Annotated in this window: 55 protein-coding genes and 1 pseudogene (2 of these 56 only partly in view); 20 read left to right on the top strand and 36 right to left on the bottom strand. The window is 65.4% G+C overall.

The window, feature by feature from the left end; all coding sequences use genetic code 11:
- The 3 genes in view from QA645_RS03625 to QA645_RS03615 are tightly spaced (at most 60 nt apart) and all read left to right on the top strand, a layout consistent with a single transcriptional unit that may run on beyond the window.
- Positions 1-192, top strand: the 3' portion of a protein-coding gene (locus tag QA645_RS03625) for a F0F1 ATP synthase subunit C (RefSeq protein ID WP_018643436.1). Its footprint begins 36 nt before the window's first position; 192 of the gene's 228 nt are visible here — the last part of the coding sequence; its start codon lies off the left edge, out of view; the stop codon is at positions 190-192.
- Between the two features lie 60 nt (positions 193-252).
- On the top strand, positions 253-819 hold the full coding sequence (locus QA645_RS03620) for a F0F1 ATP synthase subunit B (RefSeq protein WP_254134860.1): 567 nt from the start codon (positions 253-255) through the stop codon (positions 817-819).
- 5 nt (positions 820-824) lie between these two features.
- Complete coding sequence (locus QA645_RS03615) at positions 825-1,310, top strand: ATP F0F1 synthase subunit B (protein ID WP_254134861.1); 486 nt, start codon at positions 825-827, stop codon at positions 1,308-1,310.
- Between the two features lie 238 nt (positions 1,311-1,548).
- Here QA645_RS03615 and QA645_RS03610 read toward each other — a convergent pair whose 3' ends face one another.
- From QA645_RS03610 to QA645_RS03590, 5 genes are all read right to left on the bottom strand, one after another.
- Positions 1,549-2,196 (bottom strand): hypothetical protein, encoded by a 648-nt coding sequence (locus tag QA645_RS03610; protein WP_254195909.1) that lies wholly within the window; start codon positions 2,194-2,196, stop codon positions 1,549-1,551.
- A 105-nt stretch (positions 2,197-2,301) separates the two neighbouring features.
- Positions 2,302-2,889 (bottom strand): GNAT family protein, encoded by a 588-nt coding sequence (locus tag QA645_RS03605; RefSeq protein ID WP_018316343.1) that lies wholly within the window; start codon positions 2,887-2,889, stop codon positions 2,302-2,304.
- 37 nt (positions 2,890-2,926) lie between these two features.
- Entirely contained in the window at positions 2,927-4,216 is a 1,290-nt protein-coding gene (locus QA645_RS03600) for a pitrilysin family protein (protein WP_283048243.1), read from the bottom strand.
- A complete protein-coding gene (thrC, locus tag QA645_RS03595; RefSeq protein WP_283048240.1) occupies positions 4,213-5,631 on the bottom strand; it encodes a threonine synthase in 1,419 nt (472 codons plus the stop codon). The genes QA645_RS03600 and thrC overlap by 4 nt, the downstream gene beginning before the upstream one ends.
- Before the next feature lie 526 nt (positions 5,632-6,157).
- Complete coding sequence (locus tag QA645_RS03590; RefSeq protein ID WP_254134864.1) at positions 6,158-6,802, bottom strand: response regulator transcription factor; 645 nt, start codon at positions 6,800-6,802, stop codon at positions 6,158-6,160.
- A gap of 86 nt (positions 6,803-6,888) precedes the next feature.
- Between QA645_RS03590 and QA645_RS03585 the strand changes: the two genes are divergently transcribed.
- Positions 6,889-8,220: a histidine kinase gene (locus QA645_RS03585; RefSeq protein ID WP_283048237.1), complete on the top strand. Its 1,332-nt coding sequence runs from the start codon at positions 6,889-6,891 to the stop codon at positions 8,218-8,220.
- On the opposite strand, the gene QA645_RS03580 is transcribed toward QA645_RS03585, so the two are convergent.
- The 9 genes from QA645_RS03580 to coxB form a co-directional block, all read right to left on the bottom strand.
- Complete coding sequence (locus QA645_RS03580) at positions 8,217-8,582, bottom strand: nuclear transport factor 2 family protein (protein WP_254134866.1); 366 nt, start codon at positions 8,580-8,582, stop codon at positions 8,217-8,219. The genes QA645_RS03585 and QA645_RS03580 overlap by 4 nt on opposite strands.
- Positions 8,583-8,689: 107 nt before the next feature.
- Positions 8,690-9,454 (bottom strand): SURF1 family cytochrome oxidase biogenesis protein, encoded by a 765-nt coding sequence (locus QA645_RS03575; RefSeq protein ID WP_283048234.1) that lies wholly within the window; start codon positions 9,452-9,454, stop codon positions 8,690-8,692.
- Entirely contained in the window at positions 9,451-9,852 is a 402-nt protein-coding gene (locus QA645_RS03570; protein WP_254134868.1) for a DUF983 domain-containing protein, read from the bottom strand. The genes QA645_RS03575 and QA645_RS03570 overlap by 4 nt, the downstream gene beginning before the upstream one ends.
- A 96-nt stretch (positions 9,853-9,948) precedes the next feature.
- On the bottom strand, positions 9,949-10,845 hold the full coding sequence (locus QA645_RS03565; protein WP_254134869.1) for a cytochrome c oxidase subunit 3: 897 nt from the start codon (positions 10,843-10,845) through the stop codon (positions 9,949-9,951).
- Between the two features lie 63 nt (positions 10,846-10,908).
- Positions 10,909-11,565: a cytochrome c oxidase assembly protein gene (locus QA645_RS03560; RefSeq protein WP_254134870.1), complete on the bottom strand. Its 657-nt coding sequence runs from the start codon at positions 11,563-11,565 to the stop codon at positions 10,909-10,911.
- Positions 11,566-11,570: 5 nt separating this feature from the next.
- The gene (locus QA645_RS03555) at positions 11,571-11,747 is read right to left on the bottom strand and encodes a CoxF protein (RefSeq protein ID WP_254195916.1); all 177 of its coding nucleotides are present in this window, start codon (positions 11,745-11,747) and stop codon (positions 11,571-11,573) included.
- Positions 11,744-12,688, bottom strand: a complete 945-nt coding sequence (locus QA645_RS03550; RefSeq protein WP_283048231.1) for a heme o synthase — start codon at positions 12,686-12,688, stop codon at positions 11,744-11,746. Before QA645_RS03550 ends, QA645_RS03555 begins: the two co-directional genes overlap by 4 nt.
- Before the next feature lie 60 nt (positions 12,689-12,748).
- On the bottom strand, positions 12,749-14,365 hold the full coding sequence (gene ctaD / locus QA645_RS03545) for a cytochrome c oxidase subunit I (RefSeq protein WP_254134873.1): 1,617 nt from the start codon (positions 14,363-14,365) through the stop codon (positions 12,749-12,751).
- 87 nt (positions 14,366-14,452) lie between these two features.
- Positions 14,453-15,307 (bottom strand): cytochrome c oxidase subunit II, encoded by an 855-nt coding sequence (gene coxB / locus QA645_RS03540; RefSeq protein WP_254134874.1) that lies wholly within the window; start codon positions 15,305-15,307, stop codon positions 14,453-14,455.
- A 439-nt stretch (positions 15,308-15,746) separates the two neighbouring features.
- On the opposite strand from coxB, the gene QA645_RS03535 reads away from it, so the two are divergent.
- Entirely contained in the window at positions 15,747-16,280 is a 534-nt protein-coding gene (locus tag QA645_RS03535) for an invasion associated locus B family protein (protein WP_283048229.1), read from the top strand.
- Between the two features lie 7 nt (positions 16,281-16,287).
- Here QA645_RS03535 and QA645_RS03530 read toward each other — a convergent pair whose 3' ends face one another.
- The gene (locus QA645_RS03530; RefSeq protein ID WP_283048227.1) at positions 16,288-16,575 is read right to left on the bottom strand and encodes a hypothetical protein; all 288 of its coding nucleotides are present in this window, start codon (positions 16,573-16,575) and stop codon (positions 16,288-16,290) included.
- A gap of 172 nt (positions 16,576-16,747) precedes the next feature.
- On the opposite strand from QA645_RS03530, the gene tldD reads away from it, so the two are divergent.
- From tldD to QA645_RS03510, 4 genes are read left to right on the top strand one after another with little or no spacing between them, the layout of a single operon-like run.
- Entirely contained in the window at positions 16,748-18,175 is a 1,428-nt protein-coding gene (gene tldD / locus QA645_RS03525; protein WP_254134877.1) for a metalloprotease TldD, read from the top strand.
- On the top strand, positions 18,172-18,948 hold the full coding sequence (lepB, locus tag QA645_RS03520; RefSeq protein WP_283048223.1) for a signal peptidase I: 777 nt from the start codon (positions 18,172-18,174) through the stop codon (positions 18,946-18,948). Before tldD ends, lepB begins: the two co-directional genes overlap by 4 nt.
- A gap of 9 nt (positions 18,949-18,957) precedes the next feature.
- Entirely contained in the window at positions 18,958-19,305 is a 348-nt protein-coding gene (locus QA645_RS03515) for an MmcQ/YjbR family DNA-binding protein (protein ID WP_283048222.1), read from the top strand.
- An 8-nt stretch (positions 19,306-19,313) separates the two neighbouring features.
- Complete coding sequence (locus QA645_RS03510) at positions 19,314-19,880, top strand: nucleotidyltransferase family protein (protein WP_283048221.1); 567 nt, start codon at positions 19,314-19,316, stop codon at positions 19,878-19,880.
- Between the two features lie 138 nt (positions 19,881-20,018).
- On the opposite strand, the gene QA645_RS03505 is transcribed toward QA645_RS03510, so the two are convergent.
- From QA645_RS03505 to QA645_RS03495, 3 genes are all read right to left on the bottom strand, one after another.
- On the bottom strand, positions 20,019-20,594 hold the full coding sequence (locus QA645_RS03505; RefSeq protein WP_254134880.1) for a PAN domain-containing protein: 576 nt from the start codon (positions 20,592-20,594) through the stop codon (positions 20,019-20,021).
- Between the two features lie 134 nt (positions 20,595-20,728).
- Entirely contained in the window at positions 20,729-22,099 is a 1,371-nt protein-coding gene (locus tag QA645_RS03500; protein ID WP_283048220.1) for a glutamate--cysteine ligase, read from the bottom strand.
- Positions 22,100-22,200: 101 nt separating this feature from the next.
- Complete coding sequence (locus QA645_RS03495) at positions 22,201-22,698, bottom strand: MarR family winged helix-turn-helix transcriptional regulator (RefSeq protein WP_254195918.1); 498 nt, start codon at positions 22,696-22,698, stop codon at positions 22,201-22,203.
- A gap of 126 nt (positions 22,699-22,824) precedes the next feature.
- On the opposite strand from QA645_RS03495, the gene gstA reads away from it, so the two are divergent.
- Together gstA and QA645_RS03485 are read left to right on the top strand one after the other, a co-directional pair.
- Positions 22,825-23,439: a glutathione transferase GstA gene (gene gstA, locus QA645_RS03490; RefSeq protein WP_283048218.1), complete on the top strand. Its 615-nt coding sequence runs from the start codon at positions 22,825-22,827 to the stop codon at positions 23,437-23,439.
- 228 nt (positions 23,440-23,667) lie between these two features.
- On the top strand, positions 23,668-23,976 hold the full coding sequence (locus tag QA645_RS03485; protein ID WP_283048217.1) for a hypothetical protein: 309 nt from the start codon (positions 23,668-23,670) through the stop codon (positions 23,974-23,976).
- 451 nt (positions 23,977-24,427) lie between these two features.
- Here QA645_RS03485 and QA645_RS03480 read toward each other — a convergent pair whose 3' ends face one another.
- Genes QA645_RS03480 through QA645_RS03465 form a run of 4 tightly spaced genes read right to left on the bottom strand, consistent with a single transcriptional unit; the run spans position 24,428 to position 30,129 of the window.
- Complete coding sequence (locus QA645_RS03480) at positions 24,428-26,641, bottom strand: FAD-dependent oxidoreductase (protein ID WP_283048216.1); 2,214 nt, start codon at positions 26,639-26,641, stop codon at positions 24,428-24,430.
- Between the two features lie 20 nt (positions 26,642-26,661).
- Positions 26,662-27,870 carry an acetyl-CoA C-acetyltransferase gene (locus QA645_RS03475; protein WP_283048215.1) on the bottom strand — a complete coding sequence of 403 codons (1,209 nt, stop codon included), beginning with the start codon at positions 27,868-27,870 and terminating at the stop codon, positions 26,662-26,664.
- A 48-nt stretch (positions 27,871-27,918) separates the two neighbouring features.
- Positions 27,919-29,709, bottom strand: a complete 1,791-nt coding sequence (locus tag QA645_RS03470; RefSeq protein WP_283048214.1) for an acyl-CoA dehydrogenase C-terminal domain-containing protein — start codon at positions 29,707-29,709, stop codon at positions 27,919-27,921.
- 33 nt (positions 29,710-29,742) lie between these two features.
- Positions 29,743-30,129 (bottom strand): nuclear transport factor 2 family protein, encoded by a 387-nt coding sequence (locus QA645_RS03465; RefSeq protein ID WP_283048213.1) that lies wholly within the window; start codon positions 30,127-30,129, stop codon positions 29,743-29,745.
- Positions 30,130-30,303: 174 nt separating this feature from the next.
- Between QA645_RS03465 and QA645_RS03460 the strand changes: the two genes are divergently transcribed.
- Positions 30,304-30,906: a PadR family transcriptional regulator gene (locus QA645_RS03460; RefSeq protein WP_283048212.1), complete on the top strand. Its 603-nt coding sequence runs from the start codon at positions 30,304-30,306 to the stop codon at positions 30,904-30,906.
- 5 nt (positions 30,907-30,911) lie between these two features.
- Here QA645_RS03460 and QA645_RS03455 read toward each other — a convergent pair whose 3' ends face one another.
- Positions 30,912-31,088 (bottom strand): DUF2934 domain-containing protein, encoded by a 177-nt coding sequence (locus QA645_RS03455; protein ID WP_254195922.1) that lies wholly within the window; start codon positions 31,086-31,088, stop codon positions 30,912-30,914.
- A gap of 276 nt (positions 31,089-31,364) precedes the next feature.
- Between QA645_RS03455 and QA645_RS03450 the strand changes: the two genes are divergently transcribed.
- The 3 genes from QA645_RS03450 to QA645_RS03440 all read left to right on the top strand — a co-directional run bounded on the left by QA645_RS03450 (position 31,365) and on the right by QA645_RS03440 (position 36,893).
- Complete coding sequence (locus QA645_RS03450) at positions 31,365-34,865, top strand: hypothetical protein (RefSeq protein ID WP_283048210.1); 3,501 nt, start codon at positions 31,365-31,367, stop codon at positions 34,863-34,865.
- Between the two features lie 343 nt (positions 34,866-35,208).
- The gene (locus QA645_RS03445; RefSeq protein WP_254134891.1) at positions 35,209-36,126 is read left to right on the top strand and encodes a sulfite exporter TauE/SafE family protein; all 918 of its coding nucleotides are present in this window, start codon (positions 35,209-35,211) and stop codon (positions 36,124-36,126) included.
- Positions 36,123-36,893, top strand: coding sequence for a TIGR02186 family protein (locus tag QA645_RS03440; protein WP_254195924.1), 771 nt, complete (start codon positions 36,123-36,125; stop codon positions 36,891-36,893). The genes QA645_RS03445 and QA645_RS03440 overlap by 4 nt, the downstream gene beginning before the upstream one ends.
- A gap of 167 nt (positions 36,894-37,060) precedes the next feature.
- On the opposite strand, the gene QA645_RS03435 is transcribed toward QA645_RS03440, so the two are convergent.
- Complete coding sequence (locus QA645_RS03435) at positions 37,061-37,834, bottom strand: MBL fold metallo-hydrolase (protein ID WP_254134893.1); 774 nt, start codon at positions 37,832-37,834, stop codon at positions 37,061-37,063.
- Positions 37,835-37,848: 14 nt separating this feature from the next.
- Complete coding sequence (locus QA645_RS03430; RefSeq protein ID WP_283048207.1) at positions 37,849-38,757, bottom strand: DMT family transporter; 909 nt, start codon at positions 38,755-38,757, stop codon at positions 37,849-37,851.
- 95 nt (positions 38,758-38,852) lie between these two features.
- On the opposite strand from QA645_RS03430, the gene QA645_RS03425 reads away from it, so the two are divergent.
- Together QA645_RS03425 and QA645_RS03420 are read left to right on the top strand one after the other, a co-directional pair.
- Positions 38,853-39,713: a LysR substrate-binding domain-containing protein gene (locus QA645_RS03425; RefSeq protein WP_283048205.1), complete on the top strand. Its 861-nt coding sequence runs from the start codon at positions 38,853-38,855 to the stop codon at positions 39,711-39,713.
- A 243-nt stretch (positions 39,714-39,956) separates the two neighbouring features.
- On the top strand, positions 39,957-41,144 hold the full coding sequence (locus tag QA645_RS03420) for an IS481 family transposase (protein WP_283048203.1): 1,188 nt from the start codon (positions 39,957-39,959) through the stop codon (positions 41,142-41,144).
- 27 nt (positions 41,145-41,171) lie between these two features.
- Here QA645_RS03420 and QA645_RS03415 read toward each other — a convergent pair whose 3' ends face one another.
- The 6 genes and pseudogenes from QA645_RS03415 to cobS all read right to left on the bottom strand — a co-directional run bounded on the left by QA645_RS03415 (position 41,172) and on the right by cobS (position 48,049).
- Entirely contained in the window at positions 41,172-41,579 is a 408-nt protein-coding gene (locus tag QA645_RS03415) for a hypothetical protein (protein WP_254191423.1), read from the bottom strand.
- A gap of 131 nt (positions 41,580-41,710) precedes the next feature.
- Positions 41,711-42,823: an NADH:flavin oxidoreductase/NADH oxidase gene (locus tag QA645_RS03410; protein WP_283048201.1), complete on the bottom strand. Its 1,113-nt coding sequence runs from the start codon at positions 42,821-42,823 to the stop codon at positions 41,711-41,713.
- Positions 42,824-43,137: 314 nt separating this feature from the next.
- On the bottom strand, positions 43,138-43,833 hold the full coding sequence (locus QA645_RS03405; protein WP_283048199.1) for a hypothetical protein: 696 nt from the start codon (positions 43,831-43,833) through the stop codon (positions 43,138-43,140).
- 103 nt (positions 43,834-43,936) lie between these two features.
- A pseudogene (locus tag QA645_RS03400) lies at positions 43,937-45,006 on the bottom strand (esterase-like activity of phytase family protein).
- Positions 45,003-46,907, bottom strand: coding sequence for a cobaltochelatase subunit CobT (gene cobT, locus QA645_RS03395; protein WP_254191419.1), 1,905 nt, complete (start codon positions 46,905-46,907; stop codon positions 45,003-45,005). The pseudogene QA645_RS03400 and the gene cobT overlap by 4 nt, the downstream one beginning before the upstream one ends.
- Before the next feature lie 143 nt (positions 46,908-47,050).
- A complete protein-coding gene (gene cobS / locus QA645_RS03390) occupies positions 47,051-48,049 on the bottom strand; it encodes a cobaltochelatase subunit CobS (protein ID WP_254127856.1) in 999 nt (332 codons plus the stop codon).
- 297 nt (positions 48,050-48,346) lie between these two features.
- Between cobS and QA645_RS03385 the strand changes: the two genes are divergently transcribed.
- Complete coding sequence (locus tag QA645_RS03385) at positions 48,347-49,006, top strand: DedA family protein (protein ID WP_283048196.1); 660 nt, start codon at positions 48,347-48,349, stop codon at positions 49,004-49,006.
- A 221-nt stretch (positions 49,007-49,227) separates the two neighbouring features.
- On the opposite strand, the gene QA645_RS03380 is transcribed toward QA645_RS03385, so the two are convergent.
- Complete coding sequence (locus tag QA645_RS03380; protein ID WP_283048194.1) at positions 49,228-50,442, bottom strand: citrate synthase family protein; 1,215 nt, start codon at positions 50,440-50,442, stop codon at positions 49,228-49,230.
- Positions 50,443-50,522: 80 nt separating this feature from the next.
- Here QA645_RS03380 and QA645_RS03375 point away from each other — a divergent pair, with 80 nt between their 5' ends.
- Positions 50,523-51,617, top strand: a complete 1,095-nt coding sequence (locus QA645_RS03375) for a citrate synthase/methylcitrate synthase (RefSeq protein WP_283048192.1) — start codon at positions 50,523-50,525, stop codon at positions 51,615-51,617.
- A gap of 243 nt (positions 51,618-51,860) precedes the next feature.
- On the opposite strand, the gene QA645_RS03370 is transcribed toward QA645_RS03375, so the two are convergent.
- A complete protein-coding gene (locus QA645_RS03370) occupies positions 51,861-52,499 on the bottom strand; it encodes a DnaJ domain-containing protein (protein WP_254127852.1) in 639 nt (212 codons plus the stop codon).
- Positions 52,500-52,604: 105 nt separating this feature from the next.
- Between QA645_RS03370 and QA645_RS03365 the strand changes: the two genes are divergently transcribed.
- Complete coding sequence (locus QA645_RS03365; RefSeq protein WP_234684900.1) at positions 52,605-52,874, top strand: BolA family protein; 270 nt, start codon at positions 52,605-52,607, stop codon at positions 52,872-52,874.
- Positions 52,875-52,913: 39 nt separating this feature from the next.
- Here the strand turns inward: QA645_RS03365 and QA645_RS03360 are convergent, their stop codons facing one another.
- The 3 genes in view from QA645_RS03360 to QA645_RS03350 are tightly spaced (at most 42 nt apart) and all read right to left on the bottom strand, a layout consistent with a single transcriptional unit that may run on beyond the window.
- Positions 52,914-54,218 (bottom strand): HlyC/CorC family transporter, encoded by a 1,305-nt coding sequence (locus QA645_RS03360; protein ID WP_283048189.1) that lies wholly within the window; start codon positions 54,216-54,218, stop codon positions 52,914-52,916.
- A gap of 42 nt (positions 54,219-54,260) precedes the next feature.
- Positions 54,261-55,409 carry a 3-dehydroquinate synthase gene (gene aroB, locus QA645_RS03355; protein WP_283048187.1) on the bottom strand — a complete coding sequence of 383 codons (1,149 nt, stop codon included), beginning with the start codon at positions 55,407-55,409 and terminating at the stop codon, positions 54,261-54,263.
- On the bottom strand, positions 55,406-55,881 hold the 3' portion of the coding sequence (locus QA645_RS03350) for a shikimate kinase (protein WP_283053650.1). 136 nt of this gene lie beyond the right edge of the window; the window shows 476 of its 612 coding nt (coding positions 137-612); the start codon falls outside the window, past its right edge; the stop codon is at positions 55,406-55,408. Before QA645_RS03350 ends, aroB begins: the two co-directional genes overlap by 4 nt.

The raw sequence follows: 55,881 nt of genomic DNA, 5'->3' as shown, positions 1-55,881 counted from the left end.
ATCGCGTGCATCGGCATGGGCGGTGCGGGCGTCGGCGTGGGCGTGATCTTCGGCAACTACCTCGCCGCAGCCGTTCGCAACCCGTCGGCCGCTCAGGGCCAGTTCGGCAACCTGATCTTCGGCTTCGCCGTGACCGAAGCGCTCGGCATCTTCTCGCTGCTGATCGCGCTGCTTCTGCTGTTCGTTTTCTAAGAACGACTTCTTTCGCGCCGCTTCATCCGAAGCGGCGCGTGACAGCAACAGGAGTACTCCATGGCCGAGAGTCATGGCGGGGCAAAAGAACCGGCGGCGGGCGCCCACACCGAAGCCGATGGCGGTCATCACGGCGGCGGCTTTCCGCCGTTCGAGAGCAGCACTTTTGCTTCACAGCTGGTGTCGCTCGCGATCTTCTTCGTCCTGCTTTACGTGATCGTGTCCAAGCTCGCTCTGCCGAAGGTCGGCGGCGCGATCGAAGCGCGTCAGAACAAGATCGAGGGTGACCTCGCCGAAGCGCAGAAGCTGAAGGATCAGTCCGAGGCGGCGCTGAAGGCCTATGAAGGCGAGCTCGCTTCGGCGCGTTCGCGGGCACAGGCGATCGGCAACGAATCCCGCGACAAGGCGAATGCGCAGGCGGACGCCGAGCGCAAGGCCCTGGAAGAGCAGCTGGCGGCCAAGCTCGCCGAGGCGGAGAAGACCATCGCCTCGACCCGCGCGACCGCCATGAGCAACGTCCGCGGCATCGCGGCCGATGCGGCAGGCACCATCGTCCAGCAGCTCACCGGCGTCGTTCCGGATGCGGCCTCGGTCAGTGCTGCCGTTGACGCGTCCTTGAAGGGTTAGTCGAGATGTTCTTCGATCCTGAAACCTGGGTCGCCGTCGCCTTCGTGATCCTGATGGTCGTGTTCGGCTATCTCGGGGTCTTCAAGTCGGCGATGACCGCGCTCGACCATCGCGCCGAGCGCATCAAGGCCGAGCTCGACGACGCGACGCGCCTCAAGCAGGAAGCCGCAAAGGTGCTCGCCGACTACAAGGCGCGCAGTGCCTCGGCCGAGCGCGAGGCCGCCGACATCATCGCCAACGCCAAGTCCGAAGCCGAGCGCATCGCGACCGAGGCCAAGGCGAAGATGGAAGACTTCGTCGCCCGCCGCACCAAGACCGCGGAGAGCAAGATCGCGCTCGCCGAGGCGCAGGCGCTGGCCGATGTTCGCGCCGCAGCCGCGGAAGCCGCCGTCCAGGCCGCCTCCACGATCCTGTCGCAGTCGGTCAAGGGCCAGGTCGCCGACGACCTGCTTGCCAAGGGTATCACCGAGGTTCGCCAGAAGCTGAACTGAGGGCAGACGCCTCACCCATCAGAAAGCCGGCGCGATGAGCGCCGGCTTTTTTGTTGGTGCGAGACCTCGACCACAACACAGGTGTCATGCCCCGCGAAGGCGGGGCATCCAGTACGCCGCGGCCTCTCGGTGAACGACTGACGTCTCTGGAATACTGGATCACCCGCCCCAGTGCGCAATTGCGCACAAGGCGGGTGATGACAGCGGAAATTGCGGCGACAGCTGAGCGTGTGGCGACTTACTTCTTCTTCCGCGCCTTCGGCTCGGGCGTCAGCGCCTGCGGGTCGAAGCCGACATAGAAGATGTAGTTGTCGGCGACTGCGGCTGACGGCACCGGGTAGGACAGGTCCTCGGCAATGAACGTAAACGGCACGCTGCCGCCTTCCGACATCGCGACCGTGGTCCGGTAGGCTTTCGAGGCGATCACCTTCTCGCCGACACCGCCCAGCACCACGGCGACGCGCAGCGGAACCTCGACCGTGTTCGGCGCGCCGGCTGGCCCGGCGATGACGCGGCCCTGGATGCCGATGCGCGCGGTGATCTCGCCGCCGTTGCGGACGCATTCGCGCGCCATCTTGGTGATCGAGGCCTGGAAGCGCACGTCGTTGCCGACGGCCGGCTTGCCTGTCGCCCCGACCCCATAGGTGGAGGCTCCGGCGCGCACCGTGACCTGCGGGCAATCGATGTCGTCATCGGCCGCCGGCTGGCCCGGCGCCGGCGCCGGCTTGGCCGCATCGTCGGATTTGCCACCGAACAGATTCTTGAAGCGGTCGGTCAGAGACTGTGCCGCGACCGGCGAGACGGATGCGAACGACACCGACAGCGCCAGTGCGATCACCGGACCCCGCCGCAGCGCATTCCGCAATGAGCGAAGCTCGTTCATCAACGCCTGTACTCCATGACAACATTCCGGCCGATCGCCGGTGTGATGCGGTTTATATCGCCAAAATCGGCGATCCCAAGGCAGGAAAAAGCTGACTTTGGCGCGCGTTCAGCCGCGGAAATCCTCGTGCAGCAGGCCGAACAGCAGATGGTCCTGCCAGACCCCGTTGATGCAGAGATAGCGGCGGGCAAGGCCCTCGCGGGAGAAGCCGCACTTCTCCAGCACCCGGATCGACGGCGCATTGGTGGGGATGCAGGCGGCCTCGACCCGATGCAGATTGAGCTCGCCGAACAGAGTCGGCAGCAGCACCCGCAGCGCCGCGGTCATGTAGCCGCGATGGGCGTGGGGCTGGCCGACCCAATAGCCGATGGTGCCGGCCTGGACGATGCCGCGCCGCACGTTGGCGAGCGTGATGCCGCCGACCATGGCGCCGTCGAGCTCGCGGAAGATCAGGAAGGGGTAGGAGCGGTCCGCGGCGATATCCTCGGAATAGCGGCGCAGGCGGCGGCGAAAGCCGGACCGGGTCAAATCGTCCGACGGCCAGATCGGCTCCCACGGGGTCAGGTAATCGCGGCTGGTCTCGCGCAGATGCGCCCACTGCAGGAAATCCGACATCTGCGGCGCGCGCAGCAACAATCCGTTGCCGCGGGGGGCGAGAGCAGCAGGTCCACTGGATGGCAGGCGAAACAGGGCCATGGTGATGCTTCCCGGGACGGCGCGGTTCGCGCGGCTCCTAATGCAGCCGCGCCTTGGCCCGCGCCTTCGTCAATCCTTCCGCAAAAGACACCGCCGTGTCCAGACCCCTGCCGCTGCCCAATGCAACCACCGCAGGGCGGCTACGCGAAAGCAGTGCACGCGCCGCATCGCGGGTCGATTCGACGCTGACCGCGTCGATCCGGGCCACCAGCTCCTGCACCGTCTGCGGCCGACCATAGGCCAGCACGTGCCGGGCCAGCTGCTCGGCGCGCGAAGAGCAGCTCTCCAGCGCCATCAGCAGGCCCGCTTTCATCTGCGCCTTGGCCCGCGCAATCTCGGCTTCGGTCAGGGTCTCGACCGAATCGTTCATGATGTCGACCACGACCTCCATCATCTCCGGCGCGTCGGCGGGATCGGTGCCGGTGTAGAGGCCGAAGAAGCCGGTGTCGGTATAGGGCGCGTGAAACGAGTAGATCGAATAGCAGAGGCCGCGCTTCTCGCGGACTTCCTGGAACAGCCGCGACGACATTCCGCCGCCGAGGATGTTGGTGAAGACCTGGAGCGAGAACAGCGACAAATCGGTCTGCGGCACGCCTTCCAGCGCCAGCGTCAGATGCGCCTGCTCCAGCTCGCGATGCACGACCTTGGCGCCGCCCTTGCCGAACTGAGCCGCCTGCGGCTTCGGCCCGGGCGCCGCGTCAAAACTCGCAAAGCGCTTCTCGACCTCGGCGACGACCTGCTTGTGATCGACCGCACCTGCCGCCGCGACCACCATGTCGGGCCCGCGGTAATGCGTCGAGAGATAATCGCGCAGCGAGTCGCGGTTGAAGGCGCGCAGGGTCTTGGCGGTGCCGAGCAGCGAGCGGCCCATCGGCTGGTCGGGATAGCAGAGCTCATTGAGATGCTCGAACACGACGTCGTCGGGCGTGTCCTGGGCCGCGCCGATCTCCTGCACGATAACGTTCTTCTCGCGCTCGAGCTCGTCGGGCTCGAAGGCGGGATTGGCCAGGATGTCGGCGAGCACGTCGAGCGCCAGCGGCACGTCGGCCTTCATCACCCGGGCATAATAGGACGTCGTCTCGGTCGAGGTGCCGGCATTGAGGTCGCCGCCGACCGCCTCGATTTCCTCGACGATCTCGCGCGAGGAGCGCCCCGTGGTGCCCTTGAACGCCATGTGCTCGAGCAGGTGCGAGATGCCATGCTCGTTCGGCTTCTCGTCGCGGCCGCCGACGCCGGCCCAGACGCCGAGCGCGGCGGTCTCGAGATGCGGCATGTTGTCGGTGACGACGGTCAGACCGGACGCAAGCTTGGAGATCTCGACGCTCATCCAGCAACTCCCTGTTTTGCGGCACGGCTGACCGACAGCACGAACCGCTCGACCTCGGCCTGATCGTTCTTCATCACCTTCATATGTTCGGATTTGGTCATGAGACCGTCGAGCCAGGCCGGCAGCTGCGGCCGCTGGCCACAGGCCGCATCCACGGCATCAGGGAATTTGGCGGGATGGGCGGTCGAGAGCACGATGTTGGGCACGGTCGTATCGGTGGTGTCGCGATCGGCGACGGCGAGCGCCACGGCCGTATGGGGATCGACGAGCTCGCCGGCCTCGCGCCAGGCGGCACGGATCGCAGCCGCCGTTTCGGTCTCGTCGGCACGGCCGGCGTCGAATTCCTCGCGGATCGCGGCCAGCGTCGCATCCGGCAGCACGAAGCGGCCCGATTGTTTCAGCGAGTCCATCAGCCGGCGCACGCTCGCCGCGTCGCGCTTGCTCGCTTCGAACAGCAGGCGCTCGAAATTCGAGGAGATCTGGATGTCCATCGAGGGTGAGGCGGTCGCATGCACCTCGCGCACCTCGTAGATGCCGGTCTTGAGCGTGCGGGCGAGGATGTCATTGACGTTGGCGGCGATGCGCAGGGTGCGCACGGGAAGGCCCATGCGCTTGGCGACGTAGCCTGCAAAAATATCGCCGAAATTGCCGGTCGGCACGATGAAGTCCACCGCGCGCGCCGGTGCGCCGGCGGCGACCGCGGAGGTGAAATAATAGACCACCTGCGCGACGATGCGGGCCCAGTTGATGGAATTGACACCGGACAGCGAGGTCGCATCGCGGAAGCGATGGTTGTTGAACATCGCCTTCACGAGTGCCTGGCAATCGTCGAAATTGCCCTCGATGGCGAGCGCGTGGACGTTGGCGGCGCCCGTCGTCGTCATCATCCGCTGCTGCACCTCGGAGATGCGCTTGTGCGGAAACAGCACGATGAGGTCGACATTATCGAGCCCCGCGAAGGCCTCGACCGCGGCACCTCCGGTATCGCCGGAGGTCGCGACCACGATGGTGGTGCGCTGGCCGCGCTTGGCAAGCACATGGTCCATCAGCCGCGAGATCAGCTGCATCGCCACGTCCTTGAAGGCGAGCGTCGGACCGTGGAACAGCTCCAGCACGAATTGATGCGGCGACATCTGGCGCAGCGGCACCACGGCCGGATGACGGAAGGTGGCGTAGGCCTCGTTCGCCATGCGGCCGAGCTCGGCATCCGAAATCTCGCCGCCGACGAAGGGACGGATAACGTCGACCGCGACCTCCCAATAGGGGCGGCCAAAGAAGCCGGCGATGGTCTCGACGGAGAGCTGCGGCCAGGTCACCGGCACATACAGGCCGCCGTCGCGGGCGAGCCCGGTCAGCATCACGTCGCAGAAGCCAAGCTCAGGGGCCTCGCCCCGGGTCGAGATATAACGAGTCAAACTGCCCTCCAAAGGCCGGCCCGAGCTGAATTCGGGCCTTAAGCCTTTGATTTCACGATGTTCCTAGTTCACAGCCAGAGGCTTTGCGGCACCATAGAGTGTTTTCCGGGGCCGCACCATGCCCAACGAAAAAGGGCTGCGGCGATGCCGCAGCCCTTCTCTTGGAAGGTCTGTCGTTGTGTGTGCAGACCCGGTTTCCGTGCCGGGGCGTCAGCCCCAAAAATCGTTCCCGCGAGCTTTCGTCGCCTGTCACGAAATCGTCAAGCACAAAAACGGCGCGCGACGCCAAAAGTTCCTGTTTTTCCCGATACGCCGCGTCGAGGCCGACGACCAGACGGCCGGACGTCCGGCCTGACTGCCGTTTTTTCCCGATAGAGGTGCCAGATAAGGAACGAAGGCCTCAGCCGCCCATTGTGTCGGCGGATGGTATCCACCGTCGTCCACGCATTGCCCGGATGCGCGGCGGTGCCGATCCGCCGACTGAGCCGGCTGCATCCTGGAGCAGCCGGCCCAGTCCCTGACGGCGTCAGGTCATTCCGATTTCAACCGCGATCCGGATCAGGTCGGAGTGGTTCTTGGCCCCCAGCTTCTGCTTGAGCAGGGACGTGGTGTTGGCAACGGTCTTGTACGAGATGCCGAGCGCCTCGGCGACCTCGACGATCTTGTTGCCGCGCCCGAGCAGGCGGAGAATTTCGAGCTCCCGCGGCGTCATCTGCGAGGCCGGATTGGCCTTGATCGCAGCGCCCGAGAAGGTCACGGCCTCCGCGAGTTGCGGCGAAATGTAGTTATCGCCCGCGACCACCTTGCGCACGGCCTTGAGCAGGATCCTGGGATCGTCGCCCTTGGAGACATAGCCCTGCGCCCCGAGCTCTACGGCACGCACCACGAAGGCCGGATCATCGTTCATGCTGAACATGATGATCTTGGCGTCCGGATCGTCCTTGCGGATCCGGCGCATCAGCTCGAAGCCCGAGACATCAGGCAGGCTGATGTCGATCACGGTCACGTCGGGCCGCTTGCTGACATAGGCGCGATGGCCCGATTTCGCGTCGGTCGCCTCGTCGATCCGGATCGAATGATCGGATGCGAAAAGGGTGCGGCAACCGGACAGCACCACGGGATGGTCGTCGACGATCAGGACCCTGGTCGCCAGCTTGGCGGTATCTTGCATCGCACGCTCTCTTGTTATCTCACTCATAAACCGGCGGGAACAAATGGAAAGAGAAAATCCCGCCGATGCGCGTTAGAATTGACCTAATGTGGCAACGACTCTCGTTCAGGACCCAGCTGTTTCTTCCGCTCGGCGTGATGTTCATCGCGGCTCTGCTGATGGGCGGCATTCTCCTGCACGTTTTCACAACCGGCCAGCTCGCCGAAGAGAACGAACCGGCACAGCGATCGACCCGGGCGGTCGCCGAGGCCCTGAACAGCGCCCTGCGGTCGTCCGAGAACCCGCGCAGGACCCTCGACGATTTCGTCGGGAGGCTCGACGCGTCGTCTGACATCCAATTCCATTCCGCGGAGGCTGGTTCTCCCCCGTTTGCGCCGAGGCCCCTGCAGGGCCCGCATAGCCCGCCGGGATGGTTCGTCGATCTCCTCGCCGTCCCCGACCTGCATATCGCATTTCCCGTTACCATCGGCAGCCAGCGCGTCGGCGACATCGTGTTCTCGCCCGATCTGTCGGCCGCGCTGTTTGAGACATGGGCCGGCTTTCTCGCGCTCGCCGGCGTCCTCGTCGTACTGGCCGGACTGACCGCAGTCATCGCCTACGTGCTCGCAGGCTCGGCACTGCGTCCGCTGCAAGATCTCGGTGCGGGCCTCACCCGCATCCGGCGCGGTGATTATGCGACGCCGATCCCGGTGGTCGGACCGCCTGAAATCCGGCAGAGCTGCAAGGAAGCCAACGCGCTGGCAGCGACACTCGCGCAATTGAGCCAGGACAATCGCGAGCTGCTCCACCGGATGGTGTCGCTGCAGGACGATGAGCGCCGCGATCTCGCGCGCGAGCTGCATGACGAGCTTGGCCCGCTGCTGTTCAGCATCCGTGCCGGCACGATCGCGCTGAGCGAGGCGTCGCCGCAGACGGGAAATCTCGGCAACTCCATGCAGGAGGTGATGCGATCGGTCGAGGCGCTGCAGCACACCAACCGCCGCATCCTGGACCGGCTGCGGCCACTCTACATCGAGGAATTGGGACTCGAGGCCAGCGTGCAGACGCTGCTCAACAATTTCCGCAGACAGGCGCCCCATATCGGCCTGACGGCTGCGCTCGATCCTGGTCTGAACGGGATTGACGGGCCGCTGGCCCAGACTGTCTATCGGCTGATCCAGGAGGCGTTGACCAACGTGCTGCGCCATGCCGCTGCACGCAATGCCCATGTGCAGGCGAGCATCGCCGGCGGGGCGCTCGCCATCGATATCTCTGACGACGGCGCCGGCTTTCCCACCGATAATGTCTTCGGCCGAGGTCTCACCGGCATGCATGAGCGCGTGCGCGCGCTCAGCGGATCGCTGTCACTGCTGCGCGCGGACGATCGAACCTATGTGCGCTGCCGCCTTCCGCTCGCGGACGTCTCGATTTCCCCCTAGCACGCACCGCAATGATGCGGACCCTGCTGCGCCGGTTCGCACAGCGTGCTGTGGATCTTGCCTTCCGCACTGAAGCGAAACGAGGCGCGGATGCGCAGCGCGCCCGCGACGGAGTATTCGAGATCGACGCCGTTCTGCGCGGGATGGATCTCTTCGAGGCCGAAGCCCGCCGACGAGAACGCGTTGAGCTTCGGACCCCAATAGGTCTCGAGCTCACGCCGGCCGCGATAAAGCTGCATGCCGTTGCACGTGCATTCGACCTCGCCATCGTCGGCATAGAGGTCGAGCAGCGTCGCGAGGTCGCCCTTGCGGCAGGCATCTACCCAATCGACAACAAGTCCCATCTGATCGAAATCGCGCACGCCAGCAATCCTGTTTGCCGCGGAATATCCAGAGGCGGCTTAAGGTCACCCTCGTGAATATGCGCTGAATAATAAAGTCCGGGCGATACCGGGTTCCCTCCGGGAACTTACGGATTCGCTGCGCTCTTTCGTCGTCCCCGCACCCACGCCGCGAATGCGATCAGCACCGCGCCCGCAAGCGCGAACCAGGTGATCGCGTATTGCAGATGGTCGTCTTTCAGATTCACGTCGAGCGGCCCCGGGCGTGGAATGTTGTTCTCGGGCGCCGGCTGCTCGAGGTCGACGTAGAACGGCGCGGTCGTCCCCCAGCCGAGCGCGCTTGCGATCGCCAGATGATCGCGCACGAACCACAGCCGCTTCTCGCGGTTTTCCGCCGGCGTGAGCCATCCCGGCGCTTCGGGAAATCGCAGATAGCCGGTGAGCGCGACCGGCGTGCCGGTGACGAGCTTCTTCACCGCGCGATCCTCGACACTGCGCTCCTGCATCGTGTTCTCGACGAAGCCCGCATCGATCACGACGATCTCGCCGCTCGGCAGCTGTGCCGGCAGGAAGGCCCAGGTGCCGGGGCCGGAGGCATCCTTGCGGACGGCGGAGCCGGACGAATAGACCATCGCATCCGGCGCGGCCGCATAGGTTGCGGTGAAAGTGACACGACGGAATTCATCGCGCGCGGGATTCAGCGCGGCCCATTGTGCCGGCGGCGGCAGCGCGATCGGTGCTGCCGCGAGGCGCTCGGTGAGTGCGGCGATCAGTTCGTGCTTGGCGGTACGGCGCTGCAATTGCCAGACACCGAGCGCGACAAAGGCCGCGGTGAGCAGAAGCGTGAACAGCATGAAGCCGGCCACGCCCGGCTTGCGCGCAAGCTCGCTCATTTCGCGCGGTCGATCAGCCGGCCAGGTGCTGCCTTGTGGTGGAATTGCAGCGCGATCAGCAGCGATTTCATGGAGCGCAATGGCAGCAGCGTGGTTGCGAGGATCAGCGGAAACCACAACACCGCGTGCAGCCAGAACGGCGGCTGATATTTGACCTCGACGACGAGCGCACAGCCGACCACGATCGCGCCGGCCAGCATGATGATGAAGATCGCCGGTCCGTCGCCGGCATCGATGAAGGCGTAGTCGAGGCCGCAACGGTTGCAGGACGGCGCGAGCGTCAGGAAGCCCGCATAGAGCTTGCCCTCACCGCAACGCGGGCATTTGCACGCGAGCCCGCGCAGTGCGCTCTGCAGGACGGTGGGCTGGGACTCGGGAGTGCCGGCAGGTTCGCTCATGACGCGCAAGCCTATCACAGTTTCAGTTTGGCCTCGGCCACTGGAAAGCAAAAGGGCGGCCCTGCGGCCGCCCTTTCCGGATCGATTCGCGGCGGCTCAGTGCGCGCCGTGGGCCATGGCCTCGGCGCCGTGTCCCCAGACGTAGATGCACAGGAACAGGAACAGCCACACCACGTCGACGAAGTGCCAGTACCAGGCGGCGAACTCGAAGCCGAGATGCTGCGTCGGCGTGAAGTGGCCGGCATAGGCGCGGAGCAGGCAGACCAGCAGGAAGATGGTGCCGACCAGCACGTGGAAACCGTGGAAGCCGGTCGCCATGAAGAAGGTCGCGCCGTAGACGTTGCCGCCGAACGAGAACGCCGCGTGGCTGTACTCATAGGCCTGCACGCAGGTGAAGGCCGCGCCCAGCAGGACGGTGAGGATCAGGCCGTACTTCAGGCCCTGGCGATCGTTCTCGAGCAGCGCGTGGTGCGCCCAGGTGACCGTGGTGCCGGAGGTGAGCAGGATCAGCGTGTTCAGCAGCGGCAGATGCCAGGGATCGAAGGTCTCGATGCCATGCGGCGGCCAGGTGCCGGGCACGGTGCACGCACCAGCCGCAGTGCCGAGGCCGCAGCCGAACACGGCGTCGCGGGTGGCGTGGACGGCGTCGGCCGGGAACAGCGCGGCGTTGAAATAGGCCCAGAACCAGGCAACGAAGAACATCACCTCGGAGGCGATGAACAGGATCATTCCGTAGCGATGGCTGATCTGGACAACCCGGGTGTGGTCGCCCTTGTACTGGGCTTCCTTGATCACGTCGCCCCACCAGCTCGCCATGGTGTAGAGCACGCCGACGGTGCCGATACCGAAGATGATCGGCGCGGCCGAGACCATGTGATGCATCCAGGTGATCGCGCCGACCGCCATGATGAAGGCCGAGATCGAGCCGACCGCCGGCCACGGAGAGGGATCGACCAGATGGTAGTCGTGATGCTTGCCTTGCGCGGTAGCCATTGCGGTCTGTCTCCTCAATCCCGTGCCTGTCCGGCACTTATCCCCTTATTCCAACCCTGAGCGTCAACCCGGCGGCTGGAGATTTCCCTTGCGTTTGTCGTCGTCACCGGATGCGAGCGGCTTCACCACCGGATCCTTCACCGGATAGAACGTGTAGGACAGCGTGATGGTGCCGAGCCCGTCATTGTCGTGGTCGTCGACGATCGACGGATCGACGTAGAACACCACGGGCATCTCCCGCTTCTCGCCGGGCGCCATGGTCTGCTCGGTGAAACAGAAGCAGTTGATCTTCTGGAAATAGGACCCGACCGTCAGCGGTGCGACGTTGTAGGCGGCTTGCCCGGAGGTGGTGCGCGCGGCCTGGTTGGTCACGGTGTAGTAGATCGTGGTGACCTGGCCGATGTTGACTTCGACCTCGGTCTGCTCAGGCTCGAACTTCCAGGGCAGGCCCGGCGCGACGTTGGAATCGAAGCGCACCGCGATCTTGCGTGCGATCGGGCCGGTGGCCGGCGCCGAGGTCGCGACCTGGGTCGTGCCATTGAAGCCGGTGGCGCGGCAGAACCAGTTGTAGAACGGCACCGCCGCATAGGACGCGCCGACCATCAGCGCGACCACGCCGCCGCAGATCGAAGCGACCAGCGCATCGCGACCCAAGCCCCCTGAACGACCCTTCCTGGCCGTTCGGCTCTGATCCTGCGATATGGTCTGCTTCTGATCCATCTCTGTCACATCGGGCGAACTAGAACGCCGGGTCCCTTGACCATGGTAACGGCGAAGAAAAGGATGACGAGCACACCGAGCGCCAAAGCAATCGCAATGGAGCGCTGACGACGGCTCTTCTTCTGCGCCTCGGTGAGGACGATTCCATCTGGCTCGGGTTTGTCAGCCATCGCCGTGATCATGCGCCCCCAACCATCGGAGCAAGCGCCCGGAAGACGACCTCGGCCAGCAAGGTCGCGAACAGCGCGAACAGATACAGGATCGAGAAGGCAAACAGTTTGCGTGTCGCGCGCAAGGACTGGCTGCGCCCGCGGCGGACATAGACGTTGATCGCGAGCACCAGCATGCCGGCGCCGAGCACCAGCGAGGTGACGCCGTAGATGGCGTCGAAATAGCCGAGCGCCCAGGGCGCCGCAGCCACGGCGATCAGCACGATGGTGTAGAGCAGGATCTGCAGACGGGTCGCGTCGGGGCCGGCGACGTTGGGCAGCATCGGAATGCCGGCGCGGGCATAGTCGTCGGAGCGGAACAGCGCCAGCGCCCAGAAGTGCGGCGGGGTCCAGAAGAAGATAATGGCGAACAGCAGCAGCGGCTCGACGTCGACCTTGCCGGTCACGGCGGCCCAGGCCACCACCGGCGGCAGCGCACCGGCGGCGCCGCCGATCACGATGTTCTGCGCGGTCCAGCGCTTCAGGCCCATCGTGTAGATCACGACATAGAAGAAGATGGTGAAGGCGAGCAGCGCGCCCGCGATCCAGTTGACGAGGATGCCGAGCGTCATCACCGAGAAGAAGGCGAGCGTCATGCCGAACGCCATCGCCTCGGGCCGGGTGATGCGGCCGCGCGGGATCGGGCGGTTCGCGGTGCGCGACATCTTGGCGTCGATGTCACCCTCGAGCGCCATGTTGAGCGCGCCGGACGCACCGGCACCGACGGCGATGCAGAGCAGCGAGGTGATGGCGAGCACCCAGTGGAAGTGTCCCGGCGCCATCGCCATTCCGACCAGCGCGGTGAAGATCACGAGCGACATCACCCGCGGCTTCAGCAGCGCGAGGTAGTCGCCGACCTCCGCCTCGGAGATGCGGGGATTGATGTCGATGGCGTTCTGGTCGAGGACGGACACTAGTTTAACTCGCTTCGTTATAGAGCCGCGGCGCCCGTCTCGGGCGCCGCGGAAGTTGGCTTACTGCACGCGGGGCAGCACTTCGAACTGGTGGAAGGGCGGCGGCGAGGACAGCGTCCACTCCAGCGTGGTCGCGCCCGCACCCCAGGGATTGTCGCCCGCCGGGACCTTCTTCATGAAGGCGTCGAGCACGCAGTAGAGGAAGATCAGCACGCCGAAGCCGGAGATGTAGGAGCCGATCGACGAGATCAGGTTCCAGCCGGCGAACGCATCCGGATAGTCGACATAGCGGCGCGGCATGCCCGACAGGCCGAGGAAGTGCTGCGGGAAGAACACCAAATTGACGCCGACGAAGGTGAACCAGAAGTGCGCCTTGGCCAGCGTCTCGTTGTACATGTAGCCCGACATCTTCGGGAACCAGTAGTACCAGCCGGCGAAGATCGCGAACACCGCACCGAGCGACAGCACGTAGTGGAAGTGCGCGACGACGTAGTAGGTCTCCTGCAGCACGCGGTCGACGCCGGCGTTCGCCAGCACGACGCCGGTGACGCCACCGACCGTGAACAGGAAGATGAAGCCCACCGCCCAGATCATCGGGGCGCGGAATTCGATCGAGCCGCCCCACATCGTGGCGATCCAGGAGAAGATCTTCACGCCGGTCGGAACCGCGATGACCATCGTGGCAGCGACGAAATAGGCCTGCGTCGCCGACGACATGCCGACCGTGTACATGTGGTGCGCCCACACCACGAAGCCGATGCCGCCGATCGCCACCATGGCGTAGGCCATGCCGAGATAGCCGAACACGGGCTTGCGCGAGAAGGTCGAGACAATCTGGCTGATCATGCCGAAGCCGGGCAGGATCAGGATGTACACCTCGGGGTGACCGAAGAACCAGAACAGATGCTGGAACAGCACGGGGTCGCCGCCGCCGTCGGGCGCGAAGAACGTCGTGCCGAAATTGCGGTCGGTGAGCAGCATGGTGATCGCACCGGCGAGAACCGGCAGCGACAGCAGCAGCAGGAACACCGTCACCAGGATCGACCACACGAACAGCGGCATCTTGTGCAGGGTCATGCCCGGCGCGCGCATGTTGAAGATGGTGGTGATGAAGTTGATAGCGCCGAGGATCGACGAAGCGCCCGCCAGATGCAGCGACAGGATCGCGAAGTCGACGGCCGGGCCGGGATGGCCGGAGGCCGACAGCGGCACATACATGGTCCAGCCGGCGCCGACGCCGTTCGCGCCGGGCTCACCCTCGACGAAGGTCGACATCAGCAGCAGACCGAAGGAGGCCGGCAGCAGCCAGAACGAGATGTTGTTCATGCGCGGGAACGCCATGTCGGGCGCGCCGATCATCAGCGGCACGAACCAGTTGCCGAAGCCGCCGATCATCGCGGGCATGACCATGAAGAAGATCATGATCAGGCCGTGCGAGGTCACGAACACGTTATAAGTGTGCGTTTCGTGGAATATCTGCACGCCCGGATACATCAACTCGGCGCGGATCGCGATCGACATCGCGGCACCGATGATGCCCGCGATGACCGCGAAGATCAGGTACATCGTGCCGATGTCCTTGTGATTGGTCGAATAGACGTAGCGCCGCCATCCGGTCGGATGGGCGTGCTCGTGGTCATGCGCGTGATCGCCGTGTGCCGCTGCGCTGGTTGCCATTTTCAAATCCTGCCTTGCGTCCCATTCGGACCGTGTGCGGTCCCGCCCTTTATGTCGCTTTCAGTCCCTCAAGCCGTCGCCCGGCGCTTACTGCGTCGGGCCGGCCGCGGAGGCGAAAGTGCTGGTGCCGCCGCTCGCATATTTCTTCTTCGCCGATTCAACCCAGGAGGCGAACTCCTGGTCGTTCACCACGCGAATGGCGATCGGCATGAAGGCGTGGTCCTTGCCGCAGAGCTCCGAGCACTGCCCGTAGAACATGCCGGTCTTGGTGGCCTTGAACCAGGTTTCGTTCAGCCGCCCCGGAATGGCGTCGATCTTGACGCCGAAAGCCGGCAGCGCGAACGCGTGGATGACGTCGGCGCCGGTGACCTGAACGCGAATCACCTTGTTGACCGGCACCACCATCTCGTTGTCGACGCCGAGCAGGCGGGGCTGCTTGTCCTGGGCCATCAGCGAGTCGAACTCGAACTTGCCGTTGTCCGGATAGGCATAGGACCAGTACCACTGCTTGCCGGTGGCCTTGATGGTCAGATCCGCCTTCGGCACGTCGAGCTCGAGGAACAGCAGGCGGAACGACGGCACCGCGATTCCGACCAGGATCAGCACCGGCACCAGGGTCCACACCACCTCGATCAGCGTGTTGTGGGTGGTCCGCGACGGCACCGGATTGGCCTTCGAATTGAACTTCACCACCACGACCACGAGCAGCGCCAGCACGAACAGCGTGATGACGATGATCAGGACCGACAGGAAGTCATGGAACCAGACGATGTTGTCCATCACCGGGGACCCGGAGGCCTGGAGATGCCATTCCCACGGCTCGGGCTGCCCGAGCTCGGCAAATGCCGCACCGCCCGTCGCCAACATGATGCCAGCCGACACCAAGGCGATGGTGGCCAATCCCAGCAAATGCCGGCCCACCCGACTCTTCGACATCCTCATGCCGCTCGCGCTCCCCTTACGAAATCACCCCAAGTGCATTGCCCTGTTTCCGGGAAATGCTTATTCGACCCGCCCGTCCGACAAACCGCCGCGCAAGAATACCTCTAAGAGGAATTGGGGCCAGATCGCTCAAACGCCGAAATCAAGCCTCTCAAACCATAATTCTTGATCTATCGCAATGCAGTCTTGAGCCCCCTCTGTCTGCCGTCACCCGCAAGATATTTCCCAGCAACATCAGACAAAAATACCGTTTCCCGGGATGCCGTGGCTTGACAGCCGCATTGCCCGCGGTAGGCACTGGCGGACAGTTGCGCAGGAACCTGATTCGTGCCGGCGGTGGCGGGCCAAGGCGGCGCGGGATTTGCTTGGGAATTGCCTTCAAGACGCCGTCATTGCCGTATCAGTCCACCAGCGCGAGCGAGCAGAGGGACCGACCCCGATGGGGCTTTCGAGATGGATGGCAAGGCCGGCTGATGGCCTCAAGGCGCTGATCGGCCTGCTGGCCGCCGCCCTTTTCCTTGCCCTGCCGAGCCTCGCCCATGCGCAGGGCGCGGTGCGCTCCGTCCATGGCGACTGGCAGATCCGCTGCGATACCCCGCCGGGCGCCCAGGCCGAGCAATGCGCCCTGATCCAGAGCGTGGTGGCGGAAGACCGCTCCAACGCCGGCCTCACCGTGATCGTGCTCAAGACCGCCGACCAGAAGAGCCGCCTGATGCGGGTGGTCGCGCCCTTGGGCGTCCTGCTGCCCTCCGGCCTCGGGCTGAAGCTCGACAACCAGGACGTCGGCCGCGCCGGCTTCGTCCGCTGCCTGCCCAATGGCTGCGTCGCCGAGGTCGTCATGGACGACAAGCTGCTCGGCCAGCTCCGCAGCGCCAAGACCGCGACCTTCATCATCTTCGAGACGCCGGAAGAAGGCATCGGCTTCCCGCTCAGCTTGAACGGGCTCGGCGAAGGCTACGACAAGCTGCCGTAGGGCCCTCTCACACGCTATCCACGCGATAGAGTTCCGTGTCACACCAGGTGCAGCGATAAAGGCGCCCCACAGGGGGCACCGCCATGCTCGCCGCCTTCTGGCGGCATTTCGCGCAAACGATGCCGTCTGCCGTGTCGCAGCCGGGATGGGCCGCGAGATAGGCCGCGCGCGTCGGATAGGATGTCCAGTTACGGCGATAGATGAGCAGATTTGCGAGCAGAACCAGCGCGAGAACAGCGAAGCCGATGATCAGGCCTTGATACTGATCCAGCAATGCCAGCAGGTAATTCCACATGCCGAGGCTCTCGCGACGTCAGTCCGGATGAGCCATCCAGATAGACTGAAATTTTGAAAGCCGGCTTAAGGGGAAGGCGTATCTATCGTTTCCGTAATGTGACGGCCCGCCCCTCGCGGAACTGCCGGGAAACCATTATCTTGCCTCACATCCCCCGATAATGGACGGACGCATGACCAACCCTGCCACGACCTCCCTGCTCGACCGCGCCAATCTCGACCGCGACCAGGTTCGCCACGAGGTCGCGCGCGGCCTTGCCGGTGCCGACGACGGCGAATTGTTCCTGGAATACAGCCAGACCGAAGCGCTGATGTTCGACAATGGGCGGCTGAAGCAGGCGACCTACGACACCTCGCAAGGGTTTGGCCTGCGCGCCGTAAAGGACGATGCGGTCGGCTATGCGCATTCCTCCGACGTGTCGCTGCCGGCGCTGATTCGCGCCGCCGACGCGGTGGCCGCCGTCCGCGGCGGCTATTCCGGCAGCTTTGCCGCCCCGCCGGCTCATACCAACGTCCGGCTTTATAGTGACGACAATCCGCTGGACGCGCCGGGCTTCGAGACCAAGGTCAAGCTGCTCGCCGAAATCGACGCTTACCTGCGCGACAAGGATCCGCGGGTGCGGCAGGTCAGCGTCAGCCTGGGTGCGACCTGGCAGGTCGTCGAGATCCTGCGGCCCGACGGCGAGAGCTACCGCGACATCCGCCCGCTCGTGCGCGTCAACGTCTCCGTCGTCGCCGGCCAGGGCGACCGCCAGGAGAGCGGCAGCAAGGGCTATGGCGGCCGCGCCGGCTATGCCGAATTCATCGAGAGCAAGAACTGGCGCGACGCCGCTGACGGCGCGCTGCGCGAGGCGCTGGTCAATCTGGAATCGATTCCCGCCCCGGCCGGCGAGATGGACGTCGTGCTCGGCGCCGGCTGGCCCGGCGTGATGCTGCATGAAGCCGTCGGTCATGGCCTTGAGGGCGACTTCAACCGCAAGAAGACGTCTGCGTTTGCCGGCCTGATGGGCCAGCAGGTCGCGGCCAAGGGCGTCACCGTGGTCGACGACGGCACCATTGCCTCGCGCCGCGGCTCGCTGTCGATCGACGACGAGGGCACGCCGACCAACCGCACCGTGCTGATTGAGGACGGCATCCTGGTCGGCTACATGCAGGACCGCCAGAACGCGCGGCTGATGAACATGAAGCCGACCGGCAACGGTCGCCGCCAGGGCTATGCCCATGTGCCGATGCCGCGCATGACCAACACCTACATGCTCGCGGGCGACCGCGACCCGGCCGAGATTCTCGCGTCGGTGAAGAACGGCGTGTTTGCCGCCAATTTCGGCGGCGGACAGGTCGATATCACCTCGGGCAAATATGTCTTCCAATGCACCGAGGCCTACAAGATCGAGAACGGCAAGATCGGCGCGCCGCTGAAGGGCGCCATGCTGATCGGCAACGGGCCGACCGACCTGCATCGCATCCGCATGATCGGCAACGATCTCGCGCTCGATACCGGCATCGGCACCTGCGGCAAGAACGGTCAGGGCGTGCCGGTCGGTGTCGGCCAGCCGTCGCTGCTGATGGAACGCATTACGGTGGGTGGAACGGGCGCATGAGCGTTGAAAAAGTAACTGTCAGCACCAAGCGGAAGAGCAGCGGCTGGGCCGGTCAGCTGGTGCAGCTCGCCGGCATCGTCGCCGCGGTCTTCATCGCCAAGGGCGCGCTGGCCGAGCCGTTCTACGTGCCATCGGGCTCGATGGAGCCGACGCTGCTGATCGGCGACGCCCTGCTCGCCTCGAAATTCCCCTACGGCTACGGCACCTCGTCGCTGCCGATCCAGATCAATTTGCCGGAAACCGGCCGCGTTTTCGCGGAGACGCCGAAAGCGGGCGACGTCGTCGTGTTCCGCTGGCCGGGCGACCGCTCGCAGGCCTGGGTCAAGCGCGTCGTAGGCCTCCCCGGTGACCGCATCCAGATGCGGCAGGGGCAGCTCTTCATCAACGATCGTCCCGCCGAGCTCAAGCCGGATGGCGTCGGCGCCGCCGAGGACGACAATGGCGGCAGCGAGCCTGCCTACCGCTACATCGAGACGCTGCCGAATGGCGTCAAGCACCTGATCTTCAAGATGCGCGACAACGGTCCGCTCGACAACACGCAGGAAGTGACGGTGCCGGCCGGACATCTGTTCGTGCTCGGCGATAACCGCGACAACTCGGCCGACAGCCGCGTGCCGCTGCGCTCCGGCGGCGTCGGCCTGCTGCCGGTCGACAATCTCGTCGGCCGTGCCGACGCCGTGCTCGGCTCCTGGGATCTCGGCATGCGCGGCCAGCCGGTGTGGACCTGGCTCTCCGGCTTCCGCCTCGCGCGGTTCTTCACCGCCGTGCACTGAGCCGATCTCATGACCTTCGACGACGTCAGAAAATTTGCGCTGACGTGGCCGGAGGTCGAGGACGGCACCTCCTACGGCACGCCAGCGCTGAAAGTGCGCAAGAAGATGCTGGCGCGCCTGAAAGAGGACGGTGACAGCCTCGTGATGCCGGATGTCCCGATCGACGAGCGCGCAATGCTGGTCGAGAGCCAGCCGAAGATCTTCTATTTCACCGATCACTACGCTGATTATCCGATCGTGCTGATCCGCCTGTCCAAGGCGAAGCGCGCGATCGTCGAACCATTCCTGCGGCGGCGCTGGCGCACGCTGGCCTCGAAGGCGGCGCGAGCGGATTATGATGCGCGCGCAAACGCGTGACCGGCGCCATGGATGAGGCCCGCTTCCTCGCGCTGGCGCTGAAGAACCCGGTCAACGTCGCGATCCTCGACGAACTTCATCGGATCGCGCTGCCGGATGCGTGGCTGGTGTCGGGATGTCTGGTGCAGACGGTGTGGAATGTGCGTACCGGCCGCGCCATCGATCACGGCATTGCCGACTATGACATCTTCTACTTCGACCCCGATACCTCCTGGGACGCGGAGGACGCCGTGATCCGCACACTGCAAGCCCGGCTCGGGCATCTCCACGCCAAGATCGAGATCCGCAACCAGGCGCGCGTGCATCTGTGGTACCCGGCCAAGCACGGCCTGCCCTATCCGCCCTTGTCGTGCTCGACTGACGGTATCGACCGCTTCCTCACACAGAACACACAAGTCGGCGTGAGGCGCGCTGGTGACGGGTTCGAGGTCTATGCGCCGCACGGCTTCGATGACGCCGCAGGCCTGATTGCACGCCCCAATCCCGGTCCGAATTTCTCCGCGGCGAATTACATGACGAAAGTCGTGAGGTGGAAAGCGCTGTGGCCAGAGCTCACGGTGATTGCAGCGGAGTGAGCTCTCGTAGGGTCGGCAAAGCGACTTGTCCGCCGTAGCTCGAAGAGCGAAGGCGGAAGCGTGCCCACGACCTCTCGCAATCATTGAATGATGGTGGGCACGGCGCTTGGCGCCTTTGCCCGCCCTACGGCACCGTGTCTACCGCACCACACCCGACGTGAACCCGGCCTTCCGCCGCGGCGGCTTGATGTCCTTTTTCAGGAAGCAGCGCGCTTCGCGACCGGTATAGCCGGGACGGGCATAGGTGAAGGCGCGGCATTTGTTGTCGGCGGTGCAGGCGGCCTTGCAGGCGTCCTCGCCTTCGCCTTCCTTGAGTTCGAAATTGCGCAGGTCTCCGCCGGGGCGGTCGATCGAGGTCTCCACGCCCTCGACGCGCGGCTCGATCACGCCGGCGCCGCGGACCCCGGAGATACAGCAATTGGCGGGCTGTCGCGGCGGCACGGTATTCTTGAGCCAGCACACCGCCGCGGCGCCGTCGATATCGGGATAGCTGAAGCTCCAGGAGCGGCACTTGCGATCGCGCTCGCAGAGCAGCGCGCAATCCTCGGGATCGCCCGAGGTGACCGGCGTGCTGAAATAATCGCCGCCGGGCCGGTCGAACGCGGTCTGGGCGCGCACAGGCGCGCTCGCAAGGGCGAGCGACAGCAGCGTGACGCAAGCCACGACGCTGGCCAAGACCTTGGCCATGACGGCAGGCAGGCGGCCCTTCCCCATCGGAACAGCTTTCGAGTTATTGACGGCGCTCAGGTTTTTCGGCCGGTCATTTGATCGCCGCAAACCTGTATGGGCGATGAACGGCCTAAATCCTGGTCGTTGGCCTATTTGCCTAGAGCGGGAGGGAGATGGCTCTAGAACGCGTATTCCGCGTAGGCCGGTTCCACCGAGCCCTTCCAGGCGCCGTTGAATTTCTCGAGCATCTCCTCGGCCGGAGTCCGGCCGGAATCGATGATGCGGTCGAGCGGCTCCAGATGCCGGGTCTCGTCGCGACCGATCGCGTCGATGCGGCCGCGGCGACGCAGGCCCGCATGGGCCAGAACAAGGCACTCCTTGGCGATCTCGAACAGATAGCGGTCCTTGATCCGCGCCTTGAAGCCGAACCGCGGCACGTCGTCGCGCAGGGCCTGACGCTCGGGCGCGGTCCAGTGCTTCACCAGGTCCCAGGCGGCGTCGAGCGACACGTCGTCATAGAGCAGCCCGGCCCAGAACGCGGACAGCGCCGGCAGGCGGCCCCACGGGCCGCCGTCGGAGCCGCGCATCTCGAGATAGCGCTTGAGCCGCACTTCCGGGAAAATCGTCGACAGATGGTTGGCCCAGTCCGACAGGGTGGGACGCTCGCCGGGCAGATTGTTGTTGCGGCCGTCGAAGAAGGCGCGGAACGAGGAGCCCGACACGTCGATATAATCGTCGCCGCGCTTGACGAAATACATCGGCACGTCGAGCGCGTAGTCGACATAGCGCTCAAAGCCCATACCGTCCTCGAACGCCCACGGCATCATGCCGGAGCGCGCATTGTCGGTGTCGCGCCAGATCTCGGAGCGGAACGACAGGAAGCCGTTCGGCTTGCCTTCGGTGAAGGGCGAGTTGGCGAACAGCGCGGTTGCGACCGGCTGCAGCGCCAGCGAGACGCGCAGCTTCTTGACCATGTCGGCTTCGGACGAGAAGTCGAGATTGGTCTGCACCGTGCAGGTCCGGTACATCATGTCGAGGCCGTATTGGCCGACCTTCGGCATGTAATTGGTCATGATCTTGTAGCGGCCCTTCGGCATCACCGGGATGTCGGCCCGCGACCAGGACGGCGTCATGCCGAGCCCGAGAAAACCGATGCCGAGCGGGGTCGCGATCTCGCGCACCTGCGCCAGATGCGCCATCAGCTCGCTCTGGGTCTGGTGCACGTTCTCGACCGGTGCGCCCGAGAGCTCGAATTGTCCGCCGGGCTCCAGCGAGATCGCGCCGCCGCCGGTGACATCGTAGAGGCCGATGATGTTGCCCTTCTCCATGATCGGCTCCCAGCCGAGCAGGAGCTTCATGCCTTCGAGCAGTGCGCCGATGCCGCGCGCGCCCTCATAGGGCACCGGACGGTGGCCCTCGAGCGTGAACGGCGTCTTCTCGTGCTCGGTGCCCATCCGCCATTCGGACTGCGGCTTGCAGCCGGCCTCGAACCACGCGACGAGCTCGTCGCGCGATTGCAGCGGCGTCATATCGATCTGGTCTCGCGCCATATCAAACTCTAATCAAAAGGGCGCTTCGATCGAAGGCGCGCGGGTGACGGGGACGGTCCGCGAACCCATCGGGTCCACGGACGAGCTGGTGTGCCGCGCGGTCATCGCGACGGCGAAGTTTCGTTGACGTTGACGGCCGGCGGCAGCTTCATCTCACCGCACGAGCAACCCAGGCGGTCGAGCAGACCGCTGAGCTTGACGGCATCGGCATCGGACAGTTTCGAGCCGACATATTTCTCGATCGCAGCCGAATAGGCGCCCCACATCCGCTTCTGCAACTCGCGGCCGGCCTCCGTGATCTCGACGAATTGGCCGCGCTTGTCGATCTTGCATTCGCGCCTGCAGGCGAGCCCCTCATCGACCAGCCGGTCGATCAGGCGCGAGGTCGAGTATTGCGGGATCAGCATCTGCCGCTCGAGTTCCACCGGGCGCAGCTCACCGCTCGGTGCGCGCGACAATTCGAGCAACGCGTCGTACCACGCCAGGGGCGGGAACCCGGCCTTCTTCAGGTCCTGCTCGACGCAGTCGAGCACACGGCTCTGCACCCGCATCAGGCGGATCCAGGCACTGGTTGCCTCGGTTGATGGTTTGCGTTTCATGGTCCCGCTCAAGCTCGTCGTCCGCTTCTTACCCCACTCGATGCACCTGCATCAATCTTGACTATTGCATGCAGGTGCATGTAGGCGTTCTTTCGCCCCAACCAAGCGTCAAGAGGAGGAAATTCCATGAAACTGTATTACTCGCCCGGCGCCTGCTCGCTGTCCCCCCATATCGCGCTTCTCGAAGCCGACCTTCCCTACGAGCTGGTCAAGGTCGATATCCGGGCCAAGAAGCTCGAGAACGGTGAAGACTATCTGAAGGTCAATCCGAAGGGTCAGGTCCCCGCGCTGGGCCTCGACAATGGTGAGATCGTGACCGAAGGCCCGGTCATTGTCCAGATGATCGCGGACAAGGCTCCGGCGAAGGCGCTGGCGCCCGCACGCGACAGTTCCGAGCGCTACAAGCTGCTCGAATGGCTGAACTTCCTCACCTCCGAGGTGCACAAGAGCTTTGGCCCGCTGTTCGCACCGGCCCTGAACGACGACGCCAAGGCGTTCTTCAAGGACCGCGTCATGGGCAAGCTGAAGCACATCGACAGCGAGCTCGCCGGCCGCGACTACCTGATGGGCAAGCAGTTCTCGGTCGCCGACGGCTATCTCTTCACGATGCTGACCTGGGGCGACCGGATGAAGTTCGACCTCTCGGCGATGCCAAACCTCACCGCCTACAAGGCCCGCGTCGCCGCACGGCCGAAGGTGCAGGAGGCCTTGAAGAAGGAAGGGCTGGCGCAGGCCGCCTGACCGCTCGCAACATGAGCAAGCCAAAAGGCCGGATCGACGATCCGGCCTTTCTCGTTGGTCGTCGGGCGACAGCGGCGCAGAACCAGCTCGCCGGACTATCGTACCTCTCATTAGACTTATGAACTACTGTTCGCAGAACGTAAGTGGTGCTGTCTTGTCAGTACCCGCAAAGCGGGCGAGCTTGGCGTGATTGATTGAATAATTTTTGGCTCGTATCGAGGTTTGAACTTGACGATTGCCTTCGTCCTGATCGTTGCAAGCGTATTGGTAGGAATAGCGACAGGTTATTTTTTCAGGATCTGGGCGCTGGTCGTGCTTTCGCCCTTCATCGCGATATTCGCGGCGATCATTCTTCGCGCTTACGGATTCGGAATGATGGCGGGCGTGGCCGTCGTTGCCATCTGTCTTGCCGTCTCGCAGCTCGCCTACTTCGCGACGACCTATCTGCGCTACGCGCGCGACATCTCACCGCATGACGAAATCGACGGCGAGCCAGGCGAGATAGGCGAGAAGAAAATCCGCCCCGAGCACAAGTAACGCAAACGCCGCCCAAAGCATGGGCCCCCTGCGCCGCAATCGGGCCGGCTTTCGCGCCGGCAGAACGCGGCCGAGCGCAGGCGTAACAGCATATTTCGCGGCGAGATCGCGATCGAACGCGGTCTTCCGCAGCACCAAAGAGTTCATCAAGGACACTTTCTTATTTCGTCTTCAACTTGCCGGTGGTGCGGCAAGTGTCCCAACAAGGTTTCGTTCCTCGACTGGTCAGCAAGAGTAGTGCCAACCCAAGCAAAAGAACGGCGCCGCTTTGACGCGCATATGACAATTACGCGACGGGGCGCACCGAAGGATTCTCGCACGGTTCCTACCCGGATTCTGTGACCGGTTCCACAACCTGGGGATTAATCTGACGTAACCGTGATAAAGGGCCCTGACATGCGAAAGGCCGGATCAATGATCCGGCCTCCGCCTTTGAGCGATTTTCAAGCGATCAGGCAGCAGCCGCCTTCTTCGGCGCAAAGCGGCCGTAGAACGTTTCACCCTTCGCAGCCATCTCCTCGAGCAGCTTCGGCGGCGTGAAGCGCGAGCCGTACTTGGCCTCGAGCTTGTGGCAGAGCTCGACGAACTTCTTCGTGCCCATGAAGTCGATGTAGGACAGCGTGCCGCCGGTGAACGGCGCGAAGCCGAAGCCGAGGATCGAGCCGACATCCGCCTCGCGCGGATCGGTGATGACGTGATCCTCGACCGTGCGCGCGGCCTCCACCGCCTGCACCACCAGGAAGCGCTGCTTCAGCTCTTCGACGTCGAGCGTATCAGGATCGAGCTGCTTCGGCTGCAAGGCCGAAAGGCCCGGCCACAGGCTCTTCTGGCCCTTGCCCTCGGGATAGTCATAGAAGCCCTTCTTGTTCTTGCGGCCCAAACGGCCCTGCTTCTCGACCATCTCGACCATCAGCTTCTTCTGATCGGGGTTGATGGCGTTGGGGCCGAGATCGGCTTCGGTCGCCTTCATGATCTTCAGACCGAGGTCGAGCGCGACTTCGTCCGAGAGCGAGAGCGGGCCCACCGGCATGCCGGCCATCTTGGCGCAATTCTCGATCATCGCCGGCGGCACGCCTTCGAGGAACATCTCGTTGCCCTCGGCGACATAACGGCCGACGCAGCGGTTGGCGAAGAAGCCTCTGGAGTCGTTAACGACGATCGGCGTCTTGCCGATCTGCCGGACGTAATCGAGCGCGGTCGCGAGTGCGACATCGCCGGTGTTCTTGCCGAGGATGATCTCGACCAGCATCATCTTCTCGACCGGCGAGAAGAAGTGGATGCCGACGAACTTGCCCTGGTCCTTGAAGGCCTCGGCCAGCGAGGTGATCGGCAGCGTCGAGGTGTTCGACGCGAAGATCACGTCCGGCTTGAGATATTCCTGCGCCTTCGCGAACGTCTCCGCCTTGACCTTGCGGTCCTCGAACACGGCTTCGATGACGAGGTCGACGTCCTTCAACGCGGCATAGTCCGCCGTCGGCGTGATGCGCGCGAGCAGCGCCTCAGCATCAGTCGGCTTGGCGCGGCCCTTCTTGATCTGGTCCTCGATCACCTTCTGCGCATGCGCCTTGCCCTTGTCGGCGCTCTCCTGGTCGCGATCGATCAAGACGACGTCGAGGCCGGCGCGGGCCGAGACGTAGCCGACGCTCGCGCCCATGAATCCGGCACCGATCACGGCGATCTTCTTCACCTTGGTCGCGGGCACGTCCTTCGGACGGCGCGCGCCCTTGTTCAGCTCCTGCATCGACAGGAACAGGCTGCGGATCATCGCGGCCGCTTCCTTCGAGCGCAGCACAGAGGTGAAGTAGCGCGACTCCACGCGCAGTGCCGCGTCGATCGGCAACTGTAGGCCTTCATAGACGCAGCTCATGATCGCACGCGCGGCCGGATAGTTGTCGTAGGTCTCGCGGCGATAAATCGCGTTGCCGGCCGGGAACATCATCATGCCGGCCTTGGAGAACACAGGACCACCGGGCAGCTTGAAACCCTTTTCGTCCCAGGGCGCGACAGCCTTGCCGCCGCCCTTGATCCAGTCCTTCGCCGCCTTGACGAGGTCGGCAGCCGGCACGATGGCGTGAATCAGATTGAGCGCCTTGGCCTTGTCGAGCGTCACCGGATCGCCCTTGAGCAGGATCGTCATCGCGTCCTGCGGCGGCACCAGGCGCGGCACGCGCTGGGTGCCGCCGGCGCCGGGGAACAGGCCGACCTTGACCTCGGGCAAGCCGAGACGCGTCTTGGGATTCTCGGCGGCCACGCGATAGTGGCAGCACAGCGTGATCTCGAATCCGCCGCCGAGCGCGAGGCCGTTGATCGCGGCCGCCCACGGCTTGCCCGACGTCTCGATCGAGCGCAGCACCTGCGAGAAGCGGCGGCTCTGGTCGAACAGCATCTGATTCGCGGCGGTCTCGCCCTGCTCCTTGAGGACCTTGGCGTAGGCCTGGTTCATGCCTTCGAGCATGGAGAGGTCTGCACCGGCGCAGAACGCGTCCTTGGCCGAGGTGATGACGACGCCCTTCACCGCGGCGTCGGCCGTGGTCGCCTTGACGATCGCATCGAGCTCGCTGGTCGAGGTCTCGTCGAGCACGTTCATCGAACGGCCGGGGATGTCCCAGGTGACCAGCGCGATGCCGTCGGAATCGGTCTCAACCTTGAAATTCTTGTAAGCCATGTTGGTTGCTCCCCTACCCCTTAGACGCGCTCGATGATGGTCGCGGTGCCCATGCCGCCGCCGATGCACAGCGTCACCAGGGCGGTGGACTTGTTGGTGCGCTCGAGCTCGTCGAGCACGGTGCCGAGAATCATGGCACCGGTCGCACCGAGCGGATGACCGAGCGCGATGGCGCCGCCATTGACGTTGATCTTGGCGTTGTCGATGTCGAAGGCCTGGATGTAGCGCAGCACGACCGAAGCGAAGGCTTCGTTGAGCTCGAACAGGTCGATATCCGACTTCTTCATGCCGGAACGCGCGAACAGCTTTTCGGTGACGTCGACCGGACCGGTCAGCATCATCGCGGGCTCTGAGCCGACATTGGCAAACGCGCGGATCTTTGCGCGGGGCTTCAAACCGTACTTCGCGCCCGCGTCCTTGCTGCCGAGCAGAACGGCGCCGGCGCCGTCAACGATGCCCGACGAGTTGCCGGCGTGATGCACGTAGTTGACGCGCTCGATCTCCGGGTGCGACTGCACCGCGACGCCGTCGAAGCCGCCCATCTGCGCCATCATCGTGAACGACGGCTGCAGCTGCGCCAGCGACTGCATCGTCGTCGAGGGACGCATATGCTCGTCCTTGGCGAGGATGGTGAGGCCGTTGATGTCCTTCACCGGCACGATCGACCTGTCGAAGCGGCCTTCCTCCCAGGATTTTGCTGCACGCTGCTGGCTCTGCACCGCATAGGCATCGACGTCGTCGCGCGAAAAACCGTATTTGGTGGCGATCAGGTCGGCCGAAACGCCCTGCGGCATGAAGTAAGCGGGCACCGCCATCGACGGGTCCATCGGCCAGGCGCCGCCGGAGGCGCCGATGCCGACGCGGCTCATCGATTCGGCGCCACCGCCGATCACGAGCTCATGCTGACCGCTCATCACCTGCGCGGCGGCAAAGTTCACGGCGTCGAGGCCGGAGGCGCAGAAGCGGCTGATCTGCACGCCGGGCACGGCTTCGCCGAGACCAGCCTTGAGCGCGGCAAAGCGCGCGATGTCGGAGCCGGCTTCGCCGACGGGATCGACCACGCCGAGCACGACGTCATCGACGGAATCTTCCGGCAGATTGTTGCGGTCCTTCAGCGCCTTCAGCGGCACGGTGGCGAGCGCCAGCGCGGTGACTTCGTGCAGCGAACCGTCCGCCTTGCCGCGGCCACGGGGGGTGCGAACGTGATCGTAGATGAATGCCTCAGGCATGACGCCCTCCTGATCTGGTGTTCGAATTCTGTTAGCGCGGAAGCAGGCTCAGAACGCTTCCGCCGGCAGTTCCATGATGGTGGCGCAGCCGGACTGGATGCGCGCGAGATTGGCCGCGGTTTCCGGCAGCATGCGCTCCATGAAGAAGCGGCCGGTGACGAGCTTGGTCGAGAGATAGGGCGTCGCTCCGCTGGCGGCAATCTTGGCTTGCGTCACCTTCGCCATCTTCGCCCACATGTAGCCGAGCGCGACGAAGCCGAAGAGATGCAGATAGTCGGTCGCGGCGGCGCCGGCATTGTCCGGCTTCGCCATCGCGTTCTGCATCAGCCACGTGGTGGCCTGCTGGAGATGGCCGAGCGAGGCCGAGAGCGGGGCGATGAAGGGCTTGAGCGCCTCGTCGCCGCCGTTCTCCTTGGCGAAGGCCATGACCTCGCCGAAGAACGCCATGATGGCGCGGCCGCCGTCGCGCGGCAGCTTGCGGCCGACGAGGTCGAGCGCCTGGATGCCGTTGGCGCCTTCATAGATCATGGCGATGCGGGCATCGCGCACGAACTGCTCCATGCCCTGCTCGGCGATGTAGCCGTGGCCGCCATACATCTGCTGCGCCTGCACCGCGTTGGCAAAGCCGTAGTCGGTGAGGAAGCCTTTCAGCACCGGCGTCATCAGGCCCATGTGATCATCCGCGGCCTGACGGTCCTTCGGGTCCTCGGAGCGATGGGCAACGTCGCTCTTCAGCGCGGTCCACATCACGAAGGCGCGCGCGGCCTCGTTGAAGGCGCGGATCGACAGCAGCGTGCGGCGCACGTCGGGATGCACGATGATCGGATCGGCCGGCTTGTCCGGCGCCTTTACGTCGGTGAGCGAACGGCCCTGGATGCGCTCGCGCGCGTAGGCGACGGCATTCTGATAGGCGACCTCGGATTGCGCGAGGCCCTGAACGGCGACACCGAGGCGGGCCTCGTTCATCATCACGAACATGCCCTGCATGCCCTTGTTCTCTTCGCCGATCAGCCAGCCGGTGGCACCGTCGTAATTCATCACGCAGGTCGAATTGCCGTGGATGCCCATCTTGTGCTCGATCGAACCGCAGACCACGCCGTTGCGGGCGCCGACCGAGCCATCCGGATTCACAAGGAACTTGGGCACCACGAACAGCGACACGCCCTTGATGCCGGCGGGCGCGCCCTCGATGCGGGCGAGCACGAGGTGGATGATGTTGGGGGCGAGGTCATGCTCGCCGGCCGAGATGAAGATCTTGGTGCCCGTGATCTTGAAGCTGCCGTCGGCCTGGCGCACCGCCTTGGTGCGGAGCATGCCGAGATCGGTGCCGCAATGCGGCTCGGTCAGGTTCATGGTGCCGGTCCACTCGCCGGCGACCATCTTCGGCACGTAGGTCTGCTTCTGCTCAGGGCTTCCGTGAACGATCAGCGCGGCGGTCGCGCCCATAGTGAGGCCGCCATACATCGAGAAGGCCATGTTGGCGGAGATCTGGAATTCGTTGACCGCCTGCGAGAGCGTCACCGGCAGGCCCTGGCCGCCGAACTCGGTCGGCGCCGACAGACCAAGCCAGCCGCCTTCGGCGACCTGCTTGAAGGCGTCCTTGAAACCCTTCGGCGTGGTGACGCTGCCGTCATCGGCGCGCTTGCAGCCTTCGAGATCGCCCACACGATTGAGCGGCTGCAGCACCTCTTCGGCGAGCTTGGCGGCTTCGCCGAGGATCGCCTCGCGCACGTCGCTCGATGCATCCGAGAAGCCGGCGAGATTGTCGTAGCGGTCGATCTGGAAGACGTCGTTCATCAGGAAGTTCACGTCTTCGACGGGGGCTTTATAGATCGGCATTGCGGTCTCCCGGCATGGGCTCTGACTATTGGTTTATGATTGAGCGGCGGCGAGCTGCTCCGCCATCAGGCGGTGCAGCATGTTGATGGCCTTGAGCGGGCGCACCATCACCTTGAAATTCGTGATTCGTCCCTCGGCATCGAAAGTGATGATGTCGACGCCGTTGATCTCGATGCCGTCGATGATGGTCTTGAATTCGAGCACGGCACCGTTGGCGTTTCGCCATTCGCCGACATAGGTGAAGCCCGGGCCGCCGAGCACCTTCTCGGCGCTGGCGAGATATTTGAAGGTGATGTCGCGACCGCGCTGCGGCGAGTGCACGACGGGGCTTTCGAACACGGCGTCGGGGTGGAGCAGCTCCCACAATGCCTTGGGGTCGTGGGACTTCATGAAGGCGTACCAGGAGTCGAGGCCGGTCATTGTCAGGTGCCTCCCAAAGGGCTTTGGCAAAAACGCGAAAACAACCCCATGCACAGTAGCGTCAAGGGTGCTCTTCCGGGGGTCTGGAGCCCCACCTCATATGCACATTGACGCATATGCGTCGATACGCATAAAGTCAAGCTGCTTGGTTAAGGTCACAGGGAGGCAGGTCACATGGCGCTGGGCGACGCGATCCTCGCATGCCTGACGGAACGTCCGATGACGGGCTACGAGCTCGCCAAGACATTCGATTCCTCGATCGGCTTCTTCTGGAAGGCCGACCACCAGCAGATCTATCGCGAGCTCTCCAAGCTGCGCGACCGCGGCTACATCCAGGGCCGTGAGGTCGTACAGTCCGGCAAGCCCAATAAGCTCATTTATACGCTCACTCCGGAAGGACGAACAGCGCTGCGGCACTGGGCCGCGCGGCCGAGCACCCCTCCGTCCATCAAGGACGACCTGCTGGTCCGGCTGCATGCGCTCGACAGCATCGACATCGAGCCCATCCGCACCGATTTGATGGACCGCCTGGAGCATCACCGCGACCGGCACGAGAATTACGAGCGGATCCTGAAGAAGCGTTTTCCCGAAGGAACGGCATCTGATGTGCTCGACCTCGGCAATCTGCTGCTGCTCCGCCTCGGCGCGCGGCACGAGCAGATGGTGGCGGACTTCTGCGAGGAAGCACTCGACGCGCTGTCGGCGATGAGCGGCAAGGATAAGGGGACCGGCACGGTGGTGCCGCTGGACGACGGCAAGCGCGAGGGGAAGGGCTGAGGGCGCTAGACCGGCAAATTGTCAGTCATCCCGGGCGGCACCTCGCCCTGTTTTGACCGCTCGGCCAGAAGCTGCTTTTCGGCCTCATACCAGAAGGTGTCCATTTTCCCGCTGGGCTCGCCTGCGCCTTTCCAAATCTCGTAGGCGCGCTTGCGGACGTCCTCTTCGGTCAGACCTGCCATTTTGAGCCATCCTTCGTTGCTGAAGTTCCAAGCTGCCAACACGCAGAGAGTTCCTGCCAGGGCGGGATCCCGACCGTACCCACGGGCGAGGCAGGCCGAGGCCGCCCAACTTTAAGACACCAGCGACGCGTTCCTTAACCCGTTATTTACCGTAACAGGAAAAAGTCGGTTTTCGAGGCAGACGACCCGCGTCAAATCCGATTGTCTTAACAACCGGCACGCGTGGGGAGACTGGAGGCGCCGGGTGGGGCGCCGGAGTCGGAACCGGACAGAGTCATGAATTCGCGCGTATCGTGGAGTGTTGACGGTATCGATCCATCCGTCAGGGAGCGGGCCGAAGCTGCTGCGCGCAGAGCCGGCATGTCACTCAACGATTGGCTGAACTCCACGCTCGGCGAGACTGCCCCGCAAAACTTTCGCGGGCCTTACGATCCGCGTCAGGATCAACGTCCCGATCCGCGCGCGCAGCAGATGCAGAGCCAGGAAAGCCGCGACGTCGCCGACATCCATCAGCGCCTCGACGCAATCACCCAGCAGATCGAACGGATTTCGAAGCCCGCAGCGCCGCGCCAGGATTCGTCGCGTGAGAGAGACGTATCGCGCGAGCAGGGCGTTGCCCGCCAGCTCAACGACGCGATCTCGCGGCTCGATGCCCGGCTGTCGCAGATCTCGCGGCCCCAGCCGCCGCAGCCTCAAGCGCAACAGCCCCAAGCGCCACAGCCTCAACCACCGCGACCCGCACCGGTCGAGACGCGCCAGCGCCAGGCCGATGCGGTCGAGCGTGCGGCCGCGCAAGTCTATCGCAGCTCGCCTCCCCTGAGCCCCGCGTCGTTCGACGTCGCGGTCGCCGAGATCACCGCACGGCAGAGCGAGCTCGACGGGTTCGCACCGCGCCAGCTGCCGCCGCGCGCCGCGCCGTCGATCGCGCCTTCGGCTGCTCCCTATGCTCCGCCAATGGCGCCGCTCGCGACCGCCTATGCTCCGCCGCCGCCGCAAGCAGGGCCGGATTTCTCCTCGCTCGAACGCCATCTGCTCAAGATCACGAGCCAGATCGAGTCGCTGCAGCGCCCCGACAACACCGAGCAGGCGATCAACGGCTTCCGCGCCGAGCTCGCCGAGATCCGCAACGCCATCACCGAGGCGATGCCGCGCCGCGCGATCGAATCGATCGAGAACGAGATCCGCTCGCTGCACCGTCGCATCGACGAGACCCGCTCCAACGGCACCGACGGCCAGATGCTCTCGGGCATCGAGCGCGCGCTCGCCGACATCAAGCAGGTGCTGCGTACGCTGACGCCGGCCGAGCAGCTCACCGGCTACGACGAAGCCATCCGCAATCTCGGCGCCAAGCTCGATCTGATCCTGCGCGCCAATGACGACCCCTCGACCGTACGCCAGCTCGAAGGCGCGATCTCGGCATTGCGCGGCATCGTCTCGAACGTCGCCTCCAACGAAGCGCTGGCACGGCTCTCCGAGGACGTGCAGCTGCTGTCGTCCAAAGTCGACCAGGTCAATCGCTCCTCGGACCGCGGCGACAGCTTTGCCGTGCTGGAGCAGCGCATTGCCGCACTCACCGCCGCGCTGGAAACGCGCGAGCGGCCGCAACCTGTCGAGAGCACCGAACATCTGGAAGCCGCGATCCGCGCGCTGTCCGACCGCTTTGATCGCATGCCGGTCGGCAACGACTCGGCATCGGCCTTCGCGCATCTGGAGCAGCGGGTCTCCTATCTGCTGGAGCGGATCGAGGCCAACTCCGATTCGCGTGGCGGCAATCTGAGCCGTGTCGAGGACGGGCTGCACGACATCCTGCGCCACCTCGAGCGGCAGCAGGCCACTTATTCCGCGCTCGCCGAGAGCCGCAGCTCGGCGCCGTCGCCCGATTCCGGAATGGTCGACCTCGTCAAGCGCGAGCTGTCCGACATCCGCTACAGCCAGGCCGAAACCAACCGCAGCACGCAGGATTCGCTGGAGGCCGTCCACAACACGCTCGGCCATGTCGTCGACCGCCTTTCGATGATCGAGGGCGATCTGCGTGCGGTGCGTACCGCGCCGCCGGCGCCTGCGCCGATGCCAATGGCTGCGCCCATGCCGATGGCCGCGCCGATGCAGATGGCGGCACCGGCGGAGCCGGCGCCGATGGCGCGCGAGCAGCAGCCGCCGAAATACGACCCGAAGCCCGAGCTGCAAAATCCCGCCGCCGCGCAGCATGCGCACTCCACCTTCGTGGCCGCGCCGCGCGAATTCCATGCTGCCGTGCCGGCTGCGCCTCCGCCGCTGCCGATGACGCCGGTTCCGCCGCGCGCGATCAGCGAGATCCTCGAGCCGCACACGGCGCCTGCCCGCGCCGCGATCGCGCCCGAACTGCCGCCGGATCATCCGCTCGAGCCCGGCACGCGCCCGAACGGCCGCCCCGCCACGCCGTCCGAGCGCATTGCCGCGTCCGAAAGCGCGATCAGCGAAATCCCCGCCGCTCCGAAGGAGCCGGTGTCGTCGTCGAGCTTCATCGCGGCCGCGCGCCGCGCGGCGCAAGCTGCCGCCGCGCAGCCGCCGGAGAAGCCCGCCCGCGGCGTCAAGGCCGCCATCGCGGCCCGCGTCAAGGACAAGGGCCAAGGTCAGGCACAGGCGCAAGCCCAGCAAGGCGCCTCGACCATCACCTCGAAGATCCGCTCGCTGCTGGTCGGCGCGAGCGTCGTCGTGATCGTGCTCGGCACCTTCAAGATGGCGATGAACCTGCTCGAAGGCGGCAGCACGCAGCCGGCTCCGCAGGCGATGGAGAACACGAGCCAGCCCGCACCGCAGGCGCCGCCGCCGGTCGAGAACAAGCCCGCCGCGCCCGAGCAGGTCACGCCGTCGATGACCTCGCCGACGCCGATCGGCAAGCAGTCCCTGAACAATGCCGCACCGGCGCCCGCACCTGTGACAAACTCCGGCAACACGGCGTCGGTCGAAATTCCGCCCGCGCCCGCCGCAGCCCCGCCCCCGCCCGCGTCCTCCGGCGACGTGACCGGCGCGCTGTCGGGCACGAGCCGCGCACGGCTCGGCACGATCCAGGTGCCGCCGAGCGAGAAGCTGCCTGACGGCATCGCTGGTCCCGCCCTGCGCACCGCCGTCATGAAGGGCGATGCGACCGCGGCCTACGAGATCGGCGTGCGCTTTGCCGAGGGCAAGGGCGTGGCCGCGAATTACGACGAAGCGGCGAAGTGGTACGACCGCGCGGCGCAGGCCGGCGTGGTGCCCGCGACCTTCCGTCTCGGCACGCTCTACGAAAAGGGCCTGGGCGTGAAGAAGGACGCCGACATCGCCCGCCGCTACTACACGCAGGCCGCCGAGCGCGGCAACGCCAAGGCGATGCACAATCTCGCGGTGCTCGACGCCGACGGCGGCGGACGCGGCGCCAACTACAAGAGCGCGGCGCAGTGGTTCCGCAAAGCCGCCGACCGCGGCGTCGCCGACAGCCAGTTCAACCTCGGCATCCTCTATGCCCGCGGCATCGGCGTCGAACAGAACCTCGCCGAGTCCTACAAATGGTTCACCCTCGCCGCCGGGCAGGGCGACGCGGACGCAGCGACCAAGCGCGACGACGTCGCCAAGCGTCTCGACCCGCAATCGCTCGCCGCTGCCAAGCTCGCGATCCAGACCTTCAGCGCCGAGCCGCAGCCCGACGACGCCGTCAACGTCCAGGCGCCGGCCGGCGGCTGGGACAGCGCTCCGCAGGCGGCTGCAAAGCCCGCGCCGAAGCCGGTGGCGACCAAGAAGTCGGCCTCGGCGGCGCATTAAGCTCGATGAGATTGAGCCCGGTGCCCACCTCTCCCCAGCGGGGATAGGTCGGATCGCTTTGGCGCGCAATTGCGCGCCTGAGCGATCCGGGTGAGGGGCCGCGGTACTCACTGAGACTGTAACCCCTCACCCGGATCGCATCTTCGATGCGCTCCGACCTCTCCCTTCGGGAGAGGTGATCCGCGTCCCTGGCTTGATCAGTTCAGACAAGCTGGTCCCGATCATTCACCACGCGCAAATTTCCCGGTCCCGCCCCGCACCGAATTCCGCTATTGAAGGACGCGGCATGCCCTTCGAGCGAGCGCTCCGCGAAATCGATCCGTCTCGCCGGAGCGTGGGTCCGATGCAGCTCTACCTTCCGATCGCCGATCTTCCGGTCAACGTGTTCCTGGTGCTGGCGATGGGCGCGGCCGTCGGCTTCGTCTCCGGCATGTTCGGGATCGGCGGCGGCTTCCTGATGACGCCGTTGTTGATCTTCATCGGCATCACGCCCGCGGTCGCGGTCGCCTCGGTGGCGAGCCATATCGCGGCCTCGTCGTTTTCCGGGGCGCTGACCTATTGGCGACGTCGCGCGATCGATCCGGCGCTGGCGAGCGTGTTGTTGTGCGGCGGCGTGACCGGAACGGCGCTGGGCGTGTGGACCTTCACGCAGCTTCGCGCGCTCGGCCAGCTCGATCTGATGATCGCGCTCTCCTACGTGGTGCTGCTCACCACGGTCGGCAGCCTGATGTTCTCCGAAGGCCTGCGCGCATTGATGCGGACCCGGCGCGGCGCCGTGCCGCCGCGGCGCACGCACAGCTGGATCCACGGCCTGCCGCTGAAGATGCGGTTCAAGCGCTCCAAGATCTATCTGTCGGTGATCCCGGTCGTCGTCATCGGCGTCGTGATCGGCTTCATCGGCGCGATCATGGGCATCGGCGGCGGCTTCATCCTGGTTCCGATCATGATCTATATCCTGCGCGTGCCGACCTCGACGGTAATCGGAACCTCGATGATCCTGACATTGGTCACCATGCTGTTCGCGACCATGCTGCATGCAGTGACCAATCATCTCGTCGACGCCGTGCTGGCGCTGATCCTGATGGTCGGCGGCGTGACCGGCGCGCAATTCGGCGCCCGCGCCGGCCAGAAGATCCGCGGCGAGCAGCTGCGGCTGCTGCTGGGCCTGCTGATCCTTTCGGTCGGCGTCCGCTTCGCGGTCGAGCTGGTGATCCGCCCCGAAGACCTCTTCACCATCCGTGAGCTGGGAGTGAGCGGATGACGCGGGTTGTTCTCGCGGCGCTTCTGGTCCTGTGGCTCGGCGCGTCCGCGCGGGCCGAGCGGCTGATCGTGTCGGTCTCCAACCACCGCGTCACGGTGACGCCAAACTATTCCGGCGAGGAGCTGGTGCTGTTCGGTTCGGTGGAGAAGGACGCTTCCACGCCGGCCGACCGCACGGCCTACGATCTCGTGGTCACCGTGATGGGCCCGCGCGCCGACATGGTGACGCGGCGCAAGGAGCGCACCTTCGGCATCTGGATCAACACCGACTACCGACAGTTCCTGCAGGTGCCGAGCTATCTGGCGCTGTTCGCCAATCGGCCGTTCGACAGCATCACCTCGCCCGAGATCGCGCGGCGGCAGCAGATCGGGCTCAACAACGTGCTGCTGACCCAGCGCGTCAGCGGCGATTACGCCGACGTGGTGCCGAACGACGCCTTCCGCTCCGCGTTCATTCGCCTGCGCACCCAGCGCGGGCTGTATCGCGAGGATGCGAGCGCGGTGACGTTCCTGACCCCAACATTGTTCCGCACCGGCATCCCGCTGCCGGCGGAGGTGCCGATCGGCACTTATGAGGTGGACATAAAACTGTTCGCGAACGGCGCGTTCATCGGCAAGACCGAGACCGCGTTCGAGATCGTCAAGGTCGGCTTCGAGCAATTCGTCGCGACGACGGCGCGGCAGAACGGGCTGGTCTATGGCCTCGTCACCGCGGCCATGGCGCTGATGACGGGATGGATGGCGTCGATCGTGTTTCGGAAGGATTAGCCTCCGCCGTAGGGAGGCGCGCCACTCTCTCCTTTCGTCATCGCCCGGCTTGACCGGGCGATCCAGTATTCCAGAGGCCGGCGTTATGTAGCTCGCTCTCACAACAATGGCCGCGGCGTACTGGATGCCCCGGTCAAGCCGGGGCATGACAACAGACGCAGTGATGCCTACGGCGCCTCAACCACCGTCGGCACGCCGGGCTCAAGCAACCGCAACCGCGTCCCGAAGCCGAGCACATCAAACGTTTTGCGCAAATCCTCGCTGTTCTGGCGGAAATGCGCCCAGCCTTCGGTATGCACGGGCACGATCATCGCGTCGGGAAAGGCGCGCGCGGTCTCGATGGTGTCGTTGGTGTCCATGGTGAGATGGAACGGCCCGCGGGTTTGCGCAGCACCCGCAAAGGGCAGCACCACGCCGCATTTGAAGCGGCGCGCGACTTCGGCGACGCCGTCGAACCAGGTGGTGTCGCCGCTGATATAGACCGCGCTCGTGTCCTTGCGGCTCGACTGCACCACGAAGCCGATGACATCGCCCGACAGCGGCTCGATGCCGGCCGGGCCGTGACGCGCCGGCGTGGCGGTGATGGTCAGCGTGTTGCCGTCGGCGTCCTTCAGATGCGCCGTCGCCCAGGGCGCGAGGCCCTCGACATGGCCGCCGAGACGTTTTGCGCCGGCCTCGGTCGTCAGCGCGCGCGGCGCCTTGAGCAGATAGTCGCGGCCGGACTTGTCGAGATTGTCGGAGTGCTGGTCGTGGCTGAGCAGCACGGCATCGATCGGGCCGATCGCGTCGGCCTTCACCGCGGGACCGATGGTCTTCTCGAGCTTCACATGCGGCAACTGATAGGCGCCGGGCGCATCGAAGGTCGGATCGGTGAGCAGGCGAAAGCCGTCGATCTCGATCAGCGCGGTGGGGCCGCCGATCAGGGTGATGGACACAGGCATGAGGGGAACTCCTCTTACACGATCGCCTTTGCGGGGCGCGTCACCAGGTAAATGCCGAGCGCCACCGGAATGATCCCCAGCAGGTCGCGCATCTCGACATGCTCGCCGAGCACGAGGAAGGCGAACAGCATGCCGAGCGGCGGCATCAGGAAATGATAGGCACTGGCAGCCGTGGCGCCACACACTTTCAGGAGATGAAACCAGAGCCAGTAAGCCAGGATCGAGCCGCCGAGCACGAGGAAGGCGAAGGCGCCGATCAGGCTTGGGGTGACATCGATCGCATGAACGTCGGCGAAGGTGAGCGCGACCGGCGTCAGCACGATGCCGGCGGCGAGATTCTGCACGCCGTTGCCGATCCACAAGGACCCCTTCGGCGCGAACAGCTTGAACAGGATGGTGCCGGCGACGATGGAGGCGAGCGAGGCCAGCGTGAACAGGATGCCGTGCAGAGAGTCCATGCCGACCGAGAGGCGATGCCAGACGATCAGGGTGACGCCGATGATTCCGAGCGAGAGGCCGCTCGCCTTGCGCCAGGTCATGCCCTCGCCGAGCAGAAGCGCCGCGAGCGCGGCCGTGAACACCGGGTTGGCCGAGACGATCAGGCCGCCGAGGCCGGCGGAGACCGATTGCAGGCCGGTGTAGCCGAGCCCGAGATAGAGCGCGTTGTTGGCGATGCCGAGCACGGCAAAAATCAGGGCATCGCGCCACGACAACGACCAGTCGCCGCGGATGGCGGTGGCGCCGAGGATCAAGATGCCGGCGAGCGAGAAGCGCGCGGCCAGCAGGATCAGCGGCGGGCAATGGGTGACGCCGATCTTGCCGGCGACGAAGGCGTAGCTCCAGAGCAGGCAGAACACGCCGATGGCGAGCGGCAACGTGTTGAAACGGCTGCGGGGGACCGAAATCGAAGGGGCGAGGGACATGGCATTCTCCTGAGCCCTCGATCTAGGGACGCCGCTTGCTATTTGGAAATTAAATGATTAACTCGTCATCAGTGGATTTTCGAATGGAGGCGCCTATGCTCGATCTGGAGCTCCTGCGCAGCTTCGTTTCGGTGGTCGAGGCCGGCGGCTTCACCCGCGCCAGCGAACGCGTCCATCGCACGCAGTCGACCGTCAGCCAGCAGATCAAGCGGCTGGAGGAGGATGTCGGCCAGGTGCTGCTGCACCGTGACGGCAAGGATGTGCGCCCGACCGAGGCCGGCGAGCGGCTGCTGTCATATGCCCGGCGGCTGCTGTCGCTGGCCGAAGAGGCGCGTGACGTGCTGCGCGAGCCCGACGGGGGCGCGGTCCGGCTCGGCATCCCCGAGGATTTTGCGGCGTATCGGCTGGCAAAGCTGCTCGGCGCGTTCTCGCGCTCGCATCCGAACCTGCGGCTCGACGTGCGCGCCGACCAGAGCAAGAACCTCGCCCGCGATCTCGAACGCGGCGAACTCGATCTCGCGCTCTACAAGCGTGAGGCCGGCGGCAAGGAAGCCATCGCGATCTGGCCGGAGGAGGTGCACTGGGTCACCAGCAAGAGCCATCCGGTCGATATCAACGTGCCGTCGGTGCCGCTGATCGGCTTTCCGCTCGGCTGCCTCTACCGCGCCGGCGCCATCCATGCGCTCGAAACCGCCGGCCGCGCCTGGCACATGTCCTATATGTCGTCGAGCCTCGCCGGCATCCAGGCCGCGGTCGCCGCCGGCATGGGGCTGAGCATCCTGTCGGAGATGTCGATCCTGCCGGACCATCGCGTGCTGACCGCGAAAGACGGCTTTGCGCCGATCAACAGGACCGAGGTGGCGCTGATGGCCGCGCCGAACGCCAGCTCCGCGACGTTGCGGCTGGCGGATCGATTGGCGGAGTTTTGCGAGGACGTGCAGGCGAAGGCGGCGTGAGGCGTTGCAGGCGAAATCGGCCGCCACAACACCGGTGCGTTCCCTCCCCCCTTGCGGGGGAGGGCTAGGGAGAGGGGTACCACACAGGGACTCTCTCGGTTCGCACGCGACGACTCACAGATGGACCTCTTCCTGGGCCACCCCTCTCCCCCACCCTCCCCCGCTGTTCAGACCGGGGAGAAGGTGGACAGGTGTTCGGAGACATCGTGGACACTTTCGACAGCTCAGTAAGGAGGCTGTCGGATGCCGTTCCACGAGGTGTCCCGGATGGACGCGAGATCGGAGTTTGTCGTGCTGGCCTCGGACGAGGGAGCCAATGTTCGGCAGTTGTGCCGTCGGTTCGGCATCAGCCCGACGACCGGCTACAAGTGGCTGGAGCGTTGGCGAGCGGCCGGGATGAGCGGGCTTCAAAAGCAGTCGCGGCGGCCACAGACGTCGCCGGCACGCAGTGCTGCGGCGATCGAGGAGGCCGTGCTTGCGCTTCGAGCCGAGCATCCGGCCTGGGGCGGGCGGAAGATCGCCAGGCGGCTGAAGGATCTGGGGCAGGAAGCCGTTCCGTCGCCCTCGACGGTGACGGCAATCCTGAAGCGTCATGGGGTGGAACTGGGCAAGTTTGGTGGCGGCTCGCCCACCTTCACTCGCTTCGAGCGGTCGCGGTCGAACGAGTTGTGGCAGATGGACTTCAAGGGCCACGTGGCCATGCACACCGGCCGGCTTCATCCATTGACCGTGCTCGACGATCATTCGCGCTTTTCGGTGACACTGGCGGCGTGCGCCGACCAGCAGACCGAGACGGTCAGGCAGCACCTCATCGCGGCCTTCCGCCGCTATGGCCTGCCCGAGAGGATGATCACCGACAACGGTTCGCCCTGGGGCGACGGTCCGGGCAGCCCGTTTACCCCGCTTGGCGTCTGGTTGATCGAGCATGGCGTCAAGATCAGCCATTCCCGGCCCTATCATCCGCAGACCATGGGCAAGGACGAGCGCTTCCACCGCAGCCTCAAGGCCGAAGTGTTGTCGGCTCCTGCCTTCGCCGACATCGCTGCCGCTCAGCGGGCTTTCGAGCGATGGCGTACCGTCTACAACACGCAACGGCCGCACGAAGCGCTCCAGCTCGCAGTGCCGGCCAGCCGCTATCAACCGAGCCCGCGCGATTATGTCGAGACGATCGCGCCCTTCGAATACGCACCAAACGACGCTGTGCGCCGGGTTCAGCAGAGCGGTCACGTCAGCTTCCGCGGTCGCAATCTCAAAGTCCCGAAGGCCTTCCGCGGCAAAGACATCGCATTCCGGCCAACCATGGAGGATGGCGTCTTCGACGTCCTCTTCAGAACCCAGACGATTGCAACCGCCGACATCCGACCTCTCGACGGACGGCTCGAAAGTGTCCACGATGTCTCCGAACACCTGTCCACCTTCTCCCCGGTCTGAACACCCTGGAGGGGGAGGGTAAGAAAGCTACGCCCGCATCCGCGCTTTCGCGCCCGCGACGATCTGCATCGCGACGCCGGCGATCCAGCCGAGCAGCACCAGCCAGCTCAACGCGCCCTCCGCCTCCAGGCGCAGCACGATGACGGCGACCGACGCGAGCGCTGCGAGCGTGGCGCAAAGGGTGCCGGCGGAGCTCAGGAATTCCGCGGCGTCGATGTGGCTGTGCGCCTCGTCGAAGGGCAGCTGCGGCGTGTCGATGCCGAGATAGAAACCGACGGCGCCGAGCAGCATCATCAGCAGCAGAAAGCCCTGCGTGGTGAGCGAGGCGATCGCCGATCCGACATAGGCGCCGACGAACAGCCCGCACGCCGCGCCGGCCATCGCGAGGCCCACGCGCTCGAGAAAGTGCGCAGTCTTGCGAACACGAAACCGCATGGCCGGCCTCCGTGATGCCCCGAACGGACGGAGGTTAGGCCAGATTTGCGACGGGCGGAAGGTGAGGAGAGTTACGGATGCGTGAGGTGGGGGGTGATGTGGCGCGGCCTTCGCGCCACACATGCGGCCCCTTACCGCGCTCCGAACGTGGTCTTGCCGAACAGCGCCTTCTGCGTCGAGGGCTGCGAGCGCCAGTATTGCGGCGGGGCCTCGACCTCGCCGCCGATCTCGGCTGCGGCGTGCCAACCCCAGCGGGGGTCGTAGAGCATGCCGCGGGCGAGCGCGACCATGTCGGCCTTGCCGGACGCCACGATGTCTTCCGCGTGCTTGCCTTCCGTGATCAGGCCGACCGCGATGGTCGGCAATCCCGTCTCGCGCTTGATGGCATCCGCGAACTGCACCTGATAGCCGGGGCCGAGCGTGATCTTCTGCTGCGGCGAAACGCCGCCGGAGGATGCATCGATCCAGTCGACGCCGCGCGCCTTCAGCGCCCTGGCAAATTCGATGGTCTGCGCCAGATCCCAGCCGCCCTCGACCCAATCGGTCGACGACACCCGCATGCCGACCGGCTTGTCGTGCGGGAATACCGCGCGGACAGCGTCGTAGATCTCGAGCGGGAAGCGCATGCGGTTCTCGAGCGAGCCGCCATATTCGTCGGTGCGCTTGTTCGAGATCGGCGACAGGAACTGGTGCATGAGATAGCCGTGCGCGCCGTGCAGCTCGATCGCGTCGATGCCGATCCGCTCCGCGCGCTTCGCGCTGTCGACGAAGGCCTCGCGGATACGCTTCAGGCCAGCGGCATCGAGCGCCACGGGCGCGGCCTCGCCCTCCTTGTGCGGCAGCGCCGACGGCGCCACCGTCTGCCAGCCGCCCTCGCTGAGCGGAATGAGCTGGCCGCCGTCCCAGGGCCGCGCGCTCGACGCTTTGCGGCCCGCATGCGCGAGCTGCATCGCGATCGCCGTGCTCGAATGTTTCCGCACCGAGGCGAGGATCTGCTTCAGCGCGGCCTCGGAGGCGTCGCTGTAGAGCCCGAGGCAGCCCGGCGTGATGCGGCCGATCGCCTCGACATGGGTGGCCTCGATGCAGAACATCGCCGCGCCCGACAGCGCGAGATTGTTGATGTGGGTGAAATGCCAATCGGTGGGAACGCCGTCTTCGGCCGAATACTGGCACATCGGCGACACCACCAGACGGTTCTTCAAGGTCAGGCCGCGCAGCTTGATCGGGGAAAACAGGGCGCTCATGCGGGGGATCCGGGGATGGAGGGCGATCGGGGCGGATAAAAGCAATTGCATGAAGTGTAGTGGGGGATGCGCGGATTGCGAGGTGCGCGGGGGACATGGCGGATGGCGGGGCCATGCATTACGCAGCGGGTTTGGCGTGAGGTAGCGCGTAAAATTCCGCTGTCGTCCCGGCGAAGGCTGGGACCCATAACCCCAGGGAGAGGTTTGGCGAAGATTCGCAGTTCGGTACTTCTACCGCTCGTGATCGACAGATCACGCGGTATGGGTCCCGGCCTTCGCCGGGACGGCGGCGGAGAATGTGGCGACAGCGACCCTTACGGCAATTCCTCGAACTTCCCCGGCTGCGGCTTGCCCATGCGGATCTTGCCGTCGGGCAAGAGCTCGCCATCGGCCTCCGCCGAGAACTGGATCGTATTGCCACCGCCGTCGCGCTTGGTCGCCTTGCCGAGCGGGCCGAGCTTATCGGCGAGCGCAGTGTCCTCAGTGACGAACACGCGGTAGTCGGTGAGGTGGAAGCGGCGCGGCGCGAGCCAGGTCAGCGCCGGCACGGAGCTGCGCATGTCGAGATCCTTGGCATTATCGGCGCTGATGCCGGTGGCGTCGCGAAATAAGTCCGGGCCGTCGAGCAGTTTCGCGCGTGCGCCGTCGATAGCGTAGACGTTCAGCGTGACGATGTGGCGCTCGCTGCGGAATGACACCACGACGGTCCGCGAATCCGCCGACCACGCCGCGTGGAAGGCGTCCGGCGCAGAGTCGAGGATATTGTCGTCGGTGACGTTGTCGAGCGTCATCAGCTTGCGATGCGCAGGCTCCGCCATCAGCGAGAGGCGGAAATTCTCCGAGCCGGCATCGCCCTCGCCATGCGCCGCAACCGACAGCTTCCCGTTCGGCGCCTTGCCGCCGAGGATGATGGCGTATTCGCCCTTGCCGTATTTGTGCTCGGCCGTGGCGAAGGCGGGCGATGCGGCGAGGGTGAGGAGAAGGGCGAGGACGGCGCGGCGGTGGGGCATGTGAATTTGTCGCAGGACTGCGTGCGGCGTTCAAGCTCGCCGGCGCTCCGCCGCGGCGCGATTGCGAACGGCGGTTCGTGCCTTACTGCGCTCCGGCTCGCGTTCACTCCGCCAGTGTGAACTGCAACAGCAGCGTGCGCTGGAGCAACGAGAAATTGTCGTCCGACACCATCGTCAGCACGGTCTCTCCCTCGGCCGTGACATGGGCGTCGATGCCTTCCATGTTGTCGATCTCGTGGCCGAGATCGGCTTCGAACAGCACGGGACCGTCGACCAGGGCACCCGGCGCGATGGTCTTCAGCGGTAGCGAGCGGATGCGGATGTTGATGCCGGTGAACCAGGAGAATTTGCGCTCGAGAATCAGCAACTGGCCTGACGGCAGCAGCACGGCGTCGCTGATGAACTGCTTGTCGGTGCGCCTGATGCTGAACTGGCCCGGCGACGGACCGCCGATCAAAAAGCCGATCAGATTGCCGTCAGCATCGAAGCCGCCTTCCGACATCGCGATCAGCGTGCCCGCGAGCGGCTGGCCCTTCATGTCCTTCGGCACGAACACCAGCGCCTCGAGCCCCTTGTTGTAGGGCAGCTTGCGTAACCCCGGCGGTGTCGGCACCACCTCGCCGCGGGCGCGGGTGCCGCCCTTGGCGAAGTCGAAGCGCATGATCTGGTTGACGCGTTCGAGGCCGACATAGACGAGGTTGCCGTCGCGCGCGAGCGACTCGGTGTCGTACCAGAGCCGCTTTTCCGTGATCGGCCGCCCCTCGGTGTTGAGCATCGGCGCGGCCTCGACGTCGTCGAGCCCGATCATCCTGCTGCCGGAATAGCGGATGCTGCCGGTGAACCAGGTGCCTTGATCCGACAGCGCAAGAACCGCGCGCCCTTGTCATCGAGGAAGCGGAAGCCGGACAAGCCGCCAAAGCCGCGATGCGGCGAGGTCAAAACCAGCCCGCTGCGATAGACGAGCTGACCGAACCGCGTGCGCACGCGGTCGCGCGGCTCGAAATTCGGGATCGGCCGCGCATTGACCTCGATGCCGGCAGGCTCGGTGACGGCATGCTCGGGCTGCGCCGGCTTAGGCGCGGCCTGCGCTTGTGCGAGCCGGGAAAGAGCGAGAGTTGAAAATCCCGCCGCCGCGTGGCCGAGAAAGAGGCGGCGGGATTGCTTGTTGCTCACGAATGCAGTTTGCGTCGCGGGCGATTGGCCGGTTGCGTGGGCGCGGTGTTGGTCTCGCTGAAGAGTTCGGCGAGTTTTTCGGTGATGGCGCCGCCGAGCTCTTCGGCGTCCACGATCGTCACCGCGCGGCGATAGTAGCGCGTCACGTCATGGCCGATGCCGATCGCGATCAGCTCGACCGGCGAGCGGGTCTCGATCTCCTCGATGATGTGGCGCAGGTGCCGCTCGAGATAGTTGCCGGGATTGACCGACAGCGTGGAATCGTCGACCGGCGCACCGTCGGAGATCATCATCAGGATCTTGCGCTGCTCGGGCCGGCCGAGCAGGCGCTTGTGCGCCCAATCCAGTGCCTCGCCGTCGATGTTCTCCTTCAGCAGCCCTTCGCGCATCATCAGGCCAAGGTTTTTCCGCGCACGGCGCCACGGGGCGTCGGCGGACTTGTAGATGATGTGGCGGAGATCGTTGAGGCGACCGGGATTGGCCGGCTTGCCGGCGGCAAGCCACGCCTCGCGCGATTGCCCGCCCTTCCAGGCGCGCGTGGTGAAGCCGAGGATCTCGACCTTGACGCCGCAACGCTCCAGTGTGCGCGCGAGAATGTCGGCGCAGGTCGCAGCCACCGTGATCGGACGTCCGCGCATCGAGCCGGAATTGTCGAGCAGCAGCGTCACCACGGTGTCGCGGAACGTCGCCTCCTTCTCGTGCATGAAGGACAGCGGATGATGGGGATCGGTCACGACGCGCGACAGGCGCGCGGGATCGAGGATGCCCTCTTCGAGATCGAACTCCCAGGCGCGGTTCTGCTGCGCCATCAAGCGCCTCTGCAGGCGGTTGGCGAGACGGGCGACGATGCCCTGCAGATGCGCGAGCTGCTTGTCGAGATAGGCGCGCAGGCGCTCCAGCTCGTCATGGTCGCAGAGATCTTCGGCCGCGATGACCTCGTCGAACTTGGGCGCGAAGGCGTGATATTCCGGCCCGCGCGGCTCGTTCTTGCCGTGCGCGTTCGGACGCGTCGCCTCGCCCGGCGTCTCGTCGTCGCCGAGTTCGCCGTCGTCGAGCGTATCCGAGGTCGAGGCCTGCGCGCTTTCCATCGCGCTGTCGCTCATCTCTTCCGACGACGCCTGCGCCTGGTCGGCGCTCATCTCCTGCGCGGCATCGGAATCGGGCGAGCCCTCGGCGCCGGACTGATCGTTGTCGCCGTCCTGGTTCTCGTCGTTGTCGTCATTGTCTTCGCTGTCGGCGCTGCGCTCGTCGCCGAGCTCGAGCGCGGTCAGCAGATCATGCACGGCGTCGCCGAACCTGGTCTGGTCCTCGACGAGGTTATCGAGCCGATCGAGCCGCTTGCCGATCTTGTCTTCGAGAATCGGACGCCAGAGATCGACCATCTTCTTGGCGGCCGTCGGCGGCGCCATGCCGGTCAGGCGCTCGCGCACCAGCATTGCCAGCGCATCGGCCAGCGGCGCATCGGCGCGGTCGGTGATCTCGTCGAACTTGCCGCGGTGAAAATGATCGTCGAGCATCGCGGTGAGATTCTTGGCAACGCCGGCCATGCGGCGCGCGCCGATCGCCTCGACACGGGCCTGCTCGACCGCCTCGAACACGCCGCGCGCCTGCGGATTGCCGGGCATCAGCTTGCGATGCAGCTTGGCGTCGTGACAGGCGATCTTGAGCGCGATGGAGTCGGCGTGGCCCCGTACGATCGCGGCATCGCGCTTGGTCATTTTTCGCGCCGGCTCGGGCAGCCGCGCCTTGCCGGGCGCGAGGCCCGGGCGCTCGGCCGCGAAGCTCACGTCGAGCTCGGGCGCCTTGGCGATCGCCTTGAGACACGAGGCCACCGAGCGCTTGAACGGCTCGGTCGGCGCTTCCTTGGTGTTGCGGAATTTGGAGTTGGAGGGCGTGCTCATCTCGATCTCACCGTCGTCCCCACGAAGGCGGGGACCCATAGCCACCGACGGTTGGTGCGTCAGGGAAAATGATCAGCGTCGCGTCATCGAGAGACCTCGCGGCATGGGTCCCGGCCTTCGCCGGACCCATGCCACGAGAGAGATCAGGACAGCGCCACGTTGACTGCCGATTCCGGCAGCTCCGCATTGAAGCAGCGCTGGTAGAACTCGGCGACCAGCGGACGTTCGAGCTCGTCGCACTTGTTGAGGAAGGTGACGCGGAACGCAAAGCCGATATCGCCGAAAATGTCGGCGTTCTCGGCCCAGGTGATCACCGTACGCGGGCTCATCACCGTCGACAGATCGCCATTGGCGAAGGCGTTACGGGTGAGATCGGCGAGGCGGACCATCTTGTTGACGATGTCGCGGCCTTCCTGGGTGCGATAGTGCTTGGCCTTCGCCAGCACGATCTCCACTTCCTCGTCGTGGCTGAGGTAGTTGAGCGTGGTGACGATCGACCAACGGTCCATCTGGCCCTGGTTGATCTGCTGAGTGCCGTGATAGAGGCCCGAGGTGTCGCCGAGGCCGACCGTGTTGGCTGTCGCAAACAGGCGGAACGACGGATGCGGCTTGATCACCTTGTTCTGGTCGAGCAGCGTCAGGCGGCCGGAGACTTCCAGCACGCGCTGAATCACGAACATCACGTCCGGACGGCCGGCGTCGTATTCGTCGAACACCAGCGCGACGTTGTTCTGCAGTGCCCACGGCAAGATGCCGTCACGGAATTCGGTGACCTGCTTGCCGTCGCGGACCACGATCGAGTCCTTGCCGACGAGATCGATACGGCTGATGTGGCTGTCGAGGTTGACGCGCACGCAGGGCCAGTTCAGGCGGGCGGCGACCTGCTCGATATGGGTGGATTTACCGGTACCGTGATAGCCGGTCACCATCACGCGGCGGTTGCGGGCGAAGCCGGCGAGAATGGCAAGCGTGGTGGCGCGGTCGAAACGGTAGTCGGAATCGACTTCGGGCACGTGAGGATCGACTTCGGAATAGGCCGGCACTTCGAGATCGCTGTCGATCCCGAACACCTGGCGCACCGACACCTTCATGTCGGGCAAACCGGAAACTTCCTCAACTTTGGACAGGGCGGCGGTCGTCATCAATCCTCCGAGGCCCCGGGCGGTCCCGAGACCAGTTATTTGCACGTTGGCTGCGGCTGGGTGCGTCTGCGAACGTATCAGAGACAACGTGCCGGCAGAAGCCCATGCACCAATCAAAGTTCCGTTGTCTTTTCATTTAGATAGGCAAGGAACGCGATTTTTGGAAGGCTGCCCTGCAAATCCCGCCCAAATTTCGCGCCGGATAGGCGCCCTGCCCAGGCAAATGGCACTTTCATCGCCCCACCCTACTTATGTAAGGGTCTGAACCCGAATGCCCCAGCCCGCTACAGAGACCTCGTGACGTCGTTCCTTGACCCCCTGATATCGTTCGTCTCAGTCCATGCGTGGCTGGCTTACCTGACCCTATTCCTGGCGGCGCTTCTCGAGGCGGTCCCGGTGGTGGGGTCGGTGATTCCGGGCTCGACCATCATCCTGGCGCTGAGCGCCCTGGTTCCCGGCGGCGACCTGAAACTGCAATGGGTCTTGCTCGCGGCCGCCGTGGGCGCCGTGATCGGCGACGGCTCGGCCTACTGGATCGGCCATCGGCGGCAGCGCGAAATCCTCAACACCTGGCCGCTGACGAACTATCCGCGCGTGGTCGAGGAGAGCGAGACCTTCTTCCACCGCTTCGGCACCTGGGCCGTGTTCTTCGCGCGCTTCGTGCCGCCGATCCGCGCCTTCGTGCCCGTAACGGCCGGCGCGCTCGGCATGGCGCCCGCGAAGTTCTATGCGGTCAACATTCCGGCGATCCTGGTCTGGGCCCCGGCCCATGTGCTGCCGGGCGTGCTGGCGGTGTCGGCCTTCCACCAATATTTCGGGGTGCCGCACGAGGGGCATCCGTTCAAGCATCTCTGGATTTTGACTGTGGTGGCAGTCGCGATCGTGGCGGGCATAACAATCTGGATCTATCGCCGGCGGCAGAACGGCGTCGTCGCAACGGCCAAGCCGCGGGCGTAGTGCTTACCCTCCCCTGGAGGGGTCCGAGACGAGCGTAGCTCGCTCGTGGGTCGCTACACATGAAGCGAAGCGCAATGTGTAGCGGGGTGGGGTGACGGTCCCTCGTCATCGAAATCTGCCCGTGTTGAGAGATCACCCCACCCCGCTCGCGCTGCGCGCGATCGACCCACGAGCGAGCTACGCTCGTCTCGGACCCCTCCAGGGGAGGGTGACAGCCTGGCCTATCCCCCTGCCCTCCGCCCCGGCGCCGGTCCCACATACCTTGCCCGCGGCCGGATCAGCTTGCCGAACTGCAATTGCTCGCTCGCATGCGCGATCCAGCCGACGCTGCGGGCCATCGCGAACAGGGCGAGCTCGCTGCCCGCGGGTAAGCGCAGCGCGTGGACGAGCACGGCGAGGACGTAGTCGATATTGACGAACTCTCCGGTCGCCTCCGCGATCCGCTCAGGCACCTCTTTGGTGAATTTGCGCGGCGCGCCGGCACGGGCCAGCGCGTTCAGCAGCGATTGCGCGCGGGGATCGCCGCGCTTGTAGACGCCGTGGCCGAAGCCCGGAAAACGCTCGCCGAGCGCGACGCGCTCGCGCACCATCGGCTCGACGTCGCGATCGACCAGCGTCTTGACCAGCTGCGAGGCCAGCACGCCGGCGCCGCCGTGTTTCGGGCCTTTCAGCGCGGCGAGGCCGGCGATGACGGCATCGTAGAGATTGAGCCCGGTGGACGCCGCGCAGCGCGCGGTGAAGGTCGAGGCGTTCAGTTCGTGATCGGCGAGCAGCACCAGCGCGCGGCGGATGAGGTCGGGCGCGTGCTTGTTGTCGCCCGCCCAGATTCGCGCGATCTGCTGATGCAGCGGCTCCGATGACGGTTCGGAATTCAGCATCGTGGCAACGAGCAGCCGGACGATGCGCGCGCCGACCATCGCGCGGCCATCGGGCGCGCGGGTGAAAGCGCGCGAATCGGCGCTGGCCGCGAGCGCGAGCACCGCGATGGCGCGATCGATCGGGGCTGCGCGGCGCGCGGCGTCCGCAATTGCACGCATCTCGTCGGAAATCTTCGGCTGATTATCCGGCGCGAAGGGATCGACGTCGGAGACGTCCCAGAGCAGCGTTGCGGTGTGCTCCAGCGTGTCGTTCTCGGCGAGAACGATGCAGTTGACGCCGCGGTAGATCGCGCCCTCCTCGGTGATGGTCGAGATCTCCGTGTCCATGACCGGCAGGTCGGCATCGAAGCTGCGCAGGCCGCGCGGCTCCGGCGACGGCACCCGACGCTCCTTCAGGGCACGGACGTCCTCGGCACGATAGCGGTTCTTGCGCGAATCCGGGGTCGGCTCGGAGCGGATCAGGCCACGGCTGACATAGGCGTAGAGCGTGGCCGGCGAGATCGCGAGCTCGGCCGCGGCTTCCCGGGCAGAGAGATAGAGACCTTCAGAATTTTTCATATTGATTGATGTAATCAAGATTGATCAATCTGTCGAGAGATCCGATTTTCTCCTGGTGCAGTGCAAAAGGAGATTGGGCCATGAACATCCACCTCACCAAAAGCCAGATCGGGCTGGACGGCGTTCCCGCGGCCGAAACCGTGCTGAGCCATGTCGACGGCGAACGCGGCGAGTTGATCATCGCCGGCGAGCATGTCGGTACCCTCGCCGCCAAATCGAGCTTTGAGGGCGTCACCGCCCGGCTCTGGAACGGCGCCAGCAAGACCACCCTGACCGAAGCCAATGTCCGGGCGAGCCTGGGTGCGGCGCGCGAGCGCGCTTTCGCACGGCTCACCGAACTGCTGCCGGCGACCCAGGGCATGGGCATCATCGACGGGTTTCGTGCGGCGGTCGCGGGCCTGCGCGCCGAGCCCGGGCTGGAGCACGAAGCAACCATCGTCGGCGCGTTTCCGGTGATCGCGGGCGCGCTGGTCCGGCGCGCGAAAGGGCTCGATCCGATCGCGCCCGATCCGAACGTGAGCCATGCCGCCGATACGCTGCGCATGCTGCATGGGCGCGCGCCCGCATCGCGCGAGGTCACGGCGCTGGATGCCTATCTCGTCACCGCCAGCGACCACGGCATGAACGCCTCGACCTTCGCCGCGCGCGTGGTGGCCTCGACGCAGGCCGATCTGTTCGCGGCCGTCACCGCCGGCTATTGCGCACTGACGGGTCCGCTGCATGGCGGCGCGCCGGAGCCGGTGCTGGAAATGCTCGATGCGATCGGCTCGCGCGAACGCATCCAGCCCTGGGTCGATGCGGCGCTGGCGCGCGGCGAGCGGATGATGGGCTTTGGTCACCGCGTCTATCGCGTGCGCGATCCGCGCGCCGACGTGCTCAAGACCGCGGTCGAGGCGCTCGCGACCAACGGCACCGACCTGCCGTTTGCCGGCGAGGTCGAGGCCTATATCCGCGCAGCGCTGCGCAAGAAGAATCCGGAGCGGCCGCTGGAGACCAATGTCGAGTTCTTCACCGCGATCCTGCTCGACGCGCTGGCGATCCCGCGGCAGGCGTTCACGCCGATCTTCGCGGTGGCACGTAGCGCCGGGTGGACCGCGCACGCGCGCGAGCAGCAGCGGACGGGACGGTTGATCCGGCCGAGTTCGTCGTATGTGGGGGCGATGCCGGAGGGGTGAGGCGGCGGCATGCGAATGAAATGCGATGGCGGAGCCAAACACTCCGCCGTCGTCCCTGCGAAGGCAGGGACCCATACCGCGTGATCTATCGATGAAATGACGGCGTCAGTACCGACGAAGACTTCACTGCGAGTCTTCGCCAAACCTCTCCCTGGGGTTATGGGTCCCGGATCTGCGCTTCGCTTGTCCGGGACGACACCGAGGGTTGGGCGCCGTAGTGCCTATACGGCAGGCGCGGAGGCCTCAGGCCTCCCGCACCACGGTCTTCAGATAATTGTACGCCTTGATGATCTCGATCAGGCGATCCTCGGTGGAGCGGTCGCCGCCATTGGCGTCGGGGTGGTGCTGCTTCACCAGGGCCTTGTACTTGGTCTTGACGTCGGCGAGCGTGGAATCCGGGCCGAGGCCCATGACCTGGAGCGCCTTGCGCTCGGCGTTCATCACCTTGCGCGTCTCGGCCTTGGGCTGGGCGGTCTCTGGACCCTTGCGCCAGCCGGTACGACCGTTGAGCTCCTGGAACATGCTGAACGGATCGAAGGCACCGTCGATCTCGGCTTCCGCGCCCTTCTTGACGCCGCCATTGGCGCCCATCTTCCAGGTCGGACGATGGCCCGTCAGCGCATCCTTCTGATAGCGCGCGACCGCGTCGGCATTCATGCCGGAGAAGAAATTGTAGTTCTGATTGTACTCGCGGACGTGGTCCAGGCAGAAGTGCCAGTACTCGCGCTGGTTATCACGGCCCTTCGGCGCGCGGTGCGCGCCCTTGTTCTGACACCCGGTCCATTCACAGGCGACCACTGTGTCGCGCGGCTTCACCTCGGGCTGCTTGCCCCGCGGCTTCACGCGGATGGAGTCGAAGAACTTTGATGAATCGATTGGCATGGCTGACTTTGACTACGCAATGCAAAAACCTTCAAGTCTTGACATTGCAATTAGCTGGCTACCCCGGCAATTGACGGAGCGTGATCGCAGGATTTAATGGCACCCATGGTTATGAAAGACACTATCAGCAACAAGTTGCAGGAAGCTTTCACGCCGGAAAGCCTGCAGGTCGTCGACGAGTCACATTTGCATGAAGGCCACGCCGGCCATCGGCCGAGCGGCGAGACGCACTTCCGCGTTTATATCGTGTCTCAGGCCTTCAAAGGGAAGAGCCGGGTCGACCGTCACCGCATGATAAATGCGGCGCTGGCCGCGGAACTTTCCGGCAGCGTGCATGCGCTGGCGATCCATGCGCAGGCCCCGGGGGAAGGCTGATCTCTTACCCTCCCCCTCCAGGGGAGGGTAAGAAAGAAATCAGAACGACGTCCCGGCCCGCTTTGGCCTCGCCTCTTCCACCTCCGCCTCACGCGGGACCGGTGAAATACGGAGTGCGGTGATGCGGTTGCGTTCACGGCGGAGGACGCGGAAGCGGAAGCCGTGGAACGTGAAGCTCTGGCCGCGGTCGGGGATCGAGCGCGCCTCGTGAATGACGAGGCCGGCAACCGTGGTTGCCTCTCCATCGGGCAGACGCCAGTCCATGGCGCGGTTGAGGTCACGGATCGGCACCGAGCCGTCGACCACGACGGAGCCATCCGGCTGCGCCCGCACGCCGGCGACCACGACGTCGTGCTCGTCGGAGATGTCGCCGACGATCTCTTCCAGAATGTCTTCCAGCGTCACAAGGCCTTCAACTTCGCCATACTCGTCGACGACGAGCGCGAAATGGGTTTTCCGACGCCGGAATGCCTTCAACTGCTCGGACACGGGCCGCATCTCCGGCACGAACCAGGGCGGCAGCGCGATGGTGGAGACGTCGATGCGCGAGGTGTCGCCGTCGGAGGCGCGGATCGCGCGCAGGAGATCCTTGGCGTGGAGCACGCCGATGATGTTTTCCGGCTTCTCGCGCCACAGCGGGATGCGGGTGTATTCGGTCGCCAGCACCTCGCGCACCAGATCTTCCGGCGGCAGATCGGCGTTGATCATCATCATCTCGGTGCGATGGATCATGACGTCGGAGACCTGGAGCTCGCGCAAATCGAGCAGGCCACCGAGCATGTCGCGGTCCTGCTTCTCGACCTTGCCCTCATGGTGCAAGAGGTCGACGGCGCCGCGCAGGCGCTCGGTCGGCGACAGGATCGCCTGGTGCTCGCCGGCGAGGCCGAACAGGCGCATCAACACGCGCACGATGACCTCGACCACCCGCAGCAGCGGCCCCAGCACGTACATGGTCAGCCGCATCGGGCGCGCGACCGCGAGCGCCATCCGGTCCGGCGCGTTGATGGCGATGGTTTTCGGCAGAACCTCCGCGAAGATCACGACCAGCGCCGTCATCACGCCGGTGGCATAGAGCACGCCGACATCGCCGAACCAGGCGGTGAAGATGGAGGTCGCCAGTGCCGAAGCGCTGATATTGGCGATGTTGTTGCCGAGCAGCAGCGCGCCGATCAGGCGCTCGCGCATGTCGAGCAGTTGCGAGACCACGTCGGCGTCGTGATTACCCTGCTTGGAGAGCCGCAGCATGCTGGCGCGCGAGGCGCCGGTCAGCGCGGTCTCGCTCGCGGCGAAGAAGCCGGACACGAGCAGGCAGATAATGACGATGGTGAAGCCGAGCCAGTCCATGAACCACTCTGGTTTCTTGTCTAAGTGCCGTTGAGCCGCGTCTCACGCCTTGAGCGCGAGCTTGTCCTTGAGGAAGTCGCGCACCGGCGTCGGCTCGACATCCTTGGCGATGACGGCACGTCCCACGGCCTCCAGCAGGATGAAGGTGAGCTTGCCGCGCTTGACCTTCTTGTCCTGGGCCATCAGCGCCATCAGCGCGTCGGCGTCCGCCAGGCCTTCCTGTGCGAAACCCGCAATGTCCTGCAGGCGCGTCGGCAGGCCGGCTTCGATGAGATGCCGCTCGACGCGCGCTGCATCAGCCTCGCCGATCATGCCGAGCTTCGCCGAGAATTGCGCCGCCAGGGTCATGCCGATCGAAACGCCCTCGCCGTGGAACAGGCGATCGGAGAAACCGGTCGCGGCTTCCAGCGCGTGACCAAAGGTGTGGCCGAGATTGAGCAGCGCGCGCTCGCCGGTCTCGCGCTCGTCGCGCGAGACGACGCCGGCCTTGGCGCGGCACGAGGTCGCGATCGCGTGCTCACGGGCGGAGCCGCCCTTGAAGATGTCCGAATGGTTCTTCTCCAACCAGGTGAAGAAGGCCTCGTCGCCGAGCACGCCGTATTTGGCGACCTCGGCATAGCCGGCACGGAATTGCCGTGGCGACAGCGTGTCGAGCACGGCGGTGTCGGCAATCACCAGCACCGGCTGGTGGAAGGCGCCGAGCAGATTCTTGCCCTGCGGCGAGTTGATGCCGGTCTTGCCGCCGACGGAGGAATCGACCTGCGCCAGCAGCGAGGTCGGCACCTGCACGAAATCGACGCCGCGTCGCAGGATCGCGGCGGCAAAGCCGGCGAGATCGCCGACAACGCCGCCACCGAGCGCGATGACGAGATCGTTGCGCTCGATTTTTGCCGCGATCAGGGCCTCGCTGACCTTTTCCAGGCCGGCATAGGTCTTGGAGATCTCGCCTTCCTCGACGACGATTCGCGAGGTCGGAATGCCGGCGGCGGCGAGCGAGGCTTCGGTCGGCTCGAGCCAGTATTTGGCAACGGTACGGTCGGTGACAACAGCCGTGCGCACGCCGGGACGCCGAGCGGCGATCCGCTCGCCGAGCGAGGACAGCACGCCACGACCGATGACGATGTCGTAGGCGCGATCGCCGAGGGCGACGTCGACATTGACGGGATCGGAATGCTTGAGGGGCGCAGTCATCGAACGGCACTCGCGAGGTCGGCTGGTGGTTGGCCGCAGAGATACCCATGCAGCGTCTCGATCGTCTCATCGACGATCCTGTCGTGCGGCACATCGCGCGAGGCGATGGTGAGGTCGGCCTTGCCATAGAACGGCTCGCGCTCGGTGAGCAGGCGCGTCACGGTTCCTTCGGGATCGGGGGTCTGCAGCAGAGGACGGTCGGCGCGGCGGCGGACACGGCGCATAATGACGTCGTGGTCGGCCCTGAGCCAGATCGAGATCGCCTTCGCTGCGATGCGGCTCCGCGTCTCCTCGCGCATGAAGGCGCCGCCGCCGGTCGCCAGCACCACAGGGCCGCCGTCGAGCAGGCGCGCGATCACCCGCGCCTCGCCGTCGCGGAAATGCGGCTCGCCATGGCGCTCGAAAATCTCCGGTATGGTCATGCCGGCCGCCGCCTCGATCTCGGTGTCGGCGTCGACGAAGGGCAGCTTGA

The sequence above is a fragment of the Bradyrhizobium sp. CIAT3101 genome, from assembly GCF_029714945.1.
Classification (GTDB): domain Bacteria; phylum Pseudomonadota; class Alphaproteobacteria; order Rhizobiales; family Xanthobacteraceae; genus Bradyrhizobium.
Note: the sequence above shows the minus strand (reverse complement) of the source record. Positions and strands in the feature narration are given on the sequence as shown.

Coding starts and splice junctions, on each gene's coding strand:
- QA645_RS03620 (WP_254134860.1), top strand. CDS start 253: ATGGCCGAGAGTCATGGCGGGGCAAAAGAACCGGCGGCGGGCGCCCAC.
- QA645_RS03615 (WP_254134861.1), top strand. CDS start 825: ATGTTCTTCGATCCTGAAACCTGGGTCGCCGTCGCCTTCGTGATCCTG.
- QA645_RS03605 (WP_018316343.1), bottom strand. CDS start 2,889: ATGGCCCTGTTTCGCCTGCCATCCAGTGGACCTGCTGCTCTCGCCCCC.
- QA645_RS03600 (WP_283048243.1), bottom strand. CDS start 4,216: ATGAGCGTCGAGATCTCCAAGCTTGCGTCCGGTCTGACCGTCGTCACC.
- QA645_RS03590 (WP_254134864.1), bottom strand. CDS start 6,802: ATGCAAGATACCGCCAAGCTGGCGACCAGGGTCCTGATCGTCGACGAC.
- QA645_RS03585 (WP_283048237.1), top strand. CDS start 6,889: ATGTGGCAACGACTCTCGTTCAGGACCCAGCTGTTTCTTCCGCTCGGC.
- QA645_RS03575 (WP_283048234.1), bottom strand. CDS start 9,454: ATGAGCGAGCTTGCGCGCAAGCCGGGCGTGGCCGGCTTCATGCTGTTC.
- QA645_RS03570 (WP_254134868.1), bottom strand. CDS start 9,852: ATGAGCGAACCTGCCGGCACTCCCGAGTCCCAGCCCACCGTCCTGCAG.
- QA645_RS03565 (WP_254134869.1), bottom strand. CDS start 10,845: ATGGCTACCGCGCAAGGCAAGCATCACGACTACCATCTGGTCGATCCC.
- QA645_RS03560 (WP_254134870.1), bottom strand. CDS start 11,565: ATGGATCAGAAGCAGACCATATCGCAGGATCAGAGCCGAACGGCCAGG.
- QA645_RS03555 (WP_254195916.1), bottom strand. CDS start 11,747: ATGATCACGGCGATGGCTGACAAACCCGAGCCAGATGGAATCGTCCTC.
- ctaD (WP_254134873.1), bottom strand. CDS start 14,365: ATGGCAACCAGCGCAGCGGCACACGGCGATCACGCGCATGACCACGAG.
- coxB (WP_254134874.1), bottom strand. CDS start 15,307: ATGAGGATGTCGAAGAGTCGGGTGGGCCGGCATTTGCTGGGATTGGCC.
- QA645_RS03535 (WP_283048229.1), top strand. CDS start 15,747: ATGGGGCTTTCGAGATGGATGGCAAGGCCGGCTGATGGCCTCAAGGCG.
- QA645_RS03530 (WP_283048227.1), bottom strand. CDS start 16,575: ATGTGGAATTACCTGCTGGCATTGCTGGATCAGTATCAAGGCCTGATC.
- tldD (WP_254134877.1), top strand. CDS start 16,748: ATGACCAACCCTGCCACGACCTCCCTGCTCGACCGCGCCAATCTCGAC.
- lepB (WP_283048223.1), top strand. CDS start 18,172: ATGAGCGTTGAAAAAGTAACTGTCAGCACCAAGCGGAAGAGCAGCGGC.
- QA645_RS03515 (WP_283048222.1), top strand. CDS start 18,958: ATGACCTTCGACGACGTCAGAAAATTTGCGCTGACGTGGCCGGAGGTC.
- QA645_RS03510 (WP_283048221.1), top strand. CDS start 19,314: ATGGATGAGGCCCGCTTCCTCGCGCTGGCGCTGAAGAACCCGGTCAAC.
- QA645_RS03505 (WP_254134880.1), bottom strand. CDS start 20,594: ATGGGGAAGGGCCGCCTGCCTGCCGTCATGGCCAAGGTCTTGGCCAGC.
- QA645_RS03500 (WP_283048220.1), bottom strand. CDS start 22,099: ATGGCGCGAGACCAGATCGATATGACGCCGCTGCAATCGCGCGACGAG.
- QA645_RS03495 (WP_254195918.1), bottom strand. CDS start 22,698: ATGAAACGCAAACCATCAACCGAGGCAACCAGTGCCTGGATCCGCCTG.
- gstA (WP_283048218.1), top strand. CDS start 22,825: ATGAAACTGTATTACTCGCCCGGCGCCTGCTCGCTGTCCCCCCATATC.
- QA645_RS03480 (WP_283048216.1), bottom strand. CDS start 26,641: ATGGCTTACAAGAATTTCAAGGTTGAGACCGATTCCGACGGCATCGCG.
- QA645_RS03475 (WP_283048215.1), bottom strand. CDS start 27,870: ATGCCTGAGGCATTCATCTACGATCACGTTCGCACCCCCCGTGGCCGC.
- QA645_RS03470 (WP_283048214.1), bottom strand. CDS start 29,709: ATGCCGATCTATAAAGCCCCCGTCGAAGACGTGAACTTCCTGATGAAC.
- QA645_RS03465 (WP_283048213.1), bottom strand. CDS start 30,129: ATGACCGGCCTCGACTCCTGGTACGCCTTCATGAAGTCCCACGACCCC.
- QA645_RS03460 (WP_283048212.1), top strand. CDS start 30,304: ATGGCGCTGGGCGACGCGATCCTCGCATGCCTGACGGAACGTCCGATG.
- QA645_RS03455 (WP_254195922.1), bottom strand. CDS start 31,088: ATGGCAGGTCTGACCGAAGAGGACGTCCGCAAGCGCGCCTACGAGATT.
- QA645_RS03450 (WP_283048210.1), top strand. CDS start 31,365: ATGAATTCGCGCGTATCGTGGAGTGTTGACGGTATCGATCCATCCGTC.
- QA645_RS03445 (WP_254134891.1), top strand. CDS start 35,209: ATGCAGCTCTACCTTCCGATCGCCGATCTTCCGGTCAACGTGTTCCTG.
- QA645_RS03440 (WP_254195924.1), top strand. CDS start 36,123: ATGACGCGGGTTGTTCTCGCGGCGCTTCTGGTCCTGTGGCTCGGCGCG.
- QA645_RS03435 (WP_254134893.1), bottom strand. CDS start 37,834: ATGCCTGTGTCCATCACCCTGATCGGCGGCCCCACCGCGCTGATCGAG.
- QA645_RS03430 (WP_283048207.1), bottom strand. CDS start 38,757: ATGTCCCTCGCCCCTTCGATTTCGGTCCCCCGCAGCCGTTTCAACACG.
- QA645_RS03425 (WP_283048205.1), top strand. CDS start 38,853: ATGCTCGATCTGGAGCTCCTGCGCAGCTTCGTTTCGGTGGTCGAGGCC.
- QA645_RS03420 (WP_283048203.1), top strand. CDS start 39,957: ATGCCGTTCCACGAGGTGTCCCGGATGGACGCGAGATCGGAGTTTGTC.
- QA645_RS03415 (WP_254191423.1), bottom strand. CDS start 41,579: ATGCGGTTTCGTGTTCGCAAGACTGCGCACTTTCTCGAGCGCGTGGGC.
- QA645_RS03410 (WP_283048201.1), bottom strand. CDS start 42,823: ATGAGCGCCCTGTTTTCCCCGATCAAGCTGCGCGGCCTGACCTTGAAG.
- QA645_RS03405 (WP_283048199.1), bottom strand. CDS start 43,833: ATGCCCCACCGCCGCGCCGTCCTCGCCCTTCTCCTCACCCTCGCCGCA.
- cobT (WP_254191419.1), bottom strand. CDS start 46,907: ATGAGCACGCCCTCCAACTCCAAATTCCGCAACACCAAGGAAGCGCCG.
- cobS (WP_254127856.1), bottom strand. CDS start 48,049: ATGACGACCGCCGCCCTGTCCAAAGTTGAGGAAGTTTCCGGTTTGCCC.
- QA645_RS03380 (WP_283048194.1), bottom strand. CDS start 50,442: ATGAAAAATTCTGAAGGTCTCTATCTCTCTGCCCGGGAAGCCGCGGCC.
- QA645_RS03375 (WP_283048192.1), top strand. CDS start 50,523: ATGAACATCCACCTCACCAAAAGCCAGATCGGGCTGGACGGCGTTCCC.
- QA645_RS03370 (WP_254127852.1), bottom strand. CDS start 52,499: ATGCCAATCGATTCATCAAAGTTCTTCGACTCCATCCGCGTGAAGCCG.
- QA645_RS03365 (WP_234684900.1), top strand. CDS start 52,605: ATGGTTATGAAAGACACTATCAGCAACAAGTTGCAGGAAGCTTTCACG.
- QA645_RS03360 (WP_283048189.1), bottom strand. CDS start 54,218: ATGGACTGGCTCGGCTTCACCATCGTCATTATCTGCCTGCTCGTGTCC.
- aroB (WP_283048187.1), bottom strand. CDS start 55,409: ATGACTGCGCCCCTCAAGCATTCCGATCCCGTCAATGTCGACGTCGCC.